This is a genomic window from Clostridium yunnanense (assembly GCF_016595795.1).
GTDB classification, from domain to species: domain Bacteria; phylum Bacillota; class Clostridia; order Clostridiales; family Clostridiaceae; genus Clostridium_AR; species Clostridium_AR yunnanense.
In genome coordinates, this window is sequence record NZ_JAENHN010000032.1 from 98,212 (window position 1) to 155,882 (window position 57,671).

At 30.2% G+C, this 57,671-nt stretch carries 49 protein-coding genes and 2 pseudogenes (2 of these 51 only partly in view); 37 read left to right on the forward strand and 14 right to left on the reverse strand.

The features are described 5' to 3' along the window. Positions 1-1,490, reverse strand: partial view of a S8 family serine peptidase gene (locus tag JHL18_RS10925; RefSeq protein WP_200269042.1) — the 5' portion only. Its footprint begins 886 nt before the window's first position; the window shows 1,490 of its 2,376 coding nt (coding positions 1-1,490); the start codon lies at positions 1,488-1,490; its stop codon lies beyond the left edge, outside the window. Between the two features lie 628 nt (positions 1,491-2,118). After that, positions 2,119-2,796: a hypothetical protein gene (locus tag JHL18_RS10930; protein WP_200269044.1), complete on the reverse strand. Its 678-nt coding sequence runs from the start codon at positions 2,794-2,796 to the stop codon at positions 2,119-2,121. 617 nt (positions 2,797-3,413) lie between these two features. On the opposite strand from JHL18_RS10930, the gene JHL18_RS10935 reads away from it, so the two are divergent. The 5 genes from JHL18_RS10935 (at position 3,414) to JHL18_RS10955 (ending at position 12,800) form a co-directional block, all read left to right on the forward strand. After that, positions 3,414-4,514, forward strand: a complete 1,101-nt coding sequence (locus JHL18_RS10935; protein WP_200269046.1) for a DNA alkylation repair protein — start codon at positions 3,414-3,416, stop codon at positions 4,512-4,514. Between the two features lie 124 nt (positions 4,515-4,638). After that, positions 4,639-5,865, forward strand: a complete 1,227-nt coding sequence (locus tag JHL18_RS10940; protein ID WP_200269048.1) for an MFS transporter — start codon at positions 4,639-4,641, stop codon at positions 5,863-5,865. Positions 5,866-5,994: 129 nt separating this feature from the next. Then, the gene (locus JHL18_RS10945) at positions 5,995-6,666 is read left to right on the forward strand and encodes an HD domain-containing protein (RefSeq protein WP_200269050.1); all 672 of its coding nucleotides are present in this window, start codon (positions 5,995-5,997) and stop codon (positions 6,664-6,666) included. Positions 6,667-6,913: 247 nt separating this feature from the next. Then, positions 6,914-7,537: a hypothetical protein gene (locus JHL18_RS10950; RefSeq protein ID WP_200269052.1), complete on the forward strand. Its 624-nt coding sequence runs from the start codon at positions 6,914-6,916 to the stop codon at positions 7,535-7,537. A gap of 700 nt (positions 7,538-8,237) precedes the next feature. Beyond that, positions 8,238-12,800, forward strand: a complete 4,563-nt coding sequence (locus tag JHL18_RS10955) for a galactose-binding domain-containing protein (protein WP_200269054.1) — start codon at positions 8,238-8,240, stop codon at positions 12,798-12,800. A gap of 207 nt (positions 12,801-13,007) precedes the next feature. On the opposite strand, the gene JHL18_RS10960 is transcribed toward JHL18_RS10955, so the two are convergent. Next, positions 13,008-13,895, reverse strand: a complete 888-nt coding sequence (locus tag JHL18_RS10960; protein WP_200269056.1) for an AraC family transcriptional regulator — start codon at positions 13,893-13,895, stop codon at positions 13,008-13,010. A 393-nt stretch (positions 13,896-14,288) separates the two neighbouring features. Between JHL18_RS10960 and fabF the strand changes: the two genes are divergently transcribed. Beyond that, complete coding sequence (gene fabF / locus JHL18_RS10965; protein WP_200269058.1) at positions 14,289-15,524, forward strand: beta-ketoacyl-ACP synthase II; 1,236 nt, start codon at positions 14,289-14,291, stop codon at positions 15,522-15,524. A gap of 103 nt (positions 15,525-15,627) precedes the next feature. Here fabF and JHL18_RS10970 read toward each other — a convergent pair whose 3' ends face one another. Both JHL18_RS10970 and JHL18_RS10975 read right to left on the reverse strand, forming a co-directional pair. Then, positions 15,628-16,452 (reverse strand): ABC transporter permease, encoded by an 825-nt coding sequence (locus tag JHL18_RS10970; protein WP_200269060.1) that lies wholly within the window; start codon positions 16,450-16,452, stop codon positions 15,628-15,630. Continuing rightward, positions 16,452-17,366, reverse strand: a complete 915-nt coding sequence (locus tag JHL18_RS10975) for an ABC transporter ATP-binding protein (RefSeq protein WP_200269062.1) — start codon at positions 17,364-17,366, stop codon at positions 16,452-16,454. Before JHL18_RS10975 ends, JHL18_RS10970 begins: the two co-directional genes overlap by 1 nt. A 466-nt stretch (positions 17,367-17,832) precedes the next feature. Between JHL18_RS10975 and JHL18_RS10980 the strand changes: the two genes are divergently transcribed. The 8 genes from JHL18_RS10980 to JHL18_RS11015 all read left to right on the forward strand — a co-directional run bounded on the left by JHL18_RS10980 (position 17,833) and on the right by JHL18_RS11015 (position 25,738). Then, positions 17,833-19,041 carry a sensor histidine kinase gene (locus tag JHL18_RS10980; protein WP_200269064.1) on the forward strand — a complete coding sequence of 403 codons (1,209 nt, stop codon included), beginning with the start codon at positions 17,833-17,835 and terminating at the stop codon, positions 19,039-19,041. A 4-nt stretch (positions 19,042-19,045) separates the two neighbouring features. Continuing rightward, positions 19,046-19,735 (forward strand): response regulator transcription factor, encoded by a 690-nt coding sequence (locus JHL18_RS10985; RefSeq protein ID WP_200269066.1) that lies wholly within the window; start codon positions 19,046-19,048, stop codon positions 19,733-19,735. A 140-nt stretch (positions 19,736-19,875) separates the two neighbouring features. After that, on the forward strand, positions 19,876-20,334 hold the full coding sequence (locus tag JHL18_RS10990; RefSeq protein WP_200269068.1) for a GNAT family N-acetyltransferase: 459 nt from the start codon (positions 19,876-19,878) through the stop codon (positions 20,332-20,334). 159 nt (positions 20,335-20,493) lie between these two features. After that, positions 20,494-20,778: an ArsR/SmtB family transcription factor gene (locus JHL18_RS10995; RefSeq protein WP_200269070.1), complete on the forward strand. Its 285-nt coding sequence runs from the start codon at positions 20,494-20,496 to the stop codon at positions 20,776-20,778. A 127-nt stretch (positions 20,779-20,905) separates the two neighbouring features. Then, positions 20,906-23,287 carry an endopeptidase La gene (lon, locus tag JHL18_RS11000; protein ID WP_200269073.1) on the forward strand — a complete coding sequence of 794 codons (2,382 nt, stop codon included), beginning with the start codon at positions 20,906-20,908 and terminating at the stop codon, positions 23,285-23,287. Positions 23,288-23,620: 333 nt separating this feature from the next. Then, the gene (locus tag JHL18_RS11005) at positions 23,621-23,857 is read left to right on the forward strand and encodes a hypothetical protein (RefSeq protein WP_200269075.1); all 237 of its coding nucleotides are present in this window, start codon (positions 23,621-23,623) and stop codon (positions 23,855-23,857) included. Between the two features lie 338 nt (positions 23,858-24,195). Then, positions 24,196-24,642, forward strand: coding sequence for an NUDIX hydrolase (locus JHL18_RS11010; protein WP_200269077.1), 447 nt, complete (start codon positions 24,196-24,198; stop codon positions 24,640-24,642). Positions 24,643-24,829: 187 nt separating this feature from the next. Next, complete coding sequence (locus JHL18_RS11015; RefSeq protein ID WP_200269079.1) at positions 24,830-25,738, forward strand: Gfo/Idh/MocA family protein; 909 nt, start codon at positions 24,830-24,832, stop codon at positions 25,736-25,738. 117 nt (positions 25,739-25,855) lie between these two features. On the opposite strand, the gene JHL18_RS11020 is transcribed toward JHL18_RS11015, so the two are convergent. Further along, positions 25,856-27,109 (reverse strand): MFS transporter, encoded by a 1,254-nt coding sequence (locus tag JHL18_RS11020; RefSeq protein ID WP_200269082.1) that lies wholly within the window; start codon positions 27,107-27,109, stop codon positions 25,856-25,858. A gap of 539 nt (positions 27,110-27,648) precedes the next feature. On the opposite strand from JHL18_RS11020, the gene JHL18_RS11025 reads away from it, so the two are divergent. The 3 genes from JHL18_RS11025 to JHL18_RS11035 are packed head-to-tail and all read left to right on the forward strand — an operon-like array spanning position 27,649 to position 31,301. Further along, positions 27,649-29,109, forward strand: a complete 1,461-nt coding sequence (locus JHL18_RS11025) for a spore germination protein (protein WP_200269084.1) — start codon at positions 27,649-27,651, stop codon at positions 29,107-29,109. Then, on the forward strand, positions 29,090-30,178 hold the full coding sequence (locus JHL18_RS11030) for a GerAB/ArcD/ProY family transporter (protein ID WP_200269086.1): 1,089 nt from the start codon (positions 29,090-29,092) through the stop codon (positions 30,176-30,178). Before JHL18_RS11025 ends, JHL18_RS11030 begins: the two co-directional genes overlap by 20 nt. Beyond that, a complete protein-coding gene (locus tag JHL18_RS11035; RefSeq protein WP_200269088.1) occupies positions 30,171-31,301 on the forward strand; it encodes a Ger(x)C family spore germination protein in 1,131 nt (376 codons plus the stop codon). Before JHL18_RS11030 ends, JHL18_RS11035 begins: the two co-directional genes overlap by 8 nt. Positions 31,302-31,521: 220 nt before the next feature. Here the strand turns inward: JHL18_RS11035 and JHL18_RS11040 are convergent, their stop codons facing one another. Beyond that, complete coding sequence (locus JHL18_RS11040; protein WP_200269090.1) at positions 31,522-31,737, reverse strand: hypothetical protein; 216 nt, start codon at positions 31,735-31,737, stop codon at positions 31,522-31,524. Positions 31,738-32,040: 303 nt separating this feature from the next. On the opposite strand from JHL18_RS11040, the gene JHL18_RS11045 reads away from it, so the two are divergent. From JHL18_RS11045 to hydG, 5 genes and pseudogenes are all read left to right on the forward strand, one after another. After that, the gene (locus tag JHL18_RS11045) at positions 32,041-32,742 is read left to right on the forward strand and encodes a YoaK family protein (protein WP_243277858.1); all 702 of its coding nucleotides are present in this window, start codon (positions 32,041-32,043) and stop codon (positions 32,740-32,742) included. A gap of 585 nt (positions 32,743-33,327) precedes the next feature. Then, entirely contained in the window at positions 33,328-34,209 is an 882-nt protein-coding gene (locus JHL18_RS11050) for a VOC family protein (protein WP_200269092.1), read from the forward strand. Positions 34,210-34,241: 32 nt separating this feature from the next. Next, positions 34,242-34,406 (forward strand): annotated as a pseudogene (locus tag JHL18_RS25910) (VOC family protein); the annotation flags it as partial. A gap of 382 nt (positions 34,407-34,788) precedes the next feature. Further along, positions 34,789-35,046, forward strand: coding sequence for a TM1266 family iron-only hydrogenase system putative regulator (locus JHL18_RS11060; protein ID WP_200269094.1), 258 nt, complete (start codon positions 34,789-34,791; stop codon positions 35,044-35,046). 18 nt (positions 35,047-35,064) lie between these two features. Then, a complete protein-coding gene (gene hydG, locus JHL18_RS11065; RefSeq protein ID WP_200269096.1) occupies positions 35,065-36,483 on the forward strand; it encodes a [FeFe] hydrogenase H-cluster radical SAM maturase HydG in 1,419 nt (472 codons plus the stop codon). Between the two features lie 90 nt (positions 36,484-36,573). On the opposite strand, the gene JHL18_RS11070 is transcribed toward hydG, so the two are convergent. Next, positions 36,574-37,020, reverse strand: a complete 447-nt coding sequence (locus JHL18_RS11070; protein ID WP_200269098.1) for a helix-turn-helix transcriptional regulator — start codon at positions 37,018-37,020, stop codon at positions 36,574-36,576. A 200-nt stretch (positions 37,021-37,220) separates the two neighbouring features. After that, on the reverse strand, positions 37,221-37,874 hold the full coding sequence (locus JHL18_RS11075; protein ID WP_200269100.1) for a protein kinase family protein: 654 nt from the start codon (positions 37,872-37,874) through the stop codon (positions 37,221-37,223). Positions 37,875-38,055: 181 nt separating this feature from the next. On the opposite strand from JHL18_RS11075, the gene JHL18_RS11080 reads away from it, so the two are divergent. Both JHL18_RS11080 and JHL18_RS11085 read left to right on the forward strand, forming a co-directional pair. Continuing rightward, positions 38,056-38,478, forward strand: coding sequence for a MarR family winged helix-turn-helix transcriptional regulator (locus tag JHL18_RS11080; protein WP_200269102.1), 423 nt, complete (start codon positions 38,056-38,058; stop codon positions 38,476-38,478). Between the two features lie 2 nt (positions 38,479-38,480). Beyond that, the gene (locus JHL18_RS11085; RefSeq protein WP_200269104.1) at positions 38,481-39,344 is read left to right on the forward strand and encodes an SDR family oxidoreductase; all 864 of its coding nucleotides are present in this window, start codon (positions 38,481-38,483) and stop codon (positions 39,342-39,344) included. A 68-nt stretch (positions 39,345-39,412) separates the two neighbouring features. Here JHL18_RS11085 and JHL18_RS11090 read toward each other — a convergent pair whose 3' ends face one another. Further along, a complete protein-coding gene (locus JHL18_RS11090) occupies positions 39,413-39,769 on the reverse strand; it encodes a DUF3784 domain-containing protein (protein WP_200269106.1) in 357 nt (118 codons plus the stop codon). A gap of 258 nt (positions 39,770-40,027) precedes the next feature. Here JHL18_RS11090 and JHL18_RS11095 point away from each other — a divergent pair, with 258 nt between their 5' ends. After that, a complete protein-coding gene (locus JHL18_RS11095) occupies positions 40,028-40,762 on the forward strand; it encodes an EAL domain-containing protein (protein ID WP_200269108.1) in 735 nt (244 codons plus the stop codon). Positions 40,763-40,947: 185 nt separating this feature from the next. On the opposite strand, the gene JHL18_RS11100 is transcribed toward JHL18_RS11095, so the two are convergent. Continuing rightward, on the reverse strand, positions 40,948-41,571 hold the full coding sequence (locus tag JHL18_RS11100; protein ID WP_200269111.1) for a TetR/AcrR family transcriptional regulator: 624 nt from the start codon (positions 41,569-41,571) through the stop codon (positions 40,948-40,950). Between the two features lie 254 nt (positions 41,572-41,825). On the opposite strand from JHL18_RS11100, the gene JHL18_RS11105 reads away from it, so the two are divergent. Further along, entirely contained in the window at positions 41,826-43,190 is a 1,365-nt protein-coding gene (locus tag JHL18_RS11105; protein WP_200269113.1) for a glycoside hydrolase family 1 protein, read from the forward strand. Positions 43,191-43,327: 137 nt separating this feature from the next. Here the strand turns inward: JHL18_RS11105 and JHL18_RS11110 are convergent, their stop codons facing one another. Together JHL18_RS11110 and JHL18_RS11115 are read right to left on the reverse strand one after the other, a co-directional pair. Further along, on the reverse strand, positions 43,328-43,783 hold the full coding sequence (locus JHL18_RS11110) for a staygreen family protein (RefSeq protein WP_200269115.1): 456 nt from the start codon (positions 43,781-43,783) through the stop codon (positions 43,328-43,330). A gap of 62 nt (positions 43,784-43,845) precedes the next feature. Further along, on the reverse strand, positions 43,846-44,742 hold the full coding sequence (locus JHL18_RS11115) for an AraC family transcriptional regulator (RefSeq protein WP_200269117.1): 897 nt from the start codon (positions 44,740-44,742) through the stop codon (positions 43,846-43,848). Positions 44,743-44,900: 158 nt separating this feature from the next. Here JHL18_RS11115 and JHL18_RS11120 point away from each other — a divergent pair, with 158 nt between their 5' ends. The 9 genes from JHL18_RS11120 to JHL18_RS11160 all read left to right on the forward strand — a co-directional run bounded on the left by JHL18_RS11120 (position 44,901) and on the right by JHL18_RS11160 (position 54,984). Then, positions 44,901-47,255: a glycoside hydrolase family 31 protein gene (locus JHL18_RS11120; protein ID WP_200269119.1), complete on the forward strand. Its 2,355-nt coding sequence runs from the start codon at positions 44,901-44,903 to the stop codon at positions 47,253-47,255. 269 nt (positions 47,256-47,524) lie between these two features. Further along, a complete protein-coding gene (locus JHL18_RS11125; RefSeq protein ID WP_200269121.1) occupies positions 47,525-49,219 on the forward strand; it encodes a methyl-accepting chemotaxis protein in 1,695 nt (564 codons plus the stop codon). 230 nt (positions 49,220-49,449) lie between these two features. Then, on the forward strand, positions 49,450-50,625 hold the full coding sequence (locus tag JHL18_RS26455) for a diguanylate cyclase (RefSeq protein ID WP_200269123.1): 1,176 nt from the start codon (positions 49,450-49,452) through the stop codon (positions 50,623-50,625). Between the two features lie 105 nt (positions 50,626-50,730). Then, positions 50,731-51,477: an MBL fold metallo-hydrolase gene (locus tag JHL18_RS11135; RefSeq protein ID WP_200269125.1), complete on the forward strand. Its 747-nt coding sequence runs from the start codon at positions 50,731-50,733 to the stop codon at positions 51,475-51,477. Positions 51,478-51,657: 180 nt separating this feature from the next. Then, positions 51,658-52,101 carry a GNAT family N-acetyltransferase gene (locus tag JHL18_RS11140; protein ID WP_200269127.1) on the forward strand — a complete coding sequence of 148 codons (444 nt, stop codon included), beginning with the start codon at positions 51,658-51,660 and terminating at the stop codon, positions 52,099-52,101. A 66-nt stretch (positions 52,102-52,167) separates the two neighbouring features. Beyond that, a complete protein-coding gene (locus tag JHL18_RS11145) occupies positions 52,168-52,467 on the forward strand; it encodes a hypothetical protein (RefSeq protein ID WP_200269129.1) in 300 nt (99 codons plus the stop codon). 478 nt (positions 52,468-52,945) lie between these two features. Continuing rightward, positions 52,946-53,164: a hypothetical protein gene (locus JHL18_RS11150; protein WP_200269131.1), complete on the forward strand. Its 219-nt coding sequence runs from the start codon at positions 52,946-52,948 to the stop codon at positions 53,162-53,164. A gap of 317 nt (positions 53,165-53,481) precedes the next feature. Beyond that, the gene (locus tag JHL18_RS11155; RefSeq protein WP_200269133.1) at positions 53,482-54,093 is read left to right on the forward strand and encodes a class I SAM-dependent DNA methyltransferase; all 612 of its coding nucleotides are present in this window, start codon (positions 53,482-53,484) and stop codon (positions 54,091-54,093) included. Between the two features lie 48 nt (positions 54,094-54,141). Further along, positions 54,142-54,984 (forward strand): GNAT family N-acetyltransferase, encoded by an 843-nt coding sequence (locus JHL18_RS11160; RefSeq protein WP_200269135.1) that lies wholly within the window; start codon positions 54,142-54,144, stop codon positions 54,982-54,984. Between the two features lie 88 nt (positions 54,985-55,072). On the opposite strand, the pseudogene JHL18_RS11170 reads toward JHL18_RS11160, so the two are convergent. After that, a pseudogene (locus tag JHL18_RS11170) lies at positions 55,073-55,819 on the reverse strand (L,D-transpeptidase). 287 nt (positions 55,820-56,106) lie between these two features. Between JHL18_RS11170 and JHL18_RS11175 the strand changes: the two are divergent. Both JHL18_RS11175 and JHL18_RS11180 read left to right on the forward strand, forming a co-directional pair. Next, entirely contained in the window at positions 56,107-56,808 is a 702-nt protein-coding gene (locus JHL18_RS11175) for a response regulator transcription factor (protein ID WP_200269140.1), read from the forward strand. Position 56,809: 1 nt separating this feature from the next. Continuing rightward, positions 56,810-57,671 carry the 5' portion of a sensor histidine kinase gene (locus JHL18_RS11180; protein WP_200269142.1) on the forward strand. It continues 602 nt past the right edge of the window, so the window shows 862 of its 1,464 coding nt (coding positions 1-862); it begins with the start codon at positions 56,810-56,812; its stop codon lies off the right edge, out of view.

Genomic DNA, 57,671 nt, shown 5'->3' on the forward strand with positions numbered 1-57,671 from the left:
GAGTCATCATATACTTTGACATATAAATACGAGTTAGACCCTTTTGATAAGGCGTATTCACTACCTGAGAAATAATTATTTTGCAATTCAGTAATTAGATTAAGTGAACTATCAAAAATATCTGCCTTAAGCTTCAGTGGAGTTTGAGAATTAAACTTTAATTTTACCTGAGTACTGTTACTATTAAATGAAAGTTTGTACCAAGTGGAATCGAAAGGTGCAACAGTATTACCAGTAAGTTCCTTACTTCCATTAACATCAATTGCTTTTGTATATGTATTATTATCAGTAATACTATTGTATACAGGCTTTAGAGTTGTTGCTTGTCCGGCTATAGCCTTGGTAACATCTATTATTCCTGCACCATAAGATTTATCAGTTGCATTATTTGAAAAAGAATAGTTTTTCAAATTAGACTTTATTGAAGATACCGTTAAGCTTGGATTATTTGATGCTAATATAGCAAATTGACCAGATGCTACTGCTGTAGCCATGGAGGTTCCTGACATATATTCATAATTGTTATAAAACGAAGGTACTGTAGACAGAATATTAACTCCTGGAGCTACTAAATCAATCTTATCTCCAAAGTTAGAGAAACTTGCTAGTTCATTTGATTCATTGGTTGCCCCTACGGAAAGCACATTATCATAAGCTGCTGGATAATAAATGTTCTTTAACCCGTCATTTCCTGCTGCGGCAACTAATATAATTCCTTTACTACTTGCATAATTAATAGAACTCTTTAAAATTTGGTCTGGGCTTGCGCTTCCTAGACTAAGATTAATAATTTTTGCTCCATGATCAGCAGCCCATATTATTCCTTGAGAGATTGATAAAGTGTCTCCATCACCATTTTCATCTAGAACTTTAACTGCTAGAAGTTTGGTTGATGGAGCAATACCTGTAACACCTTTACCGTTATTACTAATCGCTGCAATAGTTCCTGCAACGTGTGTGCCATGGCCTTCATTATCATTATAAGAGCCAGTTCCAGTATAATCTATTCCGCCAATAACTTTGTTAGCAAGATCTTCGTGATTGTAATCTATTCCTGTATCTACAACGGCAACAGTAATATTAGAACCTGAATTATAGTCCAAGGCGTTTAATATATTCAAATTATTTATATACCATTGACTAGATAAATAGCTATCATTGACTGATATGTTATTTATCTTATAACTTACATTATTCAAATCAGATTTTTTGTATTTTATATTTGGTTGTACAATTTCAATATTAGAGTCATTTTTTAACTTTTTAAACAAATAATCATAATCAGTTCTTGAAGAAGTAGTAAACTTTTTTAAATTAGGCTTAATGGACTGTATATGAGATTGTTCAGAAGCAGTCGTTTTATACTTAACTATTAAATCAAGATTTTCGTTTGTTTCGTTAGTACTTAAAGCATTAACGCTAGTATTATTTAGAACCAAACTTGATATTAAAGTAATAAGCATGAAGGATACAAAAAATTTTTTTAACATAAAATTCACCTTTCATTTTAGCTAAACTTAAATTTTTATTTTACCGTAATGTAATATTTATTGGTTGGATAGCTTAAAAAATTATTGGTAAAGCTAAATTTTTACATTTTCAAATAAACTATACAGTTAATTATCGATGAAAAAATGAAGGTGATTATATTATAAGTTAGTAATATCTAGTTCCAATAATGGATACTTGAGGTAATATAATATCATTTGTTAATTGATAGGAATTATTTATTCAAAATATGCCGACTTTACAAGTATTATTAAAGATACTGTAGTTTTGATTTTATAATTTTTGAAAAACAATTGAAAGTGTGAATCAAAGATGTACCACTTCGGAATAAATTCAATTGTTTTAAGTATGAATGTTCGGAAATCGTGGCTCCTGAGTATTTTCGAGGTATTCATAACTTAATAGTTGAAGTTGGAATCCTATAAAAGGCACTGCGTAAAAAATAATATATGGACCAGAATAACTCGCAGTCTACTAAAATTAAGTTTGATTAACAAATGTGAAAAAAATCGCTGAAGGAGGAGCTTCAACGATTTTTTTTCTGTATTAGAAAAATATAGGCTTTTCAAGCTAACTAAATCTAGATGTTTCTATTGCTTTATAAATTTTTTATGAAGCGATTTCAGTACATTCGATATTGATTTTACCTGTTCCTATATCGTAAAGTAATCCGGAAATTGCTCCTAGATCCTTAGCTAATAGTGGGAAAATTGAATAATTAGCTTTTATAATTGTCTCGCGCATTTGGAGGTAATCTGTCCAAGAACCCAATTTCTTATTTTCTGAAAACAATAAATTAAATCCATTAACTATAGCAGTATTGAATGGAGGTATAATTGTAGGGTGTATAAAGTATAGTATGTTTGCTACAGCAGGTCCTAATCCTTTTATTTTAAGGTTGTCCAATTTTATTATTGCTTCGATTATTTCATCTTCACGAGATGATAATAAGCAAGTTTCTAAAAAGTTAGCAAAAACTTGTTTGTTTTGTTCATTTTCATAAATATCTGGTATGCCTAATTTAGGCTTCCAATAAAAAGGGTGAGCAGCTCCTTTAAACATTTCTTTTTGCTCGGTGATAAAGCCCAAAATAAATTCTAGAGGTGACCCTTTAAAGTTGTTGCCAAAAGATTGATTTTTTGTCGATTTTATAAGTTCTAAAACCCCGTACTTTATGGAAGGAAATGCTTTTATCCTTACTTCATTACTAATAAACCAAGTATTGTAGGTAGATTGATGATTTTCTTTATAGTGTTTCACTATTTTTACTAAATTATTATTATGCATATTTGTCCTCCTAACTTGTCAAAAAACTGTAAATAAATTAAGTACATATACAATAATACCATTTATTGTAAAATAAGTGAATAATAAATTTCCATAATAATACAAAAATGATGTGAGTGTAGATTTATTAAGTAATATAATTAATGTGATTTGGGAATAATTTTTTTAGATTATAAAAGTATTCTCTGCTAAAGTAACCAGTTAAAATTAAATAAAAATATCATTTTCTAAACGGTAAAAGCGAAAATATATCTATGATGAAGGTGAAAAAATGAAATTAAGACCTCTACATATTATAATTCTATCAATACAATTCATTGCAATGCTTTTAAATTTATATTCAATTTTTATTAAAAAAGTCCAAGACTATAACGGGCATATAGTAGCTTTTCTATTGGTTTCATTTATAATGATTTTAAGTTTGAAATCCTGGTCGTTAGCTGAGAAAAATAAGAATAAAGTATAAAAAATAAATTTTATAATCACAGAACATGACATAACATTGTCATGTTTTGTTGTTTATAATAGACTTTAGGTAATAAATTAAAAATTCATGAAGGAAAATAGTAATTGACGGTATAATAGTACCATCGGTATAAAAGAAAGGATTACGTATTATGGCTGAACCATTAAAGGATATATATAATGAAAGTTTTTTAAAGAATTTTGGAGAAAAAGTCAAGCATTCATATTTAGATTTCAATATAGAAATTTTCGTTTCTGAAGTGTTAAAGGATAATTGGGATGAACTTGCTTTAAAACAAAGAATGCGAAGGATAGCAGAAAGTCTTGGTAGATGTTTACCAAGGAGTTATAATGAAGCACTTAAAATTATGTTTTCAATAGATGAAGAATGTGTAGGCTTTCCATATCTATTTTTTCCGGATTTTGTAGAGGTTTTTGGACAAGGCGAAGAAGATTTAGATTTATCTATTAAAGCACTAGAACGTTTTACTGTAAGATCTTCATCAGAATTTGCGGTAAGGCATTTTTTGATAAAATATCCTGAAAGAATGATTTCACAGATGAAGATATGGGCTAAAAGTGATAATGAACATATAAGAAGATTGGCGAGTGAAGGCTGTAGACCAAGGCTTCCGTGGGGAATTGCTTTATCAATGTTCAAGAAAGATCCAACTTCTGTGTTATCAATTTTAGAAATATTAAAGAAAGATTCATCTTTGTATGTTAGAAAAAGCGTAGCGAATAACTTGAATGATATATCTAAGGATAATCCAACTTTAGTAATAGAAACTGTAAAGCGCTGGAAAAATGATAATTCCAATACTGATTGGATTATTAGGCATGGATGTAGAACATTAATAAAGAAAGCAGTTCCAGAAGTAATGGAGCTGTTTGGATATACAAAGGTCAATGATGAACAAGAGCTTGTTGAAAGTTCTTCCATAATTATAGAGCCTAAGACTGTAACTATAGGTGAAACAAGTGAACTTACATACTCAATAAATATAAAAGAAGGACAAAATGCAAAGGTAAGGATAGAGTACAGTATAGATTTTGTTAAGTCGAGAGGGAAGGTTTCGAGTAAAGCTTTTTTAATAACTGATAAGGTTGTAGCTGGTGGGGTAATTATAAGAGGCACAAAAAAGCATAGCTGGGCTGATTTAACTACACGTCGTCACTACCCCGGAAAACATAAGATTTCACTTTTAGTAAATGGTGTTGAAGTGGCTGAGACAGAAATCATAGTATTATAAATGTTACTGGGGGGGTAATTTTCTGTTTCAGAAAATTACCTTTAAATGTAATAACATATGTTATTTTGTGGTAGTATTAATTGAAGGGTATAAATATATTTAAAAACAGAGGGGGATATAACTTTTGGCTACATTTTTTCTTATAATAATTTATTTTGCTTTCATTAGTTTAGGACTTCCTGATTCTTTGCTTGGTGTTGCTTGGCCAGTTATGCATATTGAGCTAGGAGCACAGTTTCAGTCTGCAGGTCTTATTTCTATGTCTATAGCTGGAGGTACAATTTTATCAAGTTTAGCTAGCGGCTTTGTTCTAGAAAAATTAGGAACTGGTAAGGTAACTTTAATTAGTTGTTTCATGACAGCTATCGCATTATTAGGTTTTTCTTTTTCGTCATCATTCATATGGCTTTTAATTCTAGCAATTCCATTGGGACTTGGAGCTGGATCAGTAGATGCTGGATTAAATAATTATGTTGCAAATCATTATAAAGCTCATCATATGAGTTGGCTACATTGCTTTTGGGGTGTAGGTGCTACTTTGGGGCCACTTATCATGTCGAGGTACATTGGAGGAAATAGTTCGTGGAGATATGGATATAGAACAGTTTCTTTTATACAGTTCTCATTGGTATTATTACTTTTCTTCACTTTGCCTTTATGGGACAAGGTGGGCAAGGAGAGAATTAATGCTAATGGTCAAACCGACGCTGATGAAAATGAATCTAACATAGAAATAAAACAAGAGTATAATGCAGAAGATGGAAAGGTAGTAACACTACCTGGAGTAAAATTTGCATTAGCAGCGTTTCTGTTTTACTGTGCAGGTGAATCAACTATCGGATTATGGGGAAGTAGTTTTCTTGTAAACACAAAGGGTTTTTCACCAGTAACTGCCGCTAGTTGGGTATCTTTATATTATGGTGGGATTACTGTAGGTAGGTTTATTACAGGATTTATTACTATGAAGTTAAGCAATAAAGCTTTAATTAGAATGGGTCAAATAATATCATTAATAGGAATTTTTTTATTGATATTACCACTACCGCAAATTCTCTCGTTTTTTGGATTTATGCTAGTTGGTTTAGGGTTTGCGCCTATCTTCCCATGCATGATTCATGAAACTCCAGTACGCTTTGGTAAAATAAATTCTCAAAAAATAATAGGATATCAAATGGCGTGCGGTTATATTGGAGCTACATTCTTACCACCACTTTTAGGATTTATAGCGGCTAGAACATCTATTAGTATTATGCCATTTTTTGTTTTGATATATATAGTGACCATGTTATTAGGTTCAGAAAGAATAAATTTACTTATGAAAGGACTTCATAAAAAAAGTAATAATTTATAGCAGAGATCATGTTTGGGATTATGAGATGCAAGAAATTGTGTTTTTAGAACTTTTATTTCCATTTTTGTATTATAATTAAAGAAAAGTGATTGGATTTAATTATATTGAAAAAGGAGCAAGAAATTACTTATGAATATAAACCTAATAGAAGAAGCAAAAAATTATTTAGAAACATTTATGAAGGACAAAGTAGTAGAATATGAAGTTACTCATCCTTGGAGAAGAAATTCTAGATATATTGTTTTACACTGCTATAGGGTATGTTCCATAGCAATGGAAATAGTAAATAATTATGAAAATGAGTTGTCTACGGAAGATATAGAACTAATTCAAGTCGCAGCTATTTTACATGATTTAGGCAAGGTGTATTCTAGAGGTGGTCATGCTGAAAAAAGTGGTGAAATCGTAGAGAAATGGTTAGAACTTAATCCAAGTGTGGCTAAATTAATTGAAGATAAAAAAAGATTAATCAATATTATTAAAGATCATTCAAATAAGGGAGTAAAAGATGATGATTTAGTTTCCTCAATTCTTAAGGATGCAGATTTATTAGATGAACTTGGAGCAATGTCTATTTTCATGGTTTCTAATAGGCTAGATAGACAAACTCCGTATTTTTTTGAAGAACTCTATAAAATGTTAAAAGAAGATGAAGTAACTTATTGTTACGAGGAACTCAAAAAGCTACAAACACCTGCTGCAAAAGAAATACTACTTAAAAAGATAAAATTTATAAATAGTTTTGTAACGGAGCTGGAGTACGAGTTGAAAGGAAGCAGCGGCTTGACTGCGAATAAATAAACACTTGTTATATGGTATTAAATTGACGTACCAATTTGATGTAATAGAATAAAAAAATTTAAATACATTAAGTGTATTAGCTATTTAAGATTGAAATATGAAATTTTGCAGATAATTTGTGTTACAATATATAAATAGAGATGTACAGACTAAGATAAAGTATGAATTATTATGCTTTAATTTAGAAAAGCATATCTGTGCATGAATAAAATTATGTAAGTAATTACAATAAGTCTAAGGAGCAAATATGGAAAATAATTTCACATTAACAAAAGAAGAACTAGAACAATTAACTGCAGTTGAGGCATGGGAGAAACTATATAACAAGGAGCTAAACTCAAAAAAGAACATCCTTGAATATATTGAGATAACTAGAATATTTAAAAAACTAGAAGTGAATGCAGAGAAGATTCAAGATACATATAGCTATATTTATGGGAAAATAGAAGAATTAAAAGAAAAGATTAAACCTAACACAATGATGTTTTTAAAAAACAATCTAAAATCACAACTTGGAAAGTATGTTGTAGATAAGGACCCAAAGCCAATAAATCACTTTATAGAGTTCTTTAAAGAAGCATATCCTGAGAATAGTAGAAGAAAAGATTTTACATGGGTGATTATGGATGTAAATAAGATCTCTGAAGAGCAGCTTTGGACTACTTTAACTTATATAAATAAAGAGTGTATGAATCATGACCTTAGATTAAGTTTAAGTGAAAAAAGAGATATTATTGAAGTAGTTGAGTTAGTTGTTAAAAGAAATAATTCCAAATTTATAAGTAATCTTAGAAATTTAAAATCGTTAACAGATGTATTAAATATACGAATTGTTAGTGTAGGTGAAATATTTAAAGTGAAAAAGCTTTAAGTAATTTCTGTTAAATTAAATGAATTTAGAGTAATTTATAGATGTAAAGACGTAGACATAGTTCTATGTCTTTTATTTTTCGTATAATTATATAACTGTATTAATTAACAAAGAGGATAATCTTAAAAGCTACACTTATAAATAAAAATATGATACAAATACCTAAAGATTAAAAACAAATATTTTAATGAAAAGTTAAACTTAGTTATAAAGTATATATAACAATATACGAATATTTACAATGTATAGCATAATTTTACATTTATACAAATAATAGATACAGTGATTCTGATATTCCGTTAATTTATTAATTGGGGTTTGAAATTGAAATGATAAGGAGGATAGAGTGTATATAGGTTAGTTTAATTTTGGAGCTTTTATATATAAAGATAAGCTATTAAATCCTGAATCTATTTTTAAAGTTGTCTATCTTTAATCAAGTTTCTGCTATATATAGGGTTCCATTACGAAAACTTAAGTTGTGCATGTTCGAAAATCGTGGCTATTGAGGATTTTCGTGGCATGCATAACTTAATAGTTGAAGTTGGAACCCTATAGATATACAAGTTCGAACCAAAGTTTATTTTCAAAACTTCGCTGGATTCTGAGGTGAGAAGTTGGAAATCTTAATTTTAGTACCAAGTGGTACATTAATACGAAAACCTATTCAAAGAAATAATTATTATAAAGGAGTGGAGAAATGTTTAAGCATAAAAGTATGAGTAGAAAAAAGTTTCGAAAAAGTTTATCTTACTTTACAGCTTTATGTATGGCCTTTAGTGTAGTTCAGACAACTGTTATAAGCAATACTACTGCTAAGGCAGCAGATACTGGAAGTTCATATTTACTTTCTCAAAATAGAACAGTATATGCATCGTCATCTAATGGAGGAAGCACTACTGATAAGATGGTAGATGGTGATGTAACTTCACGTTGGGAATCAGAGTGGGGAAAAGATGATCAATGGTTATATGTTGACTTAGGTGCATCAGCCAATATCACTGAAGTAAAGATTAACTGGGAAGGTGCTTACGCCAAGGATTTTACAATTGATGTTTGTGATGATGAAAGCAGTTGGCAACCAATTCATAATGAGGTCAATGGATCTGGTGGAAATGAAGATATTAAAGTAACTGGCAAAGGAAGGTATGTAAGATTACATCTTACAAAGAGAGCACTTATTGCTTACGGTTATTCAATATTTGAATTTCAAGTTTTTGGTACAGGCGGACTGAATCAGCCACCAGCAGCCCCACTTGGGCAAAACGTAGCACTTAATAAAAATGTAGTAGCATCAGGAATTCATGAGGACTGGTATATAAAGCCAGGTGAAGTAGATCCTAAAAAAGCAGTAGATGGAGATCTTAATACACGATGGGGTTCTCCTATTAATGAATCTCAGTGGATTTATGTAGACTTAGGTGCACCTCATACAATTGGTAGAGTAATTTTAAATTGGGATTCTCCTGCGAGAATATATGATATTGAAGTATCAGATGATGCGACAAACTGGAAAAAGGTTTATAGAACTCTTAATGGAAGAGGTGGAGAAGAAAATATTCCGCTTTACGCTACTGGTAGATATGTAAGGATGAATGGCATAACAAGAGGCACAACTTATGAATTCGGATTAAGAGAATTTAGAGTATATGACTATGTGACAGGTGATCCAAAGCCAGTATATACAATACCAGCTTTACCAGCATCTACTGTGACTTCAGTGGGAAGTGGAAGCTATGTAAGTGATCAAACTTTATTTCCACAGCCAAAAGAACCCTTCGAAAAGACTAGTAATTTAACCTCTCCATTGCCTTCAAATGATTGGTGGCAATCTATTCTTATAAAAAATCTTGGAGATGCTCTGATAACATTACCATTAAAGGCTAAGTATCAAAAGGAAGGTTTGGGATTACTGACACCTAGCGCTGGTTGGGTTCAAGACAGAACTGTACAAACTGAAAAAAATATTGATTTATTCTTGATGGCAAACAATATAAATTCTCCAGAAATGAACAGTAAGATAAGCGGTTATGGAGATTATTCGGCGTCTGTTGTACTAAGTGATAACGATACAGCAAAGATGAAAACTACCTTTGTTAAGGGATCACCGTATGTCTTCACAGAGTTTAGTGATCCAAATTCAGCTGAATTGTATTCAACTGTAGTTTCAAAAATATTTGATGACAATGGAAACAGTGTTCTTGCAAACGATAAGGACTATATTGTAGCTGATCATATAGGTATAGAAGTTACTAATGTTGACGGTGCACCAACACCTAAAAGTATAAAAAGATATTACGGAGTATTTGCACCACAGGGAACAACATTTAAAAGAGTTGGTTCTAAAATCAAGATGCAGTTAGGTGGAGGCCAAAATTACTTATCTATGGCTACAATGCCGAGTGCAGGTGACTTAAACTATTTCTATAAACATGGCTATGCCTTTGTTACTGATACTAAGGCTACCTACCACTATGATGGAGTAAGCTCAAATGTCACTACTACTTTCACTAACAATGTATCTTTAAAACGTACAGATCTTGCAAATACAACTTTAATGAGCATGCTTCCAGCACAATGGAAAGCTAGCAGTGATTCAAAAACTACTTTAACTTATCCTTCTGTAAGAGGAACCTTGAAGATACATGAAGGAAATTCCTTTAATACTGTAGATAAGTTTAATGGAATAGTTCCTCAATTTACAGAACCTCTTAATTCTGAGTATTCTCGTACTGAACTTTTAAAATACCTTGCTAATCTTGATAAAGAGACAACAAACTATATGGCCGGTGATGCTTATTGGGAAGGAAAAAATCTCCATCCTTTAGCAATGGGACTTCTTATAGCTGATCAAATCAATGCAACAGAATACAAGAATAAGTTTATAACTAGATTAAAGACTATTTTAACTGATTGGTATACTTATACTCCAGGGGAAACTGAAGGTTATTATTTTAATTACAATAAAGAGTGGGGAACTTTAATATATAAGAATAGTGAGTTTGGTGCAAATACAGGAATTACAGATCATCATTTTACTTATGGATACTTCACTTTTGCATCAGCGGTACTTGCTACTTACGACCAAGATTTCTTGAAAAATTATGGTTCTATGGTAGATACCTTAATAAGAGATTATGTAAACCCATCAAGAACTGATTCTATGTTCCCTCAATTTAGAAACTTCGATCCATACGAAGGTCATTCATGGGCAGGTGGATATTCGGATAACTGGGATGGTAACAATCAAGAAGCTGCTGGAGAATCTTTATTTGGATGGGTAGGACAATATTTATGGGGAAAAGTTAGCGGAAATACTACCTATAGAGATGCTGGTATATATGGATTCACAACAGAGCTAAGATCAATAGAGCAATACTGGTTTAATTATGATGGAGATAACTGGATATCAGATTATACACATAAGACAATAGGGCAAGCTTATGGCAGCACTAATTTCTATGGAACTTTCTTTAATGGAGATTCAGTATACGTATATGGAATACACTGGTTACCAACTTCAGAATACTTGACAAACTATGGTATAGATAAGGCTAAAGCAGCAGGACTTTATGAAGGAATGAAAAATGATATAATAAATGATTACAATAAGAGTACAGACCCTAATAAAGGAGCAGCTCCGGATCCAAACAATGTTGAGCCAGATTGGAAGCATATAACATGGCCAATCCAAGCTTTAAGTGATCCTAAAGCAGTAGTTAATAAGTGGAACCCTGCACAAGTACAGACTAAAGAAGCTTATAACACTTACTGGTTTGTAAACAGCATGGCAACACTTGGTCAAAGAACTAATGATGTATGGGCACAAAACGGTGAAGGAGCATCAATATATAAAAATGGCACATCTTATACAGCATTAGTGTGGAATCCATCAAGCAGTCCAATCACTGTTAAATTCGCAAATGCTTCAGGTGAAGTTGGATATACCACAGTGGCACCAAAAACTATGGTTTCAGTAGATCCGTTTGTGAAAAATTCAGTAAGTAAAACTGCTTTAAAAGCTGAGATGAACTATGATAATACACTGAATGTTAATGACTATACAGCAGATTCTTGGAAGACATTTAATACTGCTTTAGCTAATGCAAAGAGTGTTAACGACAATGCTGCTGCTACTAATGATCAAGTTATAACAGCACTTAATAATTTGAGAAATGCAGTTCAAGGGCTTGTTAAAAAGACAGCAGTTCCTGGTACAGATACAAATATTGCGGCAGGAAAAGTGGCAGTATCCTCTTCAAATGAAGCAGATGGATTAGGAGCTCAAAATATTACAGATACAAGTTTAGATAGCAGATGGAGTTCAAACTGGCCAGCTAATAAGGATAATCATCCTGAATATGTTTATGTTGACTTAGGACAGCCTTATTTTATTGGTGATGTTAAGGTTAATTGGAGCGATGCATACGCTAAAGGATACTTAGTTCAAACAGCTTCTGTGAGTCCAGCGCTTGAAAGTAGCTGGTCAACTGTTGCAACAATAACTGATGGAGCTGGTGGGATAAGAGATTCAGCCTTCAATTCAACTGCGGCAAGATATGTAAGAATATATTGTACAAGTGCAGCAACACAATGGGGATATTCAATTAAGGATATATCGATATTTGGTGCATCCAATAAAACACAACTTTCAGCTAAGATAAACGAAGCAATTTCTTTAAAATCAACTGATTATACAAGTGAAAGCTGGGGAGTTTTAACTAATGCCTTAAATAATGCAAAGAATATTAATGCTGATACAAAAGCTACACAGGATACAATTGATGCAGCTTTACAGACATTAACAAACGCAATTAATTCATTAGTAAAGAGTAGTACACCAGTTAATAGTGGAGATAATCTAGCACTAAATAAAAAGGCTGTATCTTCCTCAAATGAGGCAGACGGATTAGGTGCACAAAACGTAACTGATTCAGATTTGGTTAGTAGATGGAGTTCGAATTGGGCTGCTAATAAGGATAACCATCCTGAATTTGTATATGTAGATTTAGCTAGTGCTTATGATGTAAGTGATGTAAAAGTTCTTTGGGATACTGCATACGCAAAGGGGTATGATTTGCAAGTATGTACTGCTGATCCAACCATTGAAAGTAATTGGAAAACAGTGGCTTCAATTACTAATGGATTAGGTAGTACTGTTGATACAACTTTTACTAAGACTTCAGCTAAATATGTAAGAATTTATTGTAAGGATCCAGCAACCCAATGGGGATATTCTATTAGAAATATAGAAATAAGATAAGTTCAAATAACCTAAAATTCATTTAATAATAAAGCCCTCGACCATTTTTGTGGTCGAGGGTATTTTGCTTTTTTAATATAAGATTTATTTTTATATAGATAAGTTACTTCGAACCCAAATTTATTTTTAAAAATCTCACGGTTTCTGGTGAGACAATTTAAAAATAATAAGTTTTATTACGAAGGGCTACATTCATATATTAAAAAATCAAATATCTTCAATAGGTTGATATACGTATAATTCACAGTAGTTATCCTTAGACATGGAGTTATCTATATATTCGAACCTAAAAGTATCAGCAAATTTATAACCAGATTTAAATATCCACCTTGAGTACATCTGCACTAATATACGGCCTACATGTCTTCCATTTAGATCGTCTGGTCTAAAAAATCCAACGAATTTAAATACCACATACTTATGACTTGGAACAGAAATCCCAAGCATTCCATCTGGTATAGCATCTAAGCTGTTTACCTGTGTGCTTGGGATGTAATAGATAATTCCTTTATCATTTTCACTCCAATCAGTATAACCAAAATATATATCTGGATTTACTATATTACTGATTTTACTTTTTTGATTATAAAAAAAGTCACGGCCAAAAGCATTAGCTGTTCTATCACCAGATTTACTTAATATTTTATGTTTTATTCCTATAAGATTAAATTTTTGTTTAAATACAAACTGAGGATTATAGGTGATAGAATTTTCAAAGGATAAAATGTCATTTGTATTAATCTTCTCTTTGATTATTAAACTTAAGGATACTTTATCTGACCTAAGTTTCAGAGGAGTATGCCCGAAAAACTTTTTAAAAGCTCTTATATAGGATTGCTCATAGTCAAATCCGTAATTTAGAGCTATATCTATAATTCTCATATTAGAATTTAAAAGTTCATTAATACTAGATGTAAGTTTTCTACCTTGAGCATAATCTATAATTGACTCTCCAGTTAGAGATTTAAAAATTCTATGAAGATAATATTTTGACACTCCAGTATAATCAGCCAGATCATCCAAGGTGATTTTTTTATAAAGGTTTTTTTCAATATATTCTATAGCAGAAACAATAGCTTCTTTCAAATCTTTCATACTTTAACACCTTTTTTCTTTATAAGTTTCTATATCAAAAAGCAATATCTGTTCATTTTAACAAAAGTGAATCTATTAAGATAATAACAAAAGGTGATAAAGATGAACTACTTCGATCCGAAATCTATTTTTAAAACTCTCACGGGTTTTGGTGAGAGAATTTAAAAATAATAAATTTTATTACGAAGTGGTTCATCTAAAGATGAACTACTTCAATCCGAAATCTATTTTCAAAACTCCTCTGGGTTCTGAGAGGAGAATTTGAAAATATAAATTCTAATATGAAGTGGTTCATCTATATAATAGCAAGTTCAATTTATTATATCAGTTAAGATATGAAAAGTAAATATATTAAAGGTTTAACATTTTATGTAGTAACCCAGGAGGTTTTTTATGAATAGAAGAGTTGTTATTACTGGTATGGGAGTAGTTACTTCAGTAGGAGTAGGGCTTGATAGTTTCTGGCAAGGAATTAAATCGGGAAAAAGTGGAATAAATATGATTGAAAGGGTAGATGTTTCAGAAATGCCAACAAAGGTTGGGGCTGAGATAAAAGATTTCGATCCAAACAATTTTATGGATAAAAAAGAAGTAAAAAGAACAGATAGATTTTCTCAGTTTGCTCTTGCAGCAACAAAAATGGCGATGGAACACTCTAAAATAGACTTAGATAAAATCGAAAAGGAAAGAATGGGAGTAATTATTGGTACGGGTATTGGTGGAATAGAAACTACCTTAGCTCAGTATAATGTATTTTTAGAAAAGGGACCAAGCAGAGTAAGTCCGTTTTTAGTTCCTATGATGATACCTAATATGGCATCAGGACTTGTTGCGATAAAATATGGAGCAAAAGGTTTTAACGAATGCACCGTAACAGCTTGTGCAACTTCAACAAATTCAATCGGTGATGCTTTTAAAGCAATTCAAAGAGATGATGCAGATATTATGATAACAGGAGGATCTGAAGCTCCTATAACTGGACTTACTTTAGCAGGCTTTTGCTCTAGTAAAGCAATGACAACTAATCATGACCCAGCTTCTGCAAGCAGACCTTTTGATATTGAAAGAGATGGATTTGTGTTAGGAGAAGGGGCAGGTGTTGTAATACTTGAAGAACTTGAACATGCATTAAATAGAGGCGCAGATATAATTGCTGAAGTAGTAGGGTATGGCTGTACTAACGATGCATATCATATAACTTCACCTTCAGAAGGTGGTGAAGGTGCCGCAAGATGTATGACAAGAGCTATAAAGGATGCAGGCATAACACCACAAGAAGTTGGATACATAAATGCCCATGGAACATCTACTAATGCTGGGGATAAGTGTGAGACCTCAGCAATTAAAACAGTTTTTGGTGATTATGCTTATAAACTTTTAGTTAGTTCAACTAAATCAATGACTGGACATTTACTTGGTGCTACTGGAGCAGTAGAGGCCATTATAACTGCAGAAGCGTTAAAAGAAGGATTTGCTCCTCCAACTATGAACCTAAATACACCTGATCCAGAATGTGATTTAAATTATGTTGCAAATGAAGGAATAAGTGTTGATCTTAAATATGCGTTGACTAATTCCTTTGGATTTGGTGGACATAATGCTACTTTAGTATTAAAAGCATATAAATAATTGATTGAAAGTTAATCAATTAAGATTGTTAGTGCTAATCAGTGCTTGCCATAGCGTCATTGGCGCTAACAGACAAAAAAGAAGCGAACAAATTCGCTTCTTTTTATTTATGTGGATTAAAAACTTTAACTTTTGAGAAGTCAGCTTTATTAAATTGAATTACACAAAGTATAAAGAAAATTAACCCCATACCTAATATAATGAATAGACCAAAGTAAGGTCTTATGATAAAACCATTTACATCAAAGGCAACACCGGCCTTAATTAACCCGTCCGTTGAGAAGTTTTCCATTTTTAAACTTATATATCTAAAGATTGAAGTTGTATAAGTAAGTGGATTTAAGTATACAAGGGGACGTAAGATCTTAGGCATAACAGTAGTTGGGATATATGCACCAGATAAAAAAGTTAGAGGCATTGTAAATAAAGTAATTATAACTTGAAATGCAGCTGAATTTTTTGCAATTGAAGCTAAGTAAAGCCCTATAGACCCAAAGGTTACTCCAACTGCAATCATAACCCCTGTCATTTCTAAAAATTGAAGTACATCAATTTTTAGTCCCATAAATAGTGCGAAGATAATTACGAGTATTCCTTGAAGCACTGCTATTATTGCAGAAGAAAGTACTTGTCCAATTGAAATCTGCCATCTTGCAACAGGGGAGACAATAATCTCTTTCATAAAGCCCAAAGATATATCTTCTATTATGTTAGTAGAATTACTTAAAGCTGATTGAAAAACAGTCATTATTATTATTCCAGAAATAAGGTAGTTTAGAGGTTGTTCAACTCCTGTAGTTGATGATTTCATTACGAATGAGAATATAAACAAGAAAAATCCTGACATAAAAATTGAAGCGAATAATCTTATTTTATCTCTAGTAAAATTAGTTAGGTTTCTTTGAATTATAGCAATCATTCCGCGCATTATAGTCTAATCTCCTTCCCAGTTATAGCTAAGAAAACATCGTTTAATGTTCCTTTTTTTGTTTCAAACTCTATAATTTCATTTTTAAATCTTGAAGCCATTTCTAAAATAGTTTCTAATTTGTTAGAATGGATGGTAAATACATCATTATCAAAAGCATAAGCTATTGAATTGTCCTTTAGATGTTCAATAAGTTCTGCGATTTTTGAAGTTTTAATTTTAGTTATATTGGAAGTATATTCTTTTTTTAGATTATACGGAGTATCAAAGGCTACTATCTTGCCATGATCCATTATTGCAACCTTGTCACAGATTTCTGCTTCATCCATATAGTGAGTGGTTAAGAATATAGTTATATTTTTTTGTTTTTGAAGCTTATAAATATATTCCCATATGTTAGCTCTTGTTTGTGGATCAAGTCCAGTTGTAGGTTCATCTAAGAATAAGACCTTAGGATAGTGAACAAGTCCTCTAGCTATTTCAACTCTTCGCTTCATACCGCCTGAAAGACTTTGTACTGGAGCTTTTCGCCATTCTACTAAATCAACTAAATCTAGAACGAAATCAATCCTGTTTTTTATGTCCTTTTTAGGAACATTGTAAAACTCACAATGAAACTTTAAGTTTTCTTCAACAGTAAGCTTTCCGTCCAAAGTACTATCTTGAAAAACAAATCCGATACTATTTCTTACTTTGCTTTTATTATCAGAAACTTCGTAACCGTTTATTTTTAAAACACCGTCAGTTTTATCAACAATTGTACAAAGTGTATTTATGGTTGTACTCTTCCCGGCGCCGTTTGGGCCAAGAAAAGCAAATATTGAACCTTCTGCTACCTCGAAGGAGATATCATCTACTGCTTTAAAATCACCATATTTTTTTGTGAAATTTTTTACTTCTATTATGTTACTCATAATTTATATCCTCCTGATTAAATTTTCTTCATGAGGATATATTAAAGCTTAAATTTAAACTTATACTAAAGCCTTTTTAAAGATTTTATAAAGAATTTTAAAATCTTCTTAAAATATGGCACTTTTAAAGCATCGTTTTAAATTAAGTGGCCAGACATCCGATGCTTTATAACCACTTAATTTAAATAATATTCTTAAACATAACTTAAAATATATGCACACGAAAAAAATCATATGATCCATAAATGATTATCTAAAGAATAAAAAACTGTTATTATTTAAGCTTTGCCAGTATAATCTTAATGAATAGATAAGTGTAAAATACATTGTACTAATAATGAAGTAAGAGATCTAAATTAGTTTTTTGCTTAAATTAACTTTATAAAATCTTTATAATTAGTTTAAAGTATTTTTAATAATAACTTTTATAATGATTTTATAAAATAGAAATTAGCAGGTGAGTATAATGAAAAACGATAGCTGGTTTAAACATACAATCTATAGAATAAGTAAACGGATCATAGCGCACAAAGAAATGCATGAGAAGCAGCATCAGCTACATATGGAGTACCAAAAAAAGATGCATGATATAAATGGTTTTTATAGGCATAGTAATGAATTTCAAAGGTACAGAAATCATATAAGATATACAAGGCCTTTTATAGTAGTTTTTAATCTAATTATATGGTTTTTAATATTTCGGTTTTTAGGAATTAAGACCTTAAGTATCATATTTGCATTACTAGTTAGTATTGGAGGATTAGTTGAATTTCTCTTTCTTGCTAATTTAGAAAAAAGAATATTTAAACCAATAAATCAGCTTAAAGGCGGAGTAGAAGAAGTTGCTAAAGGCAATTACGATATAAAGGTTGATTGTGAAATTGAAAACGAGATTGGAGTTTTAGTAAAATCCTTTAACGAAATGGTTCATAAACTAAAAGAAGGTGAAGTTCTAAAACAACAATATGAAGAGAATAGGAAATCTCTCATCGCAAATATTTCTCATGACTTAAAAACTCCAATTACAGCAATACAAGGTTATATTGAAACTATGGCTGATAGAAATGATATACCTATAGAAACAGTAAATAAGTATCATCAGATTATATATAATAATGCAGCATATATGAATAAACTTATAGATGATCTATTTCTATTTTCAAAATTAGATATGCAAAAACTAGAGTTTGATTTTCAAGATATAAGCATTAAAGATTTTATGGCTGATTTGATGGAAGAGTTTAATTTTGAACTTGAAGATAGAGCTATAGACTTTGATTATAAAGATAAGTTAATAAGGAAACTAGAAGTGAGGATAGACTTAAAAAGAATTCACCAAGTCTTTAGGAATATAATCGGAAACGCCATTAAATATGGAAATGAAAAAAATCTAAAAATAGATGTAAGTTTGTATGAAAAGGATAATTTTATACAAATTGACATTGTGGACAATGGCCCAGGTATACCAGAAGATAAGTTACCATATATTTTTGATAGATTTTATAGAATTGACTATGCTAGAACAAAAAACTTGATGAGTACAGGATTAGGACTTGCAATATCTAAAGAACTGGTTGAAGCACATGGCGGAAAAATTAAAGTAAGCAGTAGGCAAGGTGAAGGAACCTGCTTTACCATAGTACTTCCTGCGAAAGAATACATTAAGGGAGAATAATGTTATGAAAATATTAATTATAGAAGATGACTTAAATATAGCTGAAATGGAAAGAGATTTTTTGCAACTAAATGGATATAACGCTGAAATTGTTCAAGATGGAATAGAAGGTTTAAAGATGGCGTTAACAGGACATTATGAAGTTGTTATAGTTGATTTGATGCTTCCAGGAAAGAGCGGGTATGAGATAACAAAAGAGATAAGAAAGAGTCTGGAAATTCCTATTATAGTGGTGTCGGCTAGAACTGAAGATATTGATAAGATTAGAGTTTTAGACTTTGGAGCAGACGATTATATGACCAAACCCTTTAGTCCAGCAGAATTGACGGCTAGAATTAAGTCTCATATAAATAGATACAATAGGCTAAAAGGGAATATAGAAGCTAAAGAACTTATAATTAGAGGTGGACTTGAAATAAATATAGCTTCCCATAGAGTATCTGTATATAGTAAGGAAATACAGCTTACATCAAAGGAATATTCAATATTGTTATTACTTGCATCTAACCCTAATATTGTTTTTACTAAAGAACATATTTTTGATAAAATCTGGGGAGATGAGTTTTTTGGAGATACTGCTACGGTACCTGTTCATATCCAGAAAATAAGAAAAAAGATTGAAAAAGATCCATCTAATCCAGAATTTATTGAAACCTTATGGGGTACGGGGTATAGATTTAAGCAAAGCAAATAACACTTGATGTTAAGCTAGTACGTATTATATTAAAAGTAAGAATTATAAGGTGATATATACTTTATGGTTTAGCCAAAGTAATATAGACTATAATAGAACTAATTATTTACATAGAAATTAAGATATAAGATGAGGATAAGATGAAATTTAATTTTAAAATACCAAAAGAACAAGATTCATTACAAATAGCAACTTGGAAATATGAAAATGAGTATTCTTTCTACAGCAATGATAAAACAAAGGAAAAGCAAGAATGGGCGTTAAATATTCATACTGAAGAAGATGCTTTCACTATTTTTGATGAAAGTGACAAACTTGTTGGGCATTGTAGTTTTGATGACGAAGATGGAGAAATAATTTTAGGGCTACAAATGAAACCGAGTTTTACAGGACAAGGTAATGGACACGAGTTTGTTAAAGCAGTTTTGGATTTTGGGAAGAAGAAGTATGACTATAATAAAATTTCCCTTTATGTTGCTAAGTTTAACAAAAGAGCCATTAAAGTTTATGAAAAACTTGGGTTTTATAAAATAGATGATTTTACTTGGGATATATATGATGAAGAGATAGAATTTTTTGTTATGGAAAAATGTTATTAGCGGTGAAACACTTTAATTAGAAATCTATTTTAAAAACTACTCTGAGTCTAATAGAAGAATTTGAAAATTAATTATGTTGACAATGCAAATGCCTTATGATAATATGATACCAATAATTCGACGGATATCGAAATATAAAATGATCAGGAGAAAATCTGCATGAAACTTGATGATAATACAATTGGACAGGCTGTTAAAGTTTATAAAGCTTTAGGGGAACCAACAAGAATAAAAATTATTAAAATTCTATATAGAATTGATGAATTGAATTGTAATGAAATTGAAGACAAAGCTTGCATATGTGCAAAATCAACTCTATCACATCATATGAAACAGCTAGCTGATTGCGGATTAATCGAACTACGTAAGGATGGTATATTTCATTATTACAGTCTAAACAGAGAGGTATTAAAGAATTTTGTTTCATTAGATTGGGATGACTAGTATAAATGTTAACTTGTAATTGATATATTTTTTAGCATATAGTTCTATAAATATAGAACTATAGAAGTATTTTGATAAAAGAACAAATTAATGACTGCTATAGTCAAAATAATGGAGATGAGTGAGAATGAACAATTTGGATATAAAAAAGGAGTTACCTTTAATAATTATACCTAATACAGTACTTTTACCTGGTAAAAGTATTACAGTAAAGACAAGTAAAGAAGTAGGTGACAGTTTCTATAATAGAGTTATGGCAGAAGATAACTACGGTATTGTTTTAGCTATAAAAGGTGGGAAACAGCTAGATGCATATGAAGATATGGATTTTCACACTGTAGGGACATTAATAAACTTAAAGGAAAGAAAAGCACTTCAAGATGGATACCATTTTGTTATAGATGTACTTGAAAGAGTAGTAGCAGATGAATTTATAAGAGAAGGCGAGGACTTTAGGGTAACTTTCAACTATGTGCCTGATGTAATAGATTTAGATGAAAATAATCAAAAAGAGATCATGACTCATATTAAGACACTAGTAAGTGAAATAAGTGGTCATTTTAAAGGTTCAGAAGCTTATGTTGAGTACATAAAAAAATTGGATGATATTACTGCGGCAATAGCTTATTTATTCCCGTTCATGAATATAAACTTTGAAGCTAGACAAGCCTTCTTGGAGATTCGCTCATTAAGGGAGAAAAGCTTAAGATTTTTAGATATTTTGATAGAACAACGTGAAGCTATAAAGTTTCAAGTAGAGATATCAGAAAAATACAATAGTAAGATTAATAAAAATTATAGGGAACAAATGCTTAGACAGCAACTTAAGGCTATTCAAGAAGAACTTAATGAAACAGATGATAGTAAGACTAAAAAGAAAAAAGATTATAGAGAACTAATTGAAACGGCAGAGATGCCTGAAGATGTTAAAGAAGTTGCACTTAATGAAATTGATAAATTAGAAAGACAAAGCCAGAACAGTACTGAAGGAAATGTTATTAGAAATTATCTTGATTTACTTACAAGTTTACCTTGGGGAAAAAGTGAAGTAAGAGATATTGATATAGCTGCTGCAAGAGATTTATTGAACAGTAAACATTATGGACTTGATAAGGTTAAAGATAGAATAATCCAACACCTTACAATAATGAAACTAAAACAAAATAAGCAAGGTTCGATTTTGCTTCTTGTAGGGCCTCCAGGTACAGGTAAAACAAGTTTAGGTAAAAGTATAGCAGAAGCTTTAAATCGTAAGTATGTAAGAGCTAGTCTTGGTGGAGTTAGAGACGAATCTGAAGTGAGAGGACATAGAAGAACTTATGTTGGAGCACTACCAGGAAGAATAATTCAGGGGATGAAGAAGGCAGGAGAAAAGAATCCAGTTTTCATATTAGATGAAATTGATAAGCTAAGTGTATCCGCTAATGGAGATCCGTCTAGTGCACTACTAGAAGTTCTAGATCCAGAACAAAACAATAGCTTTTCAGATCATTATTTAGAAGTGCCATATGACTTGTCAGAGGTTTTCTTTATAGCCACTGCAAACTCTTTAAGAGATATTCCAGGGCCATTAAGAGATAGAATGGAAATCATTGATATAAGCAGTTATACAAGCCATGAAAAATTTTATATTGCAAAAGAGCATTTAGTTAATGCTGTTCTTGAGGATCATGGACTAAGTGGTGATCAATTAGTAATTGAAGATGATGCATTAAAGGTTATTATTGAAAAGTATACAAGAGAAGCTGGTGTCAGAGGATTAAAGAGACAAATATCTAAAGTAGCTAGAGTTTCTGCAGAAAAAATAGTTAATGGTGCTATAGATTTACCTTATATAATTAAGGCAGACATGGTTACAGAAATTTTAGGACATAATGCAATTCAGTATGATAGAGCAAATGAAAAAAATGCGCCAGGAGTTGTAACTGGGCTTGCTTGGACACCGGTTGGCGGAGATATATTATTCATTGAAGGTGTATATATGCCAGGAAATGGACAGCTTATTCTTACTGGTCAGCTTGGAGATGTAATGAAGGAATCTGCAAAGATTTCACAAAGTCTTATACGTTCAAGACTTGCTTTAAGTTTAAAGAATTTTGAGTTTAATAAAAATGACTTACATATACATGTACCAGCAGGAGCTACTCCAAAAGACGGTCCATCAGCAGGAGTTGCCTTATTCACAACTATAGCATCTTTAATTACTGGCCGTGAAGTAGATCCAAAGCTTGCTATGACTGGAGAGATATCTTTAAGAGGTGCTGTACTTCCAGTTGGCGGAATTAAGGAAAAAGTGCTTGCAGCACATCGAGCAGGTATAAAGAGAGTAATTCTTCCAAAGGGAAATGAAAAAGATATAGATGACATCCCAGTTGAAGTAAGAAATGAGCTGAAGTTTATTCTTGTAGATACAATTGAAGATGTATTAAGAGAAACAATTGATATGAATTTGCCAAATCCTAATGCTCTTAATATTGCGGAAGAAATAGAACAACTAATCACTATTTAACTTTATTACTACAAATAATAAAATATTTTTAAAATTATTATATATAAAAAATATCCTATAGGTAGACTTTAAAGAAGCTAATCTATAGGTTTTTTTTATATTAAGTCAAAGTAGTGTTAAAGCAATGTTTTAAATTAGTAAAGGGTTCCTATATCGAAACTTAATTTAGTAGCCCTATAGAAATATAAAATTGAAAGATGAAGTTATCATTGCAGATTAAGAGAGTATGTGATAAGATATGGTGAAAATCAAAAAACAATTACTATATATATTTAGGAAGTGAGGATTTAATGAAACTGTATGAAAATAAGCAGTTAATCATTAAAAAGAATTATGACAAATGATGAAATATATCAACGTATAATGGTTATGTCTAGTGTTAAAAGTGCAATTACATTTATAAAAACTAGTGATATAAATAAAGCTGATTTAGTTAAACTATGTAAGAGATATAATATAAATATTATAGAAGGAAAAGCTACTAAGGAAGAAATAATTGATAGGTTTGTAAAAGAGACGCTTGGCGTTAAGTTAAGAAAAAAAGCTGTACATAGATATAATACTAAATAATACTGAAGGTAAATTCCTATTTGATGGAAGTTACCTTTTTTTGCTTTATTGAGCAAACTATAAAATTTATAATTTAACTAAGCCTATATATTTTAATTGAGTTAGAAGTTTTTGATCTAATTATATGTTTTGTTAGAGCCGAATAAGAATTCAATAAAATGAAGATTACTAAAATGGTTTATAATATATTTAGAGCATAATGCTGAACATTTAATAATTATAAAAAAATATTTTTTAGATTATGCTTACCTAATCTGTTATAAACATAAGAAAAACCATATGATAATAAAATGATTAGTCCCTTAAATTATAATATAATGAAAGGATTCCGATAAAATATGGACTATGTAAAATACATACGTGAAAAAGTAAAACATGATGCAATCAATCTTACAGGTGTAAATGTTCTGATTATAAATGATAAAAATGAGGTGTTGCTTCAAAAGAGAGGCACATTCCCCTTAAAATGGGGACTTATAGGTGGAATTACCGAACTTGGTGAATCTTTGGAAGAAACAGCAATTAGAGAAGCGAAAGAAGAAACTGGTTTGGATATTAAAGAACTAGAGTTACTTGGAACTACATCTGGAGGGAAATGCTATATTGAATTTCCAAATGGAGATAAAGCATATTTTATTTCTATTGGTTATGTTAGCAAAAGCTTTAGTGGCAAACTAACAATTGACAACAATGAAACGAAAGAATTATGTTTTTTCAGTTATGAAAATCTACCAGAAGATATACCTAATAGTCATAAAATAATGATCAACAAATATTATAAATAAATATGAAGTTTAATAAAATAGCGTTATAATAGTTGCCTCTATATACTTTTGTTTTCGATATAAAATGGTTAAGTATTTAAGTAAAATTTGATAAAATTATAATATATAACTTGTTGGAATAAAGAGTTCCTATATCAAACTAAATTTATACAACAGTAATATATAATGATTATTATGAGGTGGGAAGATGAAGGTTGGAATCATTGGCTTAGGGGATATTGCAAAGAAAGCATACTTACCAGTTCTTTCAGAAAAAGAAGACATAGAGTTAGTTTTATGTACAAGAAATTCTGTGATATTAAACAACTTAGCAGAAAAATATAGGATAAAAGAAAAATATAATACAGTTGAAGAACTTATTGAAAGTGATATTGATGCAGCTTTTGTTAGTACTGCTACAGAGGCTCATTTTGAAGTAGCTGAAAAACTTATAAAACATGGTATAAATGTATATATCGATAAACCTATTTCTATGAATTACGAGGAAACCAAAAGTATAGTAAAACTCGCCAAGGATAGCGGAAAAATTGCAATGGTTGGTTTCAATAGACGATTTATACCAATTGTTAAGGAATTAAAGGAAAAAGGAAAACCTACAATAATTATTATGCAAAAAAACAGATTTGCATCACCTGATAAAGTAAGAAGATTTATTGTAGAAGACTTTGTTCATGTTATAGATACCTTGAGATTTTTGATGGGAACTGAAGTTAAAGATTTAAAGGTTCAATATCTAAGAAATGGTGAGCTACTTGATAATATAATAATACAACTTATTGGTGATGGTGTTACAGCTATTGGTATTATGAATAGAAATGGTGGTGTCACAGAAGAGATTATTGAATATATGACAAGTAATGATAAATATGTAATTGACAATTTAACTGAAACAACACATTTCCATAATAAAGATATAAAGATATCAAAATTTGGGGATTGGGAGCCAACTTTATTTAAACGAGGATTTTATCATATAGTTGATCATTTCATTGAATGCGTTAAAAATAAAGTGGAGCCTAATCCATCTATCTCCGATTCATTAATTACACATGAGCTTTGCGAGAAGATTGTAAAATATATTGAGGAAGAAGCTTAAAGAGCTTTTTAATTATTTAATGAAAAAAATCAACCATTGATAATAATCATTGGTTGATTTTTTATTCTAATGAATAGCTTTTTATTATTATATGAATGTTATGAAGACAATCTATGTTTAGGAGGCAGTATTTTCATCAAGTTTATAAGTTTTTATATCTTCAAACTTGTTAACATTTAAAATTGAAGGGAAAAGCTTCATCCAACTTAATACAACTAATATGGTACCTATACCGCCAACTAGCGCTGCTAGCTGTGGCCCAAGAAGTGCAGCTGTAGCACCGGATTCAAATTCTCCTAATTGATTGGATGTCCCAATAAAAATCATATTTACAGAACTTACTCTACCTCTCATAAAATCAGGTGTCTCTAGTTGTACAAGAGTTGAGCGGATAACAACGCTTATAACATCAGAAGCACCAAGGACGAATAATGCTATGAAAGATATAATCACAGACTTAGATATTGCAAATACGATAGTTGATAAACCAAAGAAAATTACTGCTGTAAACATAGTACGTCCAACATTTTTCTTTAATGGCATCTTAGCTAGATAAGCTGACATAAGTAATGCACCTACTGCAGGAGCAGATCTAAGTATACCAAGTCCGAAGGAGCCTATGTTTAAAATCTCACTTGCATATATTGGTAGAAGTGCAGTTGCTCCTCCAAATAATACTGCAAATAAATCTAGTGATATTGCTCCAAGAATAATTGGCCTTCCCTTTATGAAGGAAATACCAGCAAAAAGTGTCTTTAAGCTAGCTGGTTCAGTGTTAGTTACTTCCTTCCTCATTGCAAGCTGGGAAATCAAAATACTAGAAACAAATATTAGAATACCAGTTAATCCATATACTAGGCTTGGGCCAAAAGCATATAGTATACCACCGACTCCAGGTCCTATAATAATTGCAAACTCAGACACTGAAGACATTAAAGCAGAAGCCCTTGGGAAAATGTCTTTACTCACAATGTTTGGTAGTAGAGCTTGCATAGGAGGACCTTGAAAGGAGTGTGCAACAGCGATAAGGAATATTATAATAAGAAATCTTTCCTTTGTAATCCACTCACTATAACTTCCATAGGCTAAAGCGAGTATTGCTGTTCCTTCAAATATTTGGCTTATAGTAATTATTTTTCTTCTGTCGTATCTATCAGCCAGATGTCCAACGAATAGTGATAATAGAAGCATAGGTAAAAATTGAACTAGTCCAACTAATCCTAAATAAAATGCAGAATGGGTCATAGAATACATCTGCCAGCCTATAGCTACTGTTAGCATTTGATAGGCAAAGTTTGTAGATACTCTTGCTACCATTAACAACCTAAGTGATTTGTTTTGTAGGAGAGCTGTGGTTTTTGTAGTGTTCATTATGTTCAGCGCCTTTCTGTATATGATTGCGAATTATAAATATATGTTATAGCTTATTTAACCTTTATGCTATATAACGCTCATCTTAATACCAATAAATATTAAATATTAAAATTTAATTCATTAAATTATATTAATTGATAAATTATTTTATATAACGCTATTGATAGTATATAACACAGCTACTTAAGTATCAAGTTCAGTAGAAGCCTAGAAAAATTGAATTTGACTTAAAATACTTTGTTTAATAGGATAGTGCATTCAATAGTATCATAAATATAATAGCAGTTTAATAAAGCTGCATTATATATATGTTTTATTTAAACTATCTCATAAATTAAGGTATTAAAACTTCCGTACTTCAACACCTTTTATTAATAAAACTTGTTAGAGTTTATAAGCTTTCTAGAAAATAAAATTAATTAAAGGAATCAATAGTTTAGAAACAGGTAACTGATTTATAAAATATTCATTACGGTTAGTTTTACAAATACATCAGCATTAAATAATTTGGGCATAATTTTATTGAGGTGGAAACTATGGATGAAGATATGAAAAGTAGTATTAACTTGAAATATATAGAAGCTGCATTAAATGAATGTCCAGATATAATTAAAAAGGTTGTGTACATAGAGGGGCAGTACGAAGGGTTTTTCATATATATGAAGGAAATTGTAAATTACGATGTTACACAAAGAGATTTTATTAAACCTATAACTGCGCTAAAACTTAAAGATCTAACTGAAGAAAAAAATATAAACAATATACCAAGTAGTATAATAAGTTTTCTACACAGTACTGAGGAAGTATTAGATAGTGTTATGACGGGAGCAGCTGTTTTTGTATGTGAGAAGCTCCCATTCGCAGTAGCCTCATTAAGTCTAGCATATGAGAAAAGAAGTATTGAAGAGCCTATTACAGAAAAAAATGTTAGAGGTTCACATGAAGGTTTTGTTGAAGCACTTGATGTAAATATTTCAATCTTAAGAAGAGGAATAAAAAATAATAAACTGAAATTTAAACAAATTACTTTAGGTAGACAAACAAAGCAAATAGCAGCTGTAGCTTACATAAGCGGGATTGCGAATGAGGGCCTCGTAAACAATGTTTATAATAAACTTCAGAGTATTGATATAGATGGAGTACCTAACGTTGGTTATATTGAGCAAACGATAATAGACTTTCCAAATACTATTTTCCCACAGTTTCAGTCAACTGAAAGACCGGATAAAGCTATACCTTCTTTACTTGAAGGGAGAATAATAGTAATGCTTAATGGTACACCAAGGGTGATAATAGCTCCTGTTAGCTTTTTTTCCTTTTTTCAAGCTATGGATGACTATACATTCATGTGGTTATCAGGGTCTTTTTCTAGATTAGTCAGAGTAATAGCATTTATTCTTGCGCTATTTCTTCCATCGATGTATATTGCTGTGGTCTCTTTTCATTATTATGCGGTACCTTTATCCTTATTGGTATCTCTAGCTGAATCAAGAGCCAAAGTACCTTTTCCGCCAATAATTGAAGCATTAATATTAGAATTCACTGTTGAAATGATAAGAGAAGCTGCTATTCGTCTACCCACTTATGTTGGAACTGCAATCAGCGTGGTAGCAGGTTTAATTATTGGTCAGGCCGCAGTAGAGGCAGGTATTGTAAGTAATTTACTTATCATTATAGTGGCAGTGACAGCTATTGCTTCTTATACTTTACCTAGTCAGGATATGGCTGTAGCAGTACGTATTTTAAGGTTTGTGTACATGATTGTAACATCAATTTTTGGCATTATAGGTATTGTAATGGCTTTTGCATTAACTGCAGCACACTTAATAAGACTAGAATCCTTAGGTCAACCTTATTTTCAACCAATATCTCCGCTTGATAAAGAGCAATTGAAGGATAGTATAATAAGATTTCCATACAAGTTAATGAAGAAGAGACCGTTTATCACTAGAAGTAAAAACAAATTTAGAGGAGGTAATGACAACGGAAAAGCATAAAGTAACCTCTAAGCAAATGGTTTTATTAACCTTTTTAGCTCAAACTGGAGTATCTATGTTGACATTACCTACTGTAATTGCAAGAGCAATAGGACATGATGGATGGATAACAATTATTTTAGCTGGAATTTTATCAGTGATATTAGGAGCTCTCATAGTGCATCTTTTAAACAGATACCGTGATAAAAGTATTTATGAGATTAATACATTGCTGTATGGAAAAATAATAGGATATTTCTTAAACATAATTTTAATAATATATTTACTTTTAGCAGCAGCTAACAGTGTAAGAGCTTTCTCTGTCTTCTTAGAAATTACAATTATGCCAAGAACTCCGATATATGTTATAGCACCTTTTGTAATGCTACCATCTATATATATGGTAGGTTGTGGCCTTAAATATGTAGTAAGATTTAAATACGTATCTTGCGTATCCTATATGATTTCTTTTTTATATCTTTTACTTCTTTTGAAAGATTATAGAATTTCTTTTCTAATGCCAATAGGAGAAGCGGGAATGTTAGAAATCTTAAAAAGTGTAAAAAAAGGTTTTTTTGCATTTTTAGGGCTAGAACTTGTTGCGTTTTTGTATCCAGAAGTTACTGATAAACAGAATCTAATGAAATGGCATGTTTTTGCAATAATTCTAAGTACATTATTTTCTTTATTAATTGTAGTTACAGCGACTTCTTTATTTGGTGCAAACTTTTTGAAGGTTCAAACTCTTCCACTATTTAATATGGCAAGAGTCTATAAAGCCCCTGTATTTGAAAGATTAGATTTGTATCTTATTACGGTATGGTTTGTGGTAATGGGATGTTCGATGAGAGCATATATGATAGCTGCTTATTATAGCTTAGGAAAAGTTTTTAAAATAAAAGATAATAAATCTATGGTGCTGTTATTTTTCCTATTACTTATTTTATTAAGCAGAATACCAAAAGACTTTAATCAAGTATTTTTATTTAGAGAGATTATAAGTCAGATAGGGATAGGAGTTTATATTTTTTTGGTTCTATGTTTATGTATTTCGTATTTCAAAACAAAAGGAGTAAAAAAGAATGATTAGGTTTAAAAGAATAACTATATTATTTATATTTTTAAGTTTTACTCTTATTCAAACAGGATGTTGGGATCAAAAGATATTTGAGGATCTAGGCTTTATATTACAGTTAGGGGTAGAACAAAGTGAAAATAATAAAATAATCTATACAGTAAGTATGCCCCAAATAGATCCAGAAGCTAAGGAAAAAATAGAAGTACTCACAACTACTACTAATCTCATGAAAGAAGGCCAAGACAAACTAAGACTAGAGTCTGGGAGAATAGTTGAAGGAGGTAAAAATCAGCATTTATATTTTTCATCAGAAATAGCTCAGAAGGGACTAGATGAGTTTTTAGAATCATTTCTTAGGAGTCCAGAAAATACTTTAATATCAAATGTTATTGTAGTACAGGGAAGTCCAAAAGAACTTATCGAAAATAGTAGAGATTATAAAGATAAACCCAAACCTTCTTTTTATGTTAATGATTTGTTGGATGATGCAAGGAACAATTCATTCACTATTGAATCTAAGATATTTAAATTCTCTATACTCAGTCATTCAGGTACTATTGATCCTACTGCTCCATATGTAGGGTTTGATAAAAACCAAATTAAAGTCTTAGGTTCAGCTTTATTTAACGGTGATAAAATGGTTGGAAAAATAAATAATAAACAAGCTGGGCTTTTAAATGCCTTAATGGGAAATAAATATGGTATACATTATATATACAAAGGACAATACAGTAAGAGAACTGATGATAACACAAAAAATGGAGCAGTAATAGAAATGAAAGTAAAAAAAAGAAAAGTGAAAATTAATACTAAGGATAATATTGCAGATGTTAATATAGATTTAAAACTTAAAGGCTCTGTTAGTGAATACTTGGGACCAATGGATTTATCTAATCCAAAAGACAAGAAAAAGTTTGAAGAAGACATCAGCAAAAAAATAAATGAAGACTGCTTAGAACTTTTAAGCTACCTTGCAGAAATTAAATCAGATCCAGTTGGCTTTGGTGAGATATTAAGATCGAAGCATAATGAATATTGGAAGTCTGTAAATTGGAAAGATGAATATAAAAAAGCGACTTTTAATGTGAATGCAAAGATAGATATTGAGTTTTTTGGAGCAATAACAAATCAGTAGTTTATGTTAAACAATGATATTTTATTATTATAATCTTATAACATAGGAATCTTATAACGATTTAAATTTTATTATGAAAGTAGAATGTAAAAGTTCAACTAAAAAAGTAAAAGCTTCTATGAAAATATAGACACTTTTACTTTTTAAATTTCTTTTACAATCAAAAGATACTTTTAAAATATATGTAAAAGGTATGATTTTATAAGTTTTATTCCCAATTTCATATATTCTCAACTCCATTGATTTTTTTTACTAACCATTCTACAGCATCTTTGCTAGTTCCAAATTCTTCATTTGTACTACTCACATAAGAATATCCTTCTTTATCATCTACGCTTTCAATAAACAGCTCATTTGTGTTATTTGTTAAGCTTATTTCGCCTTTAGTTTCAAGAGAATTTATCAACTCATCAATAAGCTTTTGATTTTTTTTCATTTATTAGCCTCCTTTCTTATATTTCATAAAGTTATGGTTTTACAAATCATATACTTTTATAACTATTTCAACGAGAATTATATGAATTATCTTGTAAAAACCAGCTGAAATTATATGTAAAGATTTAAATTTCGAGCAAATTCCTTTGTTCCAATAGGTATTCTAGTATAAACATAATGAATAAGGATATATGGTATTTTTTGCTTGAAGGTAGCAAGATAAAATTTTTAAGTAGTGCTATAATACTTTTGGAAACTATTCCACACAACTTGATTTTACAGATTTATTTAGGGGGCTTTAGAATTGATTAGCAAGATTTATGATGTAAAAAATATAAAGAAAGATTTAAAATATGAAATTCATGAGACTGTTATTTTTGGAATGTTACTGGCCATTGTTGGTGGCTTTTTAGACTCCTACACTTTTATCTCAAGAGGAGGAGTGTTCTCAAATGCTCAAACAGGAAACATAGTGTTTTTAGGAATATACGGCTCTCAGGGACAGTGGTCCAAGGCCTTTGAGCATCTTCCACCTATATTGGCATTTATACTAGGGGTCCTAGTAACGGAAATCGTTAAAGGAAATTCACCCAAACTATTTAATCAAGAATGGGGTAAAGTTATTTTAATTCTAGAGATAGCAGTGCTCTTTATAACTGGTTTTATGCATAAGGGTAGTACAGATACACTTGTGAATGTAATAATTTCTTTTGTATCATCTCTCCAAATAGCATCTTTTAGAAAATTAGGTGACTGTCCTTATAGCACAACAATGACAACAGGTAATCTAAGAACAGCTTGTGAAGCAGTTTATATTGCGATAACACAAAAAGACAAGAAAGCTAGAAGTAGAGCTATAAAACTTTTTACTATAATAACATCATTTATAGCAGGAGCTTTTTTAGGTGCAATATTAACTATTTTTTTTAGTGTAAAAGCTATATGGGGTGCTGCACTGATTTTATCTTTTAATGTAGCACTGTTTAGTATAAAGAAACAGAGGTAATATGCAACATCTTGATTTTAAAATATAAATTTTATAATAAATGTAACTCCATATTTTCTAAAGTAGAGTTTGTAAGAATCACTAAAAGGTGATTCTTTTTTTGCTGTGCACAAATCCTTTATGAAGTTAAAGTCTTCATAAGGGATGATAAAAATGAGTTTGTATTTTTCGTAGGAAAGTGTAAAAATTTAATTTCAGCTAAACAAAGTATTTCAATGATTTTAGAAGTTTTTTATGGTAATACAAACTTATACAGCTATCCAATGTTCCTCATATGCATTTAGAAAGGAACATGTATAAAAAACACTGAAGAAGGTCGCTTCAGCTAGTTTTATCTTTATAGAAAACCACTTTTTTAAAACAAAAAATAGTAGTGTAGTAATATCTTTTTGATGAATAATATAAGCAGTTTAAGCCAAAGATGATAAGATGGGTTTTGTAACGTAATACTTAAAGTTGGAGATCATTGTAAATAGAATAATTTCAAATTGAAGGAATTATGTAAAAAGCGGAGAATTAATAATATAAATGAAAACATTTATCAATTTGTATGGCTTTTAAATTTTATTTAATAGGAGGGTGTATATGTCGAAAATAATGCCTTACATTTGGTTTGATGACCAAGCAGAAGAAGCAGCAAAGTTTTATGTTTCTATATTTAAAAATTCAAAAATAGATGATAACTCATTTTATGCAGAAGGTTTACCAAAACCTAAAGATAGTCTTATGAGTGTAAGTTTCCAATTATGTGGTCAAGAATTTGTAGCTCTAAATGGAGGACCATATTTTACGATAACTCCGGCAATATCTTTCTTTGTTAACTGTGAGACATTAGATGAAGTTGAAAACCTTTGGCAACTGCTTAGTAAAGATGGAATAGTACTTATGGAACTAGGAAAATATCCTTTTAGTGAAAATTTCGGTTGGCTTCAGGATAAGTTTGGGGTAACCTGGCAGATAAATCTTTCAAATCAAAAACAAAGTATATATCCAGCATTAATGTTCTTTGGAGATAATTACAGAAAAGCTCAAGAGGCTATGAATTTTTATACATCTATATTTGAAGATTCAAAGATTGCTTCAATTGAATTTTATAATGATGATGAAGTGGAAACTAAAGGATCTGTGAAGAGTGCTGTTTTTGTACTTAGATCTCAAAACTTCATGGCAATGGATAGTAGCATTAATCATGGATTTACTTTTACACCAGCAATATCATTTTTTGTTGATTGTGAAACTCAAGAACAAATAGATAACTTTTGGGAAAAACTTTCTTATGAAGGCAAAAAAGGGCAATGTGGCTGGCTTGAAGATAAATACGGAGTTTCTTGGCAGATAGTACCTTCAGTTCTTGGTGAACTTTTAAACAGCTCAGATGAAGAAAAATCACAAAAAGTTACTGATACTATGCTAAAAATGAATAAACTGGATATTGCTACCTTAAAAAGAGCATATGAGCAAGGTTAGATTTTGGCGCTGTTTGAAATAATTTCAGTCTAACTTTAGTTACTAAAGATATAGAGGAAGTTAAGTCATGTTATGATAAATTAAAAGAAGGTGGTACAGTTGATATGGAGCTTCAAGAAACCTTTTGGAGCAAGTCTTATGGAACCTTAACCGATAAATTTGGAATACTCTGGCAGCTTAGTTATGAGGGTAAATAAAATAAATTTGTGGAAACTTGTGAATTTAAATATAGAATTGTAAACATATCCATAAAAGAGAACTGTTATTAAGGCAGTTCTTTTTATATTATATAAGTATTATAGTCTAGTTCACACATAAAGTTTTACTTTGGAAAACATTATGATATAATAAACATTGTTGGTGAACTTTCTGAGATCAAGCTTATAGTTTTTTCTTGTAGTAAACCATAAAATTTAAAGAATCGTACTGAATAAATGAGGGTTAGTCCCAAGTTAGAAGGCGAGAGAATAGTTGTTATAAACTCAGGAAATTAATTTATATAATTACTTGCGTTTTATTTTCTATCCTTGTTCCTTTTTGGTACAAGGATTTTTCATTCTTTATTGAAAGGATTTTTTTATGGAAACAAGGATTGCTGTGGTTGGAATTATTGTTGAAAATAAAGATTCAGTTGGTAAGATTAACACTATTCTGCATGAATATACTGAGTATATTATAGGTAGAATGGGACTGCCATACCCAAAACGTCAACTTAATATAATAACTATAGTTATTGATGCACCGAATGATGTTATCGCCGCTCTTTCTGGAAAGTTGGGAATGTTACCTGATGTGAACATCAAAACGGTCTACTCTAAGGTATCGGCCAAAGAGTAAAATATTGGAGGGATTTAAATGTATAATGTTAAGTCTAAAGTAGCAACAGAATTTATTGATGATGAAGAAATTAAAAGTACTTTAGAACATGCTAAGGAAAATAAGAGTAATAGAGAAGTAATTGCTAGTATTATTGAGAAAGCTAGAAGCTATAAGGGAATAAGCCATAGAGAAGCTGCTATATTATTAGAATGTGATATTGAAGAATTAAATGAAGAAATGTACAAACTAGCAAAAGAGATTAAACAAAAATTCTACGGAAATCGTATTGTAATGTTTGCTCCTCTTTATCTTTCAAACTACTGTGTAAATGGATGTGTTTATTGTCCATATCACTATAAAAATAAGCATATTGCTAGAAAGAAGCTTACTCAAGAGGAGATAAAAAGGGAAACTATAGCCCTACAAGATATGGGACACAAGCGTTTAGCACTAGAAGCTGGAGAAGATCCTTTAAATAATCCACTTGAATATATTCTTGAAAGCATTAAGACTATATATAGTATAAAACATAAAAATGGAGAAATAAGACGTGTTAACGTAAATATAGCTGCAACTACAGTTGAAGACTATAAAAAGCTTAAGGATGCTGGTATTGGAACTTATATATTATTCCAAGAAACGTACCACAAACAGACTTACGAAGAGCTTCATCCAACAGGACCAAAGCATAATTATGCATATCACACTGAAGCAATGGATCGTGCTATGGAAGCTGGAATTGATGATGTTGGACTAGGCGTATTATTTGGTCTTAACCTTTATAAATATGATCTTGTAGGACTTCTGATGCATGCAGAGCATTTAGAGGCTGCAATGGGAGTTGGTCCACACACTATCAGCGTACCTCGTATTAGACCAGCAGATGATATCGATCCTAATAGCTTTTCAAATGCAATATCAGATGAAATATTTGAAAAGATAGTTGCTATAATACGTATAGCAGTGCCATACACAGGAATGATAGTATCAACTCGTGAATCTAAGAAGACTCGTGAACGTGTACTTGAACTTGGAGTATCCCAGTTAAGTGGTGGTTCAAAGACTAGTGTTGGTGGATATGTTGAACCAGAACCAGAAGAAGAAAATTCATCTCAGTTTGATGTAAGTGATAATCGTACCCTTGATGAAATAGTAAATTGGCTTTTAGAGCTGGGTTATATACCAAGTTTCTGTACAGCTTGTTATCGAGAAGGAAGAACAGGAGATAGATTTATGAGTCTTGTTAAATCAGGACAGATAGCAAACTGCTGTCAGCCTAACGCTTTGATGACACTTAAAGAATACCTAGAAGACTATGCGTCAGAAGAGACTAAGAAGAACGGTGAAGTTGTGATTAACGATGAAACTGAAAGAATTCCTAACGAAAAGGTTAAGACTATAGTAAAAGAGCATTTAACTGAACTTAGAGAAGGAAAGAGAGACTTTAGATTCTAAGTATATTATGCCTCTCTTATTTAAATTCAATTTAGCTAGATTAATTAACAGAAAAAGTATGTGGAGTTATTTTCACATACTTTTTTGTAATTATTTTGCCTTCTTTTTTGCCAGCTTATATTTCTGATAAAGGATATCTTTTAGAATTAGAACTGTGTCTGAATCATTAAGACCAAATTGTTTTTTAAAATTATCATATAGTTCTGATATTTTATCACTGTAGCTATTTATTCCTTCAATGCCTTGATATGAATCTAAAATAGGATATTTTTTGCTCCAAGCACTAGTCCAGTCAATCTCATCAACTATCATTTCAAAACTAGTAAGGTCACCACCAAGAGGACTTCCGCTGATTAGGTAGTCATAACCTACATTGTAGAGCTGACTTATTAGCTTTGCTTTAATAAGTTCAGGAACGGTTTGATTTGTTTCCCACTTGCTTACAGTTTGACGTGATACACCTAATTTTTCAGCTACATCTTCTTGAGATAAACCTGACTTTTTACGTAGATCCAATAACTTTTCGCCTAATGACATAATTATCACCAGCCTTTCTTATACTTCAAGCTAGCTTGTAAATATAGTATACTTAACATTATAAGTTTTTTCTATCAAGTAAAAATGGAAGTTTGTCAACTAATCTTAACATTTCAATATAATCCAATTATTATTGTGATATCTTATATACCATTCAATTACAACCAAAATGGATAGCAAATTACTTGCTAGACTTATCCTTAGCCCATAATCTTCTTATAAAACTGATAACATTTCCTAATGAAATTTAATAATAAGTTAGGTATAGGCAGATGGAGTTTATATAGTAGTGGAATGTATATATTATAGTAAGCCTTCTTTGAATGTTCCCAAATAAGACAATGTTCAGCTTTGCAAAAATCAGAAATATCTACTACTATGCCATGCCCATCCTTAATCATTACATTTTTAAAGTGTACATCATGAGGGTGAAGATTACGAGATCTAGCGTAATCTAAAGCATTGTCGATATCTTTTATTACCTTCTCAGGAATTTGAATTCCCTTCACTATTGCCTCGTAAATAGTGATTCCATTAAGACGTTTTAAGATAAGAAAATTCTTGCCGTAATAGAAGCATTCTGAATAGGAATTGTGTGATCCAAGTCTTTTATATGCTTCAATTTCTTCTTCAATTCCAGGACGACCATCTGCATAGACTTTAATAGCATACTCAGGAAAATCTGTATTACTAAGCACTGCTGCATAATTTCCTGTGCCTAAGATATCCCAACCCGTAGGTATATGTTCAACTACCACTGGATCATGTATATCTATACTTTTTAGATCAATAAGCGGCAATAATTCATTTTCTACTAAATTGATTATTTTATTCAATCTATCACTCTTTATCATAACTTTCCTCTTAAAAGCTCTAAATCTATTATTTAAAGTACATTATATAAAAATTTTCATAGGAATGCTACTATTAAAGATTTACATATAAAGCTATCATTTAATTATGATTGACATATCTAATTAGAGAGTATAATATAGATATAATTAGTTAGTTAAACTAACTATATGGAGGCTGAAAATGGATAAGGATATTATTATAAGCGCAGATGCAGTTTCTATGTTTTGTAGATTGCAAATGAATGTTAAAAGAGATATACCTATAAGACCTAGTGAGATGGGAGTTCTTATTTTTACTAAAGTTCAAGATGAGCCGGTCACTCCTTTAATGATTAGTAATTTTTTTAAAATTGCTAAACCATCTGTTACAGCAATGGTGAACACATTAATAAAAAAAGATTATTTAATCAAAACCCCTTCTCCAACAGATGGAAGGAGTTATACTGTATGTACTACTGAGAAGGGAAAAGAATTAGTTGAATCAACTTATAATGAATACTTTAAAACAATGGAACTATTAAAAACAAAGTTAGGCAGCGAAGAATTTCATAAATTTATTGAATTGGTACAAAAAGCAAATAGTATCTTAAGTGAGGATAGATGATAATGAAGATATTAGTAACAGGGGCATCTGGAAATGTAGGTAATTATGTAGTTAAAGAACTTTTGAAAATGGGTGAAAAGGTTGTAGCAGCAGGAACAAATACTGAAAAACTTCAGACTATGTTTGATAATAAAGTAGAAGCTACAAAACTTGATTTTACTGATAGAAGTACCTTTAAGTCGGCTTTATACGAAATAGATAGGGTGTTTTTAATGAGACCCCCTCACCTTGGTAAACCTGAAGATTTATTTCCTTTTATTGATGCAATGAAAGCTAACAATATAAAGCTAGTATGTTTTTTATCATTGATGGGAGTAGAAAATAACACTATCCCTCCTCATCACAAAATAGAAAAATATATTGAAACCTTAGAAATTCCGTTTGCACATATACGACCGGGATTTTTTATGGAAAATATATCTGGTATTCATTCTGTTGAAATCAGGGAAAGAGATGAAATTTTTATCCCAGCAGGGAGGAGCAAGACCAGTTTTATAGCTTCAGAAGATATAGGTCTTTCTATAGCAGTAGCACTTCATACCCCGGAACTACATAAAAATACTGCGTATACAATTACTGGAGGTGAGGCGTTAGACTATTATCAAGTAGCACAAATAATTAGTAAGGTAACTGGAAGAAGGATAGTTTATAAAAAGCCAGGATTTCTTAAGTATAGAAGATATTATATAAAAAAGAGAGGTCTCGATAAATCATACGTGAATGTTACTGTAGCACTTTATTTTATGACACGGATGGGAACAGCAAAAAAAGTAACAGATGAGTTTTATAAATTAACTGGGAAAAGACCTAAAAGCTTTGAAGCCTTTGTAAAAGAAAATGTTTTGTGTTTCTGTAGTAAACCTTAGCTATGTAAAGTATTAAGAATACATGATATACAAAGAAAATAAAGTATATTATGTATTCTTAATTATAATTATGATTTAGTTTTTTTTGTTTTAAATTTATTTTTAAAGTAAATTTTTTTGTTTTTTTGAGTTAGTATGATATTTCCAACTGTAAGAACAACTATAACAATTGTTGCAATCAAATCTATTGCTACAGCATGGCTATTTCCGTAGTCAGTGTTAAGTAGAATCATTACTATGATCAATACTAAATCTAATGAGAGTAGTTCTAATCCAGCATTTTTGCAGAGTTTTTTCTCATCATGGTTAGTTTTGTCTACTTCATCAATTGTATTATAGCCAATAACTAGAAAACTTAATTTACCATTTATTAAGGCAATTGAAATTGCTAAAAAAATAGTTATTAAAATAAATCCGATTACCATATAGAATGAACCTCCTCATTTATAAACAAAATCTAAGTGAGTAACTATTAAGAATACTTTATCTGTCAAATTAATTTTATACTATTGTAATTATATACTATTACAATGCTTGTTTCAAATATTTACCAATTAATTTTTGTATTTAAAAAAATGATAAATATACATTTATTTAAAGAATTATCAGGAAAACACGATTATTAAATAAGTGTTTTAAAATAAATATTTTTTAACAATAAGAATTATAAATGAGGTGGAGAAATGGCTGGAAATTGCGGTTTTTGCAGTATTCCTCTTGATTTTGATTTTACATTTGCTTATCAACCAATAGTAAATACAAAAGATAATACTATATTTGCATATGAAGCATTAGTAAGAGGCATAAATGGAGAGTCTGCTTATTCTATACTTTCAAAAGTATCAGAAGAGTTAAAGTATAGTTTTGATCAAAAATGCAGATATAAAGCAATTGAAGTTGCATCAAAACTTAATTGTGATACATACTTATCTATAAATTTTATGCCAAGGGCAGTATATAAGCCAGAGGTATGTATAAGTTCAACCCTACAATCGGCAAAAAAGTTTAACTTTCCAATAGAGAATATTATCTTTGAAGTTTCAGAGCAAGAGAGGCCAGATGAATTTAATCACATTGTAGAAATATTTAAATCATACAAAGAAATGGGTTTTAAAACTGCAATTGATGATTTTGGTTCTGGAAACTCAGGATTGCTTTTGCTGGCAGAATTTGTACCTGATATCATTAAACTGGACCGAGGACTAGTTTATGAAATACATAAAGATCCGGTGAAACATAAGATAGTAACTAATATAGTGAATATGTGTAGAGATCTCGGGGTTACAGTAATTGCTGAAGGCATAGAAAATGCAGAAGATGTTGAAGTCCTTTCTTCGATTGGAATAGAATATATACAAGGATACTATTTTGCTAAGCCAGAACTAGAGGTTTTACCAAAAGTAAATTTTAAAAAATAATATGCTAATTTATTTAGGTTGTATTAATGCATCTTGTTGAATTTAAATGTGTATTTATCTGATGCTTTTTAGATGGTAACTATGTAATTGAACTTATATTAAAAAACTCTGCTGGATTATATAAGCAGAGTTTTTTAAAGTAGTTTAATTATAGTATCATATATTTGGTTGGAAATATAATCTTATTATTCTATATTGAGAATTATATGGGCGGTTTCAATTAACCCTTCTAAAATCTCTATATCATCATAGGAAGTTTCTATGTGAATATGATCCTTTCTTACTGAGAGTCTTTGCATGAGTCCCCATATAGCATTTATTTGAATAGCTAGCTTTTTGCGAAAAATTAAACTTTCCTTAATTGATCCATCTTCAAGACCTTCATTGATTAATTCATCACAAAAATACGTATAAAAAATGTAATCCAAATAATTAGAATCATCAGCACGATGAGTATGGTAGCAATCAAAAAATATTGTAAATCTTATATCATCAAACCTTTCAAGGTACAGTCTTTTATATAAATCAAATAAAGAATGGATTTTTTCATTTGCATTTTGACCGTTTATATTATCTTTCAAAAATACTGTCATTTCATCTAGAATATATCTATGAATTTCCCAAAATATATCAAATACTGAATCGAAATATTTATAAAAGGTTACTCTACTGGTTTCAGCAAGATTAACAATATCAACAACAGTTACTTTATCTATACCGTTTTTAACTGCTAGATTGAAGGCTGCTTCCATTAAAGTATTTTTACGTTCACTCTCATCTTTGAATTTATAGCTATGTTTAAAACTCATTAGAACCTCCAAATAAGCGGTTTTGCTTTTTATTTTTTGGTAACTCTTTAATTAAAGAATACACATATTTATATTGTAACATATAAATCGAAAATGTGAGATTTTCTAAATGAGAAAATGTAGCATCATGGAGTTTACACTGTGTAAATTAGATGGTAATATAAAGCTAGTTTACAGTGTGTAAACTGGCTTTATATTATTATAACAGTAATTATTGAGTTACTGAATTAGATAAAAGATGGAGGCGGAAATTTATGAGTAAAACTAATGCTAATCAATTTCTTTGGGGAGGCGCTGTAACATCATTTCAGATAGAGGGCGCTTGGAATGAAGGTGGTAAAGGAGTTTCTATTGTAGATAACAGAGAAATAAAACCTGGAGTATCTGATTGGAACACTGCCATAGATTTTTATCATAGATACAAGGAAGATATATCTCTTTTTAAGGAGCTTGGATTAAATTCGTTTCGTACTAATATAGCTTGGTCTAGGATCTTTCCTGATGGTGAAATTGTAAATGAAGAAGGATTAAGATTTTATGATAATGTGATAGATGAACTTTTAAACAATGGTATAGAGCCAGTGTTAACCTTGTACCACTTTGATATGCCGTTAGCACTGCAGGAAAAATATAATGGTTTCATTTCAAGAAAAGTAGTTGACTTGTTTGAAAAGTTTGCAATAACTGTTTTTAAAAGATATGGAGATAGGGTTAAGTACTGGGTTAGCTTTAATGAAATCAATACAGCTACACTAATGACAGATTTATATGGAACTAAGCTTCCAAAGGATTTTGATAAAGAAACTTTCGAAAATCAGTTAATCCATAATGTTTTGCTTGCTCACTCAAAGGCTACCAAGGCATTACATGATATTGTAGGGGATGGAAAAATGGGCGGTATGGTGAACTATATGCAATTATATCCTGCAACCTGCAATCCACAAGATGCTCTTTTAATGAAAAAATTCAAAGAAAGAATTGCGGATTTATATTTAAATGTTTTTGCAAGAGGGGAGTACCCATCTTACTATCTTACAGACTTAAAAAACAGAAAAATATCCTTGGATTTCGAAGAAGGAGATTTGGAATTATTAAGATACGGAAAAGCAGACTATTTAGGAATTAGTTATTATTTTAGTGGAACTGTTAGTTCAAGTATCAAAAATAGTAAACCACTTTTCCCTGGTATGGAGAACTTAATAGAAAATCAGTATCTTAAGGCTAGTGAATGGGGATGGACTATCGATCCTATTGGTTTTAGACTGGCGTTAAAAGAAGTTTATGAAAGATATAATATGCCAATATTCATATTAGAAAATGGAATAGGTGTTAAAGAAGAACTGGATGAAGATAATACTGTAGAAGATGATTATAGAATTGACTATATGAAAAAACATATAGAACAAATGAAAATTGCAATATCTGAAGGTGTGAAAATAATTGGTTACTTAGCTTGGGGGCCAATTGATATACTTAGCTCTCAAGGAGAAATGAGTAAAAGATATGGATTTATATTTGTAAATAGAACTGAAACTGATTTAAGAGATCTAAAGAGATATAAGAAAAAAAGTTTCAATTGGTTTAAGCAGGTTATACAATCTAACGGGGAAATATTGTAAAATAACATTTAGATATTAATTATATGCATACAATGGTATATAGTACATAACCTCTGTATGCATATTTTATCGTGATTTTTAATATTAAATATATTTAAGTAAAAATTATTAATAAGAAAAGTTATAAGTCTATAATGCTATTTTATAGTATTATACTTTGAAAAGGTGCCATAATCTTCAACCTTGTTTAGCCTCGGACATTTTGCAATAAAGTGGACCATAATATGACAGTTATCTAATTTTGGGTATACTTCAAACAATTTTCTATCCCCATATCTTATAGCTTCTAATGCTAGCGGTAGTTCTTTTCTGAAAATGTAGTCTCTAATAGCCGCTTGTATTGGATTTGTATCGTTATCTATAGCTAGATAAACATAAAACAAAATAGAACTTTCTTTGCTTACCCATTTTCCAAGCACTTCGTCTCTCATCTCATTAGTCATGTCATAAGCAAAGCTCAAACCTATAGTTAAAAATAATTCTGCCGTAATATCAGAGTGAGTTAATGTACAATGTCTAGTTAAAATAGGGTTGTTTGACGTAACGCCATCTCTGAACTCAACTGAAAGTTTATCAGGCTTAAATTGAGACATATACTATACCTTCTATAATTTATTTACAGAAATAGTATATGTATACCATTGTACTTTGCTATTTAGTTTTGTATTTTATTTAATAGTTGCTTCTTATATTGGTTTGGGGTAACATTTTCATATTGTTTGAACTTCTTAATAAAATAACTAAAATTATCAAAACCAACTTCAAAACAAATATCTGATATCTTTTTATCTTCATTTTTCAATAGTTTAGCAGCTTGTTCAATTCTATATTGGTTTACAAAATCTACTATGGTTTTACCAGTATTGGCTTTGAAGAATCTACAAAAATATTGAGCATTCATATTTGCTTCATTAGCTAAATCCTCTATGTATATTTTTTCTGTATATTTATTCTGAATATAATTTATAGTATTTTTAATGATATTTATCTTATAATTAAGAGATGAAGCTGATGACATTTTATTTACAATGAATTTATTTTCTCTTGCTATAGTAGATAGAATCTTGTATAGTGAAGCTTTTATTCCTATCTCCCAACCAAATTGTTTTAGAGAGCATATAACTAGTATTTCTTTTACTTCTTCTATTACTTTTCTACCCCAAGTATAATTTTCATCTATTATTAGAGGAAAGCGAAAATCTCCGCTTAGTAGTGGGGTAATATAATTATCTTGGCAAGGATCATTGACTGAACTATTTAAAAAGTTTAAGTCAAAAAGTAAGGCGTGATGCAAGCTACCTTCCTCATTTATAGTATGAGCCGAATGAAGTTGACCGCTATTTATTATTATAGCTTGACCTTCTGAGACTTTTGTAGAAACAGTGTCTATTGTATAGATTATAGCTCCTTTTTCTACATAAATGATTTCGACCTCATTATGCCAGTGTAAGTAGAGGGTGAAGTTATTCCAATTTTGATTATAGGAATAGAAGGGAATAATAGAATTACCTCTATCTACGGTTTCTCTTAGTGTATTTCTTTCAGTTTCCATATATTAAAGTCACCTCACTAGTGATATGAATAAATTATGTCAAAATAGTGTTATTTCTTGTTAAAATAGAGCAAGTATTTAGCTAAAAAAATATATATACTACTAATATAAGGTTTACATCGTAAAATAACAAGTATAAATGATATAGGAGAAATATTATGTTTGGTAAAATAATAAGTCATAAAGTAAAAAATAATAAAATACATTTAGAGTTTGAAGAAAACAAAGGAATAGTTGAAGTTATAAATCCAATAATTGTGAATGTTTTTTGCCCTCTAAAATATGATGATCATTATTCAAGAGCTATTGAAGATTTGAGCATTGAACAATGTGAAATTATAGTAGAGAAAAAAGACTCTTGCATAGAGATAAGAACAGAAGCATTACTTATTAGGGTATATGACGATTTTAAAGTGGATTTTTATAGCATTGAAGAAAAACTATTATGTGAAGACTATAGAGAAGAAAGAAATCCTTTTCTAAGAAGAGGTACAATAAGTGATGCACAAGATGAAGGACACAATGTAGATAAGCAAGCTGATAAGCACAAAATTCAAGTTGTTAAAAGGTTATTTGGAGATGAGAAGTTCTACGGTCTTGGAGAAAAAACAGGACATCTTAATAAGAGGGGGTATTACTATGAAATGTGGAACACTGATGATCCGACACCACATGTTGAAAGTCATAAATCACTTTATAAATCCATACCTTTTTTTATAACACTAAGAGACGAAAGTGTCTTTGGAATATTCTTTGATAATACTTTTAAAACCTACTTTGACATGGGAAAAGAAAACTCTAAGTATTATTACTTTGGAGCTGATAATGGTAATCTAGATTATTATTTTATTGGTGGAAATAATGTACAAAGTATACTAAAGGGTTACACTGATTTGACAGGAAAGACACCCCTTCCTCAAATGTGGACTCTTGGATATCAGCAAAGCAGATGGGCTTATTCTCCAGCAAGCAGAGTTAAAGAAATAGCTAAAAACTTCAGAGAAAAGGGTATCCCTTGCGACACAATTCATTTAGATATAGATTATATGGAGAATTTTAAAGTGTTTACCTGGGATAAAGAAAGATTTCCTGATGAAAAGAAGCTATTAAATAATCTTAGTGAAGATGGTTTTAAGATAGTTACAATAATAGATCCTGGCGTAAAGAAAGAAAAAAACTATGATATTTATGAGACTGGACTTAAGAATGGATATTTTGCTACCGAAAAAGATGGAATTACTTATGTAAATAAGGTATGGCCAGGTGATTCTGTGTTTCCTGATTTTTCTAAGAAAGATACTAGAGATTGGTGGGCTGAAAATCAAAAGCTTTTATTAGATTCAGGTGTTTCAGGTGTATGGAATGATATGAATGAGCCTGCTAGTTTCAATGGACCATTACCGGATGATGTTCAGTTTGAAAATGAAGGAAGAAATACAGATCATACTGAAATTCATAATGTATATGGACACCTTATGTCAAAGGCGACTTTTGAGGGAATTAAGAAACATAGCGGTAAAAGACCCTTTGTTATAACAAGAGCTGCTTATGCAGGAACACAAAAATATTCTACAGTATGGACTGGTGATAATCAAAGCTTTTGGGATCACTTAAGGATGTCAATACCTATGCTTTTAAACCTTGGTATGAGTGGTATAAGCTTTTGTGGAACTGATGTTGGAGGTTTTAGCTTTGACTGCACTCCTGAGCTTTTATCAAGATGGGTTCAAATAGGAGCGTTTACTCCTTTATTTAGAAATCATTCAGGTAGTAATACAAGAGATCAGGAACCATGGGCTTTTGATGAAGAGACCTTAAATATAAATAGAAAGTTTATAAAGCTAAGATACAAGCTACTTCCATATCTATATGATTTATTATGGAGTGGTGAAACTACAGGGCTACCTGTGATGAGATCACTTGTGCTTCATTATGAAAAGGATAAAGAAGTACATGAGATTAATGACCAATTTTTATTTGGTGAAAATATATTGGTAGCACCTATACTAGAGCAAGGTAAGAAAATAAGGAGTGTTTATCTTCCAGAAGGCGAGTGGTTTGATTACTGGACTAAAGAAGTTATAGCTGGTGGAAAGTATATACTTAAGGAAGCTCCTCTTGATATCTGTCCACTATATATTAAGAAAGGAAGCATAGTTCCAAACTACCCAGAACAAAACTACGTTGGAGAAAAAGATATTAAAGAATTAACTCTTGATATCTATCCAGGTGAAGGTCAATATGTTCACTATGTAGATGACAAAGAAAGTTATAAATACAGAGAAGGAGAATATACTTTATATGAACTTATCATGAAGGATAATGAAGAAGTTACTATTAATATCAACATAAAACAAGAACAGTATAAAGCATATGATAACTTCAAAGTTATATATAATTGTAATACTATCAAAGAGATTTATTTTAATGAAGAAAAATTAAGTTTCAGTAAAACTGATAATAAAATTGAATTTAGTATTCCAGCAGTAAGTGGTAAGATTATATTAAAGTAATGATTTTAAGTTAATCAAGTTTATCAAAGCACTAGAGTTGCATAAATTCTAGTGCTTTGATTTTATTTTTATGCTGCTAAAGCAGCGGATTGAATATAACCTTTATTTTGAATAGGGGCATTTATATATGAGGACTAATGTTCCAGTGTTGGGTGTAAAATCATAGTAGCATATAAGGTCTGACACATTAAGAATTAATATGATATCAACGAGAATCTAATTATAAACCCTATAAGGGAGAACAGTAATCAAAGGAGGATTTGCTACATATGAAGCTTCGAAACATAAAGTTATTATCTTTACTTATTACAATGCTTGTAATCATAATAGTGTCCACATCTACACTTATTGGTATAGGCTATAAAAAAATGAGTGCAATAAACGACAGTGCAGAGTCAATTTATTCAGTTAACTTGATTCCAATGAAATATCTAGGTGATATAAGAAGTAATTTCACAATGACTAGAATAAGTATAGTAAAATGCATATGGGGAAGCTATACTCAAACAGAAGCAGATAAAGTTGTGCTATATAAGCAGAAGGTTGAAGAACTAGAAAAAGGATATGTTCCATTAATAGATGGAGCAGATGAACAAAAAAATTATGATTCTTATAAAGCAGCTCAAAAGATTTATTTCGAAACCTGGGAGCAGATGAAACTTAAAAGAATGCAAAACATAGAAATTACTGATGAAGAAAGAGCATCCTTTGGAGCTAAAGGCGAGAGCGTAGTAAAAAGTCTTGATGAGTTAGTTAGTATAAATACTACACAGGCTAATGAAGGAAAAGAACACAGTGAAAACATATATTCAAGCGGCATGAAGTTATTTGTACTAATAGGTTTATTAGTAATCGTTATATCAAGTGCTTTAGCATTAACAATACTATTGATATTAAGAAACTCTAGTAAAGAAATACTAAATAATCTTGCACTATTAGCAGAAGGTGATTTAACATCAGAAATTGATGATTCAGGTACAAATGAATTTGGCGTGATGAAAAAAGAGTTAAATAAAACAGTAAGTAGTATAAGAGAAATTTTATCTTCAATTAAGAGTAATGCTCTTATACTCAATGATCAATCTTCGTCTCTGTCAGCTATATCTGAAGAAATGACTTCATCCTCTCTTGAAGTTTCAAATGCAGTTCAAGAAGTTGCAGATGGTGCAACAAACCAGGCTCAAGATCTTGTATCCACTGCTGGTAGTGTTGAAAGCTTTGGACAAGATGTGGAAACAATAGTGGGTGCAATTGAAAGAGTAGATGAAAAAGCTAAAAATATTGATGGTAAGGCTAAAGAAAGCAATATTAAATTAGAATCCTTAGCAAAATCTATTACAAGTCTTAGTACGTCGTTTAATGGAGTTAGCGGACAAGTTGAAGGACTAGGAGATAATATTAATGAAGTACAAAAGATTATAACAATTATTAATTCTATTGCAGATCAGACCAATTTACTTGCTCTTAACGCTGCCATTGAAGCAGCTAGGGCTGGAGAGGTTGGTAAAGGCTTTGCTGTTGTTGCAGACGAAATTAGAAAACTTGCTGAAGAATCGAAAAAATCTTCGCATAGTATTGATAGTCTTCTAAATAAAGTGCTAAGTGAAACAAAAGAAGTGGTATCCAATTCGAATAGTGTTGGAACTGACTTAAACAATCAAATTGTAGTAATCGAAGAATCAATAACTTCGTTTAAAGAAATTATTGAAGATATTAATAATATACTTCCTCAAATAGGTGAGGTGAGTGCTTCAGCAATAAACTTAAACAAAGAAAAATTAACTATTATAAATAAGGTTGAGGCATCAGCTTCTATTGCAGAAGGAACAGCAGCAACTGCAGAAGAAATTGCAGCTTCAGCTCAACAGATGAATTCTTCAAGTGAAGAAGTTGCTAGTTCTGCACAAAGTCTTGCTGTGATGACAGAAAATATGGCTAATAATGTAAGCAAGTTTAAGCTATAACTAAATATTTGATTAGTTGAATTTAAGAGTATGCAGTTTTGTATGCTCTTTTTTTTAACCCTCCTCTTTTAAAATAAATGTTTAGCTAAGAGGACTTGTTAATAAAAAAATATGTTATTATTATATTATTAAAGAATTATATGTAACAATACGAACTTTTATAATTAAACTAAATGAATTTACTTTAAGGCTTAATGAAGAAATATTAGAAAAACTAGAGAGGTAAAGTGGTGGCTAAGATATTTGACTTTAGTATATTCAAACTTAACAATGACATTGAACTTACCAATAAACAGAGATCAGATATAGATAAGAATATTGCGATAACTAATATTAAAAGACTTCGGATAGGCTTAAGTATAACTGCAATTATGGAAATTGTGTTGGTATTAGCATATGATTTGCCACGAATTAAAGATAGCATTTTTTCTATCAAAGAAATATATATATATTATTTATTGTTACATTCACTTATAATTATAGTCTGTTTATTAGGATTTGCATTACTTAATAAATGGCTCAATAATAATGAGATTTTTTCTATTAAGTTAATTGAAAGAGTAATATATTTTACTCTAGGTGCTATATTAGTTTTACTTACATTAATATCAGGATTAGATCAGATTACTACAGGACAAATTTTAGTTTTTGGTATAAATATAATTTTTAGTGGTTTAGTAATACTTATAAAACCGCCATATGAAAATATTATGTATACTTGTACATTTATGACCTTCATTATTGTTATGATAATATTTCAGCATAACTTTAATATATTAATTTCTAATCTTGTTAATGGAAGTTTTTTCTTTGTATCAGCGTTATTTCTATCTAAGTTTATGCACAATAATCAAGTTGCTCACTTAGCTAAAAATATTAAGTTGCAAGAAGTAAATAGAAAACTTCAGTATTTATCAGATTATGATTATCTTACTGGTATTCCAAATAGAAGATACTTTATGAAACAATTAAAAGACTTTGCTTGTAATGAAAAAGAGACAAATGATATAGGTTATGTAGTTATAGTAGATATAGACTACTTTAAAAATATCAACGATACATATGGACATTTAATTGGAGATTACGTTCTAAAAGCAGCCGCTGACATATTGAAAAATAACCTTAAAAAACATGATTTGTTGGCTCGCTTTGGTGGAGAAGAGTTTTTAATTCTAATATCAAGCAGCAACTTAGAAGAAACTAAAGTAATCTGTGAAAATTTAAGAAGTTTAATTGAACAATGTACTTTTAATTTTGAAAAGAATGAAATCAAAATCACTGGAAGTTTTGGCATTTCTCCCATTTATAATATTTCAGAGGTAGATTTCGACAAAGCATACAGTCATGCAGATAAAGCTTTATATGAGGCAAAGAGAACAGGTCGTAATAAAGTTTGTATTTTTTAAGCTACAGTATCAAGGTAATAAATAACTGAAACTTAAATAATAATAGTCATGATAATATAGATAGTTCGTTTTATTAAAAAAAACTCAAGTTGAGGAGTAGATAATATGTCAAAGATAATATTTTTAGGTACAAATGGATGGTATGATTCTAAAACAGGGAATACACCTTCTGTACTAATAGAAAATGAAGAATATTATTTAATATTAGATGCGGGCAATGGAATTTCTAAGTTGAATAACTATATTGATTCCGATAAACCAGTTTATTTATTTTTAAGCCATTTTCATCTAGATCACATTTCAGGATTACACACATTGTTTAAAAATAAGTTTTCTAAAGGATTATATATTATAGTGCAAGATGGAGGAGAAGATTTTCTTAAAAAGTTTATCAATTCACCTTTCACAGTTCCAATAAAACAACTTCCTTTCAATGTAGAGATAATAGAAGTTGGTAAAATTTCGAAAGAACTTCCTTTTAAAGCAAGTTTTTTGCCATTGAAACACAGCATAGAAGTTTTAGGGATTAGATTAGAGATAAACAACAAGATTATTACGTATTGCACAGATACGGCTGAATGTCAAAATGCTATTACTTTAGCTAAATATGCAGATATATTAATTACAGAATGCAGTATGGCGCCTAATGTAGAAAAAGATGCTAAGGTACATCTTAATCCCCAAATGGCAGCAAGACTTGCAAAAGAAGCTGAAGCTAAAAATCTTTATTTAATGCATTTCGATGCTAGTACTTATACTAATAAAGAAATGAGGATTGAAGCAGAATTAAGTGCAAAACAAACTTTCTCGAATTCTTTCGCAACCTTTGATGGTATGGAAGTTGAACTTTAATAAAATGTAATATTGAATTAATATAACTGGCAATATTATGTTATAATCATTCAATATAAGAAAATTATAATTATTTGATTTTCATGTGTATATTGTAGTAATTACAAGTAAATAGATTCAATCAAATTTATAAATATTTTTTGAGAGTTTAATTCAATTACATACCTGGAGGAAAACCTGATGATTTGGAAAATTAAAACCTTTGATCAATTAACTGCAGAAGAAGTATATAAACTTCTTAAATTAAGAAGTGAGGTATTTGTGGTAGAACAAAACTGTGTTTATCTAGATCCTGATGGTAAAGATCAACACTCATATCACTTATTTTTAAAAGATGAGGGTGAAATTGTGGCTTGCGCAAGACTACTAAATAAAGGTGTTTCGTATGAACAAGCTTCAATAGGCAGAGTAATAGTAAAAAAGGATTATAGAGGGAAAGGGATATCAAGAGATTTACTTTTAAAAGCTATAAAATTCATTGAGGAAAATATGAAAGAATCAGAAATAAAGATACAAGCACAAGCATATTTATTTGATTTTTATGGAAGTTTTGGATTTAAGCCGATTTCAGAGGAATACTTAGAAGATGGTATTCCGCATATAGATATGCTTTATAAAAAGTAATATATCTATAATTTTATGCAATATAAATATGTCTTTTTGAAAGTGAACATTTAGAGGAGAGAAAAAATGTCAACTAACAGTTTGGAACAAGTAATAATAATATGCGGCTCGTGGTTTCTATTTAGTGTTCTATATAAAAAGTATGATTTATTATCATTCTTAAAGACGAAAATAAAATTAAAAACTAATATCGCTTGGATAGTTTTGATATGTGTATCTTATGTAATTTTAGAAGCAATAATTGGGTTATTTATGTTTAAATTTAATGTACCATATTCATATATTGTAATTTGCTTCAACGTATTTATGGGCTTCTTCCTTAGCTTACTAGCGGCAGCTACTTTCAAGAAAAAAACTGAAAAATAATTTTTTTTAGGTAAATCTTTAAATTATAGAGAAGTTACAAGTGACTTCTCTATAATTACTTATTATTTTTAAACTCTCTCACCACCAAACATGAGAGTTTTAAAAATATCCTTTGGATAGAAGTAGTACAACTATATAGAGTTTCTAGTTCAACTATTAATTTATACATGCCCGAAAATCCCAATAAGCGGAGATTTTCAAACAAGTATAACTTAAGTTTCAACACAGAAACCCTTTAGTTACAATAAGCAAAATCTAAATCACTTTTCTAATTTCATCTCAAATCTATAATGAAAAAGTTTCAAGTGAAAAAATAATTTCTCAATAAAATTAAACTATAAATATAACTAAATTCATATAAATTAGTGTAAGATTTTATAAAAAGTCAGAATATTGGGTAAAATATATATAATTATAGTTTCTTATAGCATATCTTAGTAATAAGTACACAAAAATTAGATAGGTGGTGTATAAAATAGTGATAGATAATGGAGAAGAATTTTTATCGATGCATCCTTCACAAAGAAAATGGATAAATGAATGTAGAAGGTGTCATAGTAGGGGATACAAGCCAAACATATTAGAGCAATTATATCCTTATCCACCAACAGAAACAAGAAATTTACGTTGTTACTTTAAACCCCTTGAACTAAATAGTGATGGTATTTGTGAAGAGTGTAATAAACTTCTGAAATAAAAACAAAGCTATTAATTATAATGAAGGAACTCTCAAAGTATGTGTTTGTGGTGTAATTACGCATATAATACTAACATTGTAAGGGAGATGACCATGGAAAATAGCTTAAACAAAGAAATTATAAATACTGAAGATGATGTACTCGAGATGTTGGACAACCTTTTTGAAAGAAGAGTAGACGACTGGTGAGGCAAGTTTTACTCAAGAGCTGTAAGTTTTATTTGTAAATAACAATAAAAATCAAGGTTTTAAATGAATTATTAATTTTGTTTAATATGCAAGGTAAGATTTTATCATTACGTTAAGTGAGGTGTTATATGGGATTTGATGAATATGCAAAAGGTTGGGACACAGTGAAACGAATAACTAGAGCAAAAGTTATAGCTAAGGAAATTGAAAGCTTTATTCCAATCAATAATAGACTTTCTGCAATGGAGTTTGGATGTGGAACAGGACTTATAAGTTTTAACCTATATGATAAGTTAAAAGAAATAACTCTTATCGATTCTTCAGAAGAGATGCTTCATATGGTTAAATCTAAAGCTGAAACTTATAAAGTTAATAATGTAGCTATAAAAAATTTAGATATATCAACTAACAATGTATTTGAGCATAAGTACGATATAATATATAGCTCTATGGTACTACATCATATCAATGATACAAAAAATGTAATAAGTAAGCTTTATGAACTTCTTCATAATGAAGGCTACCTTTGCATAATTGATTTAAACAAAGAGGATGGTAGATTTCATAAAAATGAAGCTGGTTTCTGTGGACATAACGGATTTAATCAAGCTGAACTTATAGAGATTTTTAAATATGCTGGATTTAAAGAGGTTAAAGCTCACACATTTTACTTAGATACAAAAGATATTGGAGATGAAGTAATAGACTATTCTTTATTTATAATTAAAGGTGTAAAATAATTTATTTAAGCATGGTTTACTTATATTACATCTTAGGAGGACAAAATAATGCTAATAAAAATGGAAGATAGATATACAAAGAATTTAAATGATTTTTTATTTAAATATAATAACCTAAATAAATATTACATTGCGTGGATTCCTAATAACTATAGAAAGATAGCTGAAATTGATAAGGATAATTTTTTTCTTTGTATAGAAAAAAACAATATAGTTGGATGTATAGGAACTCACATTTCTGAGGAACAAAAGGTTGTCAGACTTCTTGGTCCAATCATCGAGGATGAATACTTCACTAAGTACGTTGATATCATGTATGAACATTGTTTATCAAGTTTGCCAAAGTTTATATCTGAGGTGAAAATAGCGTTCTATGAGGAGAATGTTTCATGCAAATTATGGTGCGAAAAAAACTTTTTCGAATTATACAATGCAGAAATAACCATGGTTCTTAATAATTTTTCTAATATAAAAAAGATTGAAAATGAGTTAGTATCTATAAAGACTTATGAAGACAGATATAGAGAAAAATTAGATAGTATTCATCCTAAAAATACATTTTTTACATTAAATGAATTGATTGCAGGATTGGAACATCATCACAAATTATTTTTAGCTATTGAAAAAGATGAGGTTAAAGGATATGTATGTTATGAACAAACAAAAGATAAAAAACAAGGTGAAATCATACTACTTCATGTTGGACAAGAGTTTAGAAACAATGGCTATGGATCTGAGCTTTTAAATAATGCTATAAAGAATCTTATTGAAAATGGCGCTGAAGAAATTACAATAAGTGTTAGAGTAAATAATGAAAAAGCACAAAAGCTATATAAAAGAATAGGATTTATAGAAAAAGAAACCATTTATGCTTATAGAAAAAACTTATAAACTATTTGTATTAGCAAAATTATTAAAAATTAAAGTCACTCATAAACAGATAACAATTATACTGATATGAGTGGCTTTTTTATTGAATTTAATCAACGATTTCAACATCAGAGCCTTTTGGAATATTCTCATAAAACCAAAAGGCATCATTAGGAATTAATCTTATACATCCATGGGATGCTGGTGTGCCAAGTTTCGCAGCTTCCTCTTCAATAATATGACCATTTGAATCTACTGGCAGGGAATGAAACAGATATGTTGCACCAATAAAGCCAACCTAATATCTTGCACCTTCTCTATACTTAGCATTATAAAAACTTTCACCAAAGTAGTCATTTATCTTAAAGTTTCCTACAGGTGTATCGTAATCACCTTCTGTTAATCCTGTAGAACACTCCATTATCTTTATTAGGGTATCATTTTTATATATTTCTACTTTTTGAGTATCGATATGTACCTTGACATTATATTTGTCACTGCTTTGTTTAGCTCTAACAGGTGCTTTAGTTGGAAATTGATAATTTACAACTTGAGCATTAGTTTCTTTTGAATTTTTATCACTTTGTTTGGATTCTTTAGAACTGTTAGTAGAGGCTGTTTTATTTCCTTCCTTTTTATTTGGTATTGCAACATCTGAACTGCCAAATTGATTTTTTGTGGAAGTCAAATTCTTATCGTTCACTAATGGTTTAACTGGGTATATTTTAACAGGCTTATTAAGAGAGTAGCTTTTTATAGTGTTTTTGATAATCATAGCAGTAGCAGTCAGGGTAACCAAAATCAAAGAAATAATTAAAAAGTTTTTTTTCATTATTTTAACCTCCGTTATTTTCATCTATTCTATGTTTAAAATTATACCGAGCTATTATTTCAAAAGATTTGTACGAGATTTCAAAGTTATAAATAAGTTGTAAACTTTAATTTACATCTATATTTGTTACAAGTTAGATACAAGTGTAATAGAATTTGAAACAACAAAAGTTTATAATGAAAATATAAAGGTGTACTATTTTAATCCTAAATCCAATGTTGAAGTTGCTGTGGGTTTTGAGGGGAAGTTTTGATAATACTAATATAATTAAGAAATAGTTCATCAATAGAGATAATAGAGGTGCACATATAATGCAAAATAAAAAGATTCTTATAATAGAAGATGAAGAAAACATAGCAGAGTTACTTTCTCATTACATAAATAAAGAGGGCTATAATACAAGAATTGCAAGTAATGGAACGGTTGGACTACAACTTGTTCAAGAATTTATGCCTGATCTAATACTTTTAGATTTGATGCTTCCAGATATAAGTGGCTTTGAAGTATGCAAAAAGATTTCAACTGATTACATAATACCGATTATAATGATTACTGCAAAGTCTGATACTGTTGATAAGGTTCTAGGAATGGAGCTTGGGGCTGATGATTATATAACAAAACCTTTCAATACAAGAGAAGTAATTGCAAGGATAAGGTCTATTTTCAGAAGAATTGATTTGATTTCTGAATCTATTACTAATAATGAACCTAATTCTATTCAGATAGACAATGATATAGAAATACATATAGATCGCAGAGAAGTATTTAAAAATAACATAAAAATAGATATGACAAATAAGGAGTACGAACTATTAGTTTATCTAGCTAAAAATAAAGGAAAGGTTATAACAAGAAATGAACTATTAGATAAAGTATGGGGAATTGAATTTGTAGGCGATTCAAGAACTGTAGACATTCATATACAGAGAGTAAGAAAGAAGTTGGATGAAAGTAAGAATTCTTCTTTGATAGAAACAGTTTTTGGAATAGGTTATAAGATGGTAGGTTACTAGTATGAAGTATTCTATACAATATAAGATTTTTATATATTTTTCTATTATTATATTTATTGCATTATCTTCATTACTTTTTGTATCATACAAGCTTACAGAAAAAAATAATGGAAATATCATAAACTCTGATATGATAGGGGCCAAAAGAAATCTAGATATATATCTAAAGCAATATTTTTTAATTAACAATATGGAACTCACTAAGAAAAATTTTTTGTTAGAAGCGGAAGAAATATCAAGTCAGCTTACAGCACAAATAGGAAACAAAGTTGAAGTGTTTGATATGGAAGGGAAAAATATCTCTAATAATAATCCTAGTATTACTAAGTATGATTCGAAAGATATTACAGAGGCCATTGAAGGCAAAATTAATTATAGTGCAGAAACAGCTAATGGGAGGACCATAGTTAATCTTTCATATCCGATTACTGTAGAAAATGAAGCAGTTGAAATAATAAGATATAGTAAAGATTATACTGAGCTGTTTAATTATAGTAAAAACTTTAAAAATATTAGTAATATATTTGCCGTTCTTATATTTTTTGTTATATTAATATTTTCGCTTTTATTTTCTAAACAAATTACTAGACCAATAAAAAAACTTGCAGAAGCTTCAGAGGATGTAGCTAAAGGGAATTTTGAAATTGATTTAAAGGTACAAACAAAAGATGAGATTGGATATTTAGCTGAAAGATTTAATATTATGGTAGGAAAAATCAAGGAACAGATAGCAATAATAAAAAAAGATAAGGATGCACTAGAAAAATTACAAAGTGAAAACAAGACTTTTTTTGATAATGTAACTCATGAACTAAAAACTCCCATAACTACAATTATGGGATATGCCCAAGCTATTGAAGATA

What these genes read in the sequence shown, in the direction of transcription:
- JHL18_RS10990 (WP_200269068.1), top strand. Translation starts at nt 19,876, where the DNA reads ATGAAATTTAATTTTAAAATACCAAAAGAACAAGATTCATTACAAATA.
- JHL18_RS11140 (WP_200269127.1), top strand. Translation starts at nt 51,658, where the DNA reads ATGATTTGGAAAATTAAAACCTTTGATCAATTAACTGCAGAAGAAGTA.
- JHL18_RS11125 (WP_200269121.1), top strand. Translation starts at nt 47,525, where the DNA reads ATGAAGCTTCGAAACATAAAGTTATTATCTTTACTTATTACAATGCTT.
- JHL18_RS11105 (WP_200269113.1), top strand. Translation starts at nt 41,826, where the DNA reads ATGAGTAAAACTAATGCTAATCAATTTCTTTGGGGAGGCGCTGTAACA.
- JHL18_RS10985 (WP_200269066.1), top strand. Translation starts at nt 19,046, where the DNA reads ATGAAAATATTAATTATAGAAGATGACTTAAATATAGCTGAAATGGAA.
- JHL18_RS11120 (WP_200269119.1), top strand. Translation starts at nt 44,901, where the DNA reads ATGTTTGGTAAAATAATAAGTCATAAAGTAAAAAATAATAAAATACAT.
- JHL18_RS10945 (WP_200269050.1), top strand. Translation starts at nt 5,995, where the DNA reads ATGAATATAAACCTAATAGAAGAAGCAAAAAATTATTTAGAAACATTT.
- JHL18_RS11025 (WP_200269084.1), top strand. Translation starts at nt 27,649, where the DNA reads ATGGATGAAGATATGAAAAGTAGTATTAACTTGAAATATATAGAAGCT.
- JHL18_RS11020 (WP_200269082.1), bottom strand. Translation starts at nt 27,109, where the DNA reads ATGAACACTACAAAAACCACAGCTCTCCTACAAAACAAATCACTTAGG.
- JHL18_RS11010 (WP_200269077.1), top strand. Translation starts at nt 24,196, where the DNA reads ATGGACTATGTAAAATACATACGTGAAAAAGTAAAACATGATGCAATC.
- JHL18_RS11135 (WP_200269125.1), top strand. Translation starts at nt 50,731, where the DNA reads ATGTCAAAGATAATATTTTTAGGTACAAATGGATGGTATGATTCTAAA.
- JHL18_RS11040 (WP_200269090.1), bottom strand. Translation starts at nt 31,737, where the DNA reads ATGAAAAAAAATCAAAAGCTTATTGATGAGTTGATAAATTCTCTTGAA.
- JHL18_RS10975 (WP_200269062.1), bottom strand. Translation starts at nt 17,366, where the DNA reads ATGAGTAACATAATAGAAGTAAAAAATTTCACAAAAAAATATGGTGAT.
- JHL18_RS11100 (WP_200269111.1), bottom strand. Translation starts at nt 41,571, where the DNA reads ATGAGTTTTAAACATAGCTATAAATTCAAAGATGAGAGTGAACGTAAA.
- JHL18_RS10995 (WP_200269070.1), top strand. Translation starts at nt 20,494, where the DNA reads ATGAAACTTGATGATAATACAATTGGACAGGCTGTTAAAGTTTATAAA.
- JHL18_RS10955 (WP_200269054.1), top strand. Translation starts at nt 8,238, where the DNA reads ATGTTTAAGCATAAAAGTATGAGTAGAAAAAAGTTTCGAAAAAGTTTA.
- JHL18_RS11085 (WP_200269104.1), top strand. Translation starts at nt 38,481, where the DNA reads ATGAAGATATTAGTAACAGGGGCATCTGGAAATGTAGGTAATTATGTA.
- JHL18_RS10980 (WP_200269064.1), top strand. Translation starts at nt 17,833, where the DNA reads ATGAAAAACGATAGCTGGTTTAAACATACAATCTATAGAATAAGTAAA.
- JHL18_RS10950 (WP_200269052.1), top strand. Translation starts at nt 6,914, where the DNA reads ATGGAAAATAATTTCACATTAACAAAAGAAGAACTAGAACAATTAACT.
- JHL18_RS11030 (WP_200269086.1), top strand. Translation starts at nt 29,090, where the DNA reads ATGACAACGGAAAAGCATAAAGTAACCTCTAAGCAAATGGTTTTATTA.
- JHL18_RS11090 (WP_200269106.1), bottom strand. Translation starts at nt 39,769, where the DNA reads ATGGTAATCGGATTTATTTTAATAACTATTTTTTTAGCAATTTCAATT.
- JHL18_RS10935 (WP_200269046.1), top strand. Translation starts at nt 3,414, where the DNA reads ATGGCTGAACCATTAAAGGATATATATAATGAAAGTTTTTTAAAGAAT.
- JHL18_RS11175 (WP_200269140.1), top strand. Translation starts at nt 56,107, where the DNA reads ATGCAAAATAAAAAGATTCTTATAATAGAAGATGAAGAAAACATAGCA.
- lon (WP_200269073.1), top strand. Translation starts at nt 20,906, where the DNA reads ATGAACAATTTGGATATAAAAAAGGAGTTACCTTTAATAATTATACCT.
- JHL18_RS11015 (WP_200269079.1), top strand. Translation starts at nt 24,830, where the DNA reads ATGAAGGTTGGAATCATTGGCTTAGGGGATATTGCAAAGAAAGCATAC.
- JHL18_RS11110 (WP_200269115.1), bottom strand. Translation starts at nt 43,783, where the DNA reads ATGTCTCAATTTAAGCCTGATAAACTTTCAGTTGAGTTCAGAGATGGC.
- JHL18_RS11145 (WP_200269129.1), top strand. Translation starts at nt 52,168, where the DNA reads ATGTCAACTAACAGTTTGGAACAAGTAATAATAATATGCGGCTCGTGG.
- JHL18_RS11095 (WP_200269108.1), top strand. Translation starts at nt 40,028, where the DNA reads ATGGCTGGAAATTGCGGTTTTTGCAGTATTCCTCTTGATTTTGATTTT.
- JHL18_RS11080 (WP_200269102.1), top strand. Translation starts at nt 38,056, where the DNA reads ATGGATAAGGATATTATTATAAGCGCAGATGCAGTTTCTATGTTTTGT.
- fabF (WP_200269058.1), top strand. Translation starts at nt 14,289, where the DNA reads ATGAATAGAAGAGTTGTTATTACTGGTATGGGAGTAGTTACTTCAGTA.
- JHL18_RS10930 (WP_200269044.1), bottom strand. Translation starts at nt 2,796, where the DNA reads ATGCATAATAATAATTTAGTAAAAATAGTGAAACACTATAAAGAAAAT.
- JHL18_RS11075 (WP_200269100.1), bottom strand. Translation starts at nt 37,874, where the DNA reads ATGATAAAGAGTGATAGATTGAATAAAATAATCAATTTAGTAGAAAAT.
- JHL18_RS10960 (WP_200269056.1), bottom strand. Translation starts at nt 13,895, where the DNA reads ATGAAAGATTTGAAAGAAGCTATTGTTTCTGCTATAGAATATATTGAA.
- JHL18_RS11050 (WP_200269092.1), top strand. Translation starts at nt 33,328, where the DNA reads ATGTCGAAAATAATGCCTTACATTTGGTTTGATGACCAAGCAGAAGAA.
- JHL18_RS11160 (WP_200269135.1), top strand. Translation starts at nt 54,142, where the DNA reads ATGCTAATAAAAATGGAAGATAGATATACAAAGAATTTAAATGATTTT.
- hydG (WP_200269096.1), top strand. Translation starts at nt 35,065, where the DNA reads ATGTATAATGTTAAGTCTAAAGTAGCAACAGAATTTATTGATGATGAA.
- JHL18_RS11060 (WP_200269094.1), top strand. Translation starts at nt 34,789, where the DNA reads ATGGAAACAAGGATTGCTGTGGTTGGAATTATTGTTGAAAATAAAGAT.
- JHL18_RS11070 (WP_200269098.1), bottom strand. Translation starts at nt 37,020, where the DNA reads ATGTCATTAGGCGAAAAGTTATTGGATCTACGTAAAAAGTCAGGTTTA.
- JHL18_RS10970 (WP_200269060.1), bottom strand. Translation starts at nt 16,452, where the DNA reads ATGCGCGGAATGATTGCTATAATTCAAAGAAACCTAACTAATTTTACT.
- JHL18_RS11115 (WP_200269117.1), bottom strand. Translation starts at nt 44,742, where the DNA reads ATGGAAACTGAAAGAAATACACTAAGAGAAACCGTAGATAGAGGTAAT.
- JHL18_RS11035 (WP_200269088.1), top strand. Translation starts at nt 30,171, where the DNA reads ATGATTAGGTTTAAAAGAATAACTATATTATTTATATTTTTAAGTTTT.
- JHL18_RS11005 (WP_200269075.1), top strand. Translation starts at nt 23,621, where the DNA reads ATGACAAATGATGAAATATATCAACGTATAATGGTTATGTCTAGTGTT.
- JHL18_RS11155 (WP_200269133.1), top strand. Translation starts at nt 53,482, where the DNA reads ATGGGATTTGATGAATATGCAAAAGGTTGGGACACAGTGAAACGAATA.